General features: G+C 68.0%; 60 protein-coding genes (2 of these 60 only partly in view). 40 read left to right on the plus strand and 20 right to left on the minus strand.

What is annotated here, in order from left to right; genetic code table 11:
* Positions 1-347, plus strand: partial view of a hypothetical protein gene (locus tag ABL838_RS12945; protein WP_418125564.1) — the 3' portion only. Its footprint begins 325 nt before the window's first position; 347 of the gene's 672 nt are visible here — the last part of the coding sequence; its start codon lies beyond the left edge, outside the window; its stop codon occupies positions 345-347.
* A 36-nt stretch (positions 348-383) separates the two neighbouring features.
* Here ABL838_RS12945 and ABL838_RS12950 read toward each other — a convergent pair whose 3' ends face one another.
* Positions 384-1,157 (minus strand): PP2C family protein-serine/threonine phosphatase, encoded by a 774-nt coding sequence (locus ABL838_RS12950; protein ID WP_126018808.1) that lies wholly within the window; start codon positions 1,155-1,157, stop codon positions 384-386.
* A gap of 108 nt (positions 1,158-1,265) precedes the next feature.
* Here ABL838_RS12950 and ABL838_RS12955 point away from each other — a divergent pair, with 108 nt between their 5' ends.
* Together ABL838_RS12955 and ABL838_RS12960 are read left to right on the plus strand one after the other, a co-directional pair.
* Positions 1,266-1,469: a YdcH family protein gene (locus ABL838_RS12955; RefSeq protein WP_093201587.1), complete on the plus strand. Its 204-nt coding sequence runs from the start codon at positions 1,266-1,268 to the stop codon at positions 1,467-1,469.
* The gene (locus ABL838_RS12960; protein WP_418125565.1) at positions 1,466-3,562 is read left to right on the plus strand and encodes an ATP-dependent DNA helicase; all 2,097 of its coding nucleotides are present in this window, start codon (positions 1,466-1,468) and stop codon (positions 3,560-3,562) included. Before ABL838_RS12955 ends, ABL838_RS12960 begins: the two co-directional genes overlap by 4 nt.
* Positions 3,563-3,618: 56 nt before the next feature.
* Here the strand turns inward: ABL838_RS12960 and ABL838_RS12965 are convergent, their stop codons facing one another.
* Positions 3,619-4,428, minus strand: coding sequence for an outer membrane protein assembly factor BamD (locus tag ABL838_RS12965; RefSeq protein WP_126018814.1), 810 nt, complete (start codon positions 4,426-4,428; stop codon positions 3,619-3,621).
* A 23-nt stretch (positions 4,429-4,451) separates the two neighbouring features.
* Between ABL838_RS12965 and ABL838_RS12970 the strand changes: the two genes are divergently transcribed.
* The 20 genes from ABL838_RS12970 to ABL838_RS13065 all read left to right on the plus strand — a co-directional run bounded on the left by ABL838_RS12970 (position 4,452) and on the right by ABL838_RS13065 (position 25,257).
* Positions 4,452-5,477: an RluA family pseudouridine synthase gene (locus ABL838_RS12970; RefSeq protein ID WP_418120466.1), complete on the plus strand. Its 1,026-nt coding sequence runs from the start codon at positions 4,452-4,454 to the stop codon at positions 5,475-5,477.
* Between the two features lie 128 nt (positions 5,478-5,605).
* The gene (scpB, locus tag ABL838_RS12975) at positions 5,606-6,556 is read left to right on the plus strand and encodes an SMC-Scp complex subunit ScpB (protein WP_418125566.1); all 951 of its coding nucleotides are present in this window, start codon (positions 5,606-5,608) and stop codon (positions 6,554-6,556) included.
* On the plus strand, positions 6,553-8,340 hold the full coding sequence (locus ABL838_RS12980; RefSeq protein ID WP_418125567.1) for a pseudouridine synthase: 1,788 nt from the start codon (positions 6,553-6,555) through the stop codon (positions 8,338-8,340). The genes scpB and ABL838_RS12980 overlap by 4 nt, the downstream gene beginning before the upstream one ends.
* A 153-nt stretch (positions 8,341-8,493) precedes the next feature.
* Positions 8,494-8,919, plus strand: a complete 426-nt coding sequence (ndk, locus tag ABL838_RS12985; protein WP_019653122.1) for a nucleoside-diphosphate kinase — start codon at positions 8,494-8,496, stop codon at positions 8,917-8,919.
* A gap of 23 nt (positions 8,920-8,942) precedes the next feature.
* Positions 8,943-10,094: a 23S rRNA (adenine(2503)-C(2))-methyltransferase RlmN gene (gene rlmN / locus ABL838_RS12990; protein ID WP_126018820.1), complete on the plus strand. Its 1,152-nt coding sequence runs from the start codon at positions 8,943-8,945 to the stop codon at positions 10,092-10,094.
* A 4-nt stretch (positions 10,095-10,098) separates the two neighbouring features.
* Positions 10,099-10,956, plus strand: a complete 858-nt coding sequence (pilW, locus tag ABL838_RS12995; protein WP_126018822.1) for a type IV pilus biogenesis/stability protein PilW — start codon at positions 10,099-10,101, stop codon at positions 10,954-10,956.
* Positions 10,949-11,920: a helix-turn-helix domain-containing protein gene (locus tag ABL838_RS13000; RefSeq protein WP_126018824.1), complete on the plus strand. Its 972-nt coding sequence runs from the start codon at positions 10,949-10,951 to the stop codon at positions 11,918-11,920. Before pilW ends, ABL838_RS13000 begins: the two co-directional genes overlap by 8 nt.
* Positions 11,917-13,206, plus strand: a complete 1,290-nt coding sequence (gene ispG / locus ABL838_RS13005) for a flavodoxin-dependent (E)-4-hydroxy-3-methylbut-2-enyl-diphosphate synthase (protein WP_418125568.1) — start codon at positions 11,917-11,919, stop codon at positions 13,204-13,206. The genes ABL838_RS13000 and ispG overlap by 4 nt, the downstream gene beginning before the upstream one ends.
* A 12-nt stretch (positions 13,207-13,218) precedes the next feature.
* Positions 13,219-14,541 (plus strand): histidine--tRNA ligase, encoded by a 1,323-nt coding sequence (hisS, locus tag ABL838_RS13010; protein WP_184638578.1) that lies wholly within the window; start codon positions 13,219-13,221, stop codon positions 14,539-14,541.
* A gap of 5 nt (positions 14,542-14,546) precedes the next feature.
* The gene (locus tag ABL838_RS13015; protein WP_418125569.1) at positions 14,547-15,239 is read left to right on the plus strand and encodes a YfgM family protein; all 693 of its coding nucleotides are present in this window, start codon (positions 14,547-14,549) and stop codon (positions 15,237-15,239) included.
* A gap of 7 nt (positions 15,240-15,246) precedes the next feature.
* Positions 15,247-16,389 (plus strand): outer membrane protein assembly factor BamB, encoded by a 1,143-nt coding sequence (bamB, locus tag ABL838_RS13020; protein ID WP_418120155.1) that lies wholly within the window; start codon positions 15,247-15,249, stop codon positions 16,387-16,389.
* A gap of 69 nt (positions 16,390-16,458) precedes the next feature.
* Entirely contained in the window at positions 16,459-17,802 is a 1,344-nt protein-coding gene (gene der, locus ABL838_RS13025; RefSeq protein ID WP_184638572.1) for a ribosome biogenesis GTPase Der, read from the plus strand.
* Between the two features lie 165 nt (positions 17,803-17,967).
* Positions 17,968-18,213: an RNA chaperone Hfq gene (gene hfq, locus ABL838_RS13030; RefSeq protein ID WP_026346229.1), complete on the plus strand. Its 246-nt coding sequence runs from the start codon at positions 17,968-17,970 to the stop codon at positions 18,211-18,213.
* Positions 18,214-18,267: 54 nt separating this feature from the next.
* Entirely contained in the window at positions 18,268-19,479 is a 1,212-nt protein-coding gene (gene hflX / locus ABL838_RS13035; protein ID WP_184638570.1) for a GTPase HflX, read from the plus strand.
* Positions 19,480-19,511: 32 nt separating this feature from the next.
* Positions 19,512-20,867, plus strand: coding sequence for an FtsH protease activity modulator HflK (hflK, locus tag ABL838_RS13040; RefSeq protein WP_126018841.1), 1,356 nt, complete (start codon positions 19,512-19,514; stop codon positions 20,865-20,867).
* Between the two features lie 17 nt (positions 20,868-20,884).
* On the plus strand, positions 20,885-21,784 hold the full coding sequence (gene hflC / locus ABL838_RS13045) for a protease modulator HflC (RefSeq protein WP_184638568.1): 900 nt from the start codon (positions 20,885-20,887) through the stop codon (positions 21,782-21,784).
* Between the two features lie 31 nt (positions 21,785-21,815).
* Positions 21,816-22,004 (plus strand): DUF2065 domain-containing protein, encoded by a 189-nt coding sequence (locus ABL838_RS13050; protein ID WP_126018845.1) that lies wholly within the window; start codon positions 21,816-21,818, stop codon positions 22,002-22,004.
* A gap of 81 nt (positions 22,005-22,085) precedes the next feature.
* On the plus strand, positions 22,086-23,246 hold the full coding sequence (locus ABL838_RS13055) for an ATP phosphoribosyltransferase regulatory subunit (protein ID WP_184638566.1): 1,161 nt from the start codon (positions 22,086-22,088) through the stop codon (positions 23,244-23,246).
* Between the two features lie 23 nt (positions 23,247-23,269).
* On the plus strand, positions 23,270-24,601 hold the full coding sequence (locus tag ABL838_RS13060) for an adenylosuccinate synthase (RefSeq protein WP_093201541.1): 1,332 nt from the start codon (positions 23,270-23,272) through the stop codon (positions 24,599-24,601).
* A gap of 131 nt (positions 24,602-24,732) precedes the next feature.
* Positions 24,733-25,257, plus strand: coding sequence for a phosphoribosyltransferase (locus tag ABL838_RS13065; RefSeq protein WP_126018851.1), 525 nt, complete (start codon positions 24,733-24,735; stop codon positions 25,255-25,257).
* Between the two features lie 21 nt (positions 25,258-25,278).
* Here the strand turns inward: ABL838_RS13065 and ABL838_RS13070 are convergent, their stop codons facing one another.
* Positions 25,279-25,728 (minus strand): VOC family protein, encoded by a 450-nt coding sequence (locus ABL838_RS13070; RefSeq protein ID WP_184638564.1) that lies wholly within the window; start codon positions 25,726-25,728, stop codon positions 25,279-25,281.
* A 107-nt stretch (positions 25,729-25,835) separates the two neighbouring features.
* The gene (locus tag ABL838_RS13075; RefSeq protein ID WP_418125570.1) at positions 25,836-26,687 is read right to left on the minus strand and encodes a helix-turn-helix domain-containing protein; all 852 of its coding nucleotides are present in this window, start codon (positions 26,685-26,687) and stop codon (positions 25,836-25,838) included.
* Positions 26,688-26,796: 109 nt separating this feature from the next.
* On the opposite strand from ABL838_RS13075, the gene ABL838_RS13080 reads away from it, so the two are divergent.
* Together ABL838_RS13080 and ABL838_RS13085 are read left to right on the plus strand one after the other, a co-directional pair.
* Positions 26,797-27,990 (plus strand): PLP-dependent transferase, encoded by a 1,194-nt coding sequence (locus ABL838_RS13080; protein WP_184638560.1) that lies wholly within the window; start codon positions 26,797-26,799, stop codon positions 27,988-27,990.
* 127 nt (positions 27,991-28,117) lie between these two features.
* Positions 28,118-28,321 (plus strand): hypothetical protein, encoded by a 204-nt coding sequence (locus ABL838_RS13085; protein ID WP_126018857.1) that lies wholly within the window; start codon positions 28,118-28,120, stop codon positions 28,319-28,321.
* A gap of 66 nt (positions 28,322-28,387) precedes the next feature.
* On the opposite strand, the gene ABL838_RS13090 is transcribed toward ABL838_RS13085, so the two are convergent.
* Positions 28,388-29,038: an arylesterase gene (locus ABL838_RS13090; protein ID WP_221297486.1), complete on the minus strand. Its 651-nt coding sequence runs from the start codon at positions 29,036-29,038 to the stop codon at positions 28,388-28,390.
* 36 nt (positions 29,039-29,074) lie between these two features.
* Between ABL838_RS13090 and ABL838_RS13095 the strand changes: the two genes are divergently transcribed.
* The 4 genes from ABL838_RS13095 to rlmB are packed head-to-tail and all read left to right on the plus strand — an operon-like array spanning position 29,075 to position 32,133.
* Positions 29,075-29,785 carry an ABC transporter ATP-binding protein gene (locus ABL838_RS13095; RefSeq protein ID WP_026346226.1) on the plus strand — a complete coding sequence of 237 codons (711 nt, stop codon included), beginning with the start codon at positions 29,075-29,077 and terminating at the stop codon, positions 29,783-29,785.
* Between the two features lie 52 nt (positions 29,786-29,837).
* A complete protein-coding gene (locus ABL838_RS13100) occupies positions 29,838-30,338 on the plus strand; it encodes a ribosomal protein L7/L12 (protein WP_240650468.1) in 501 nt (166 codons plus the stop codon).
* 19 nt (positions 30,339-30,357) lie between these two features.
* The gene (locus ABL838_RS13105) at positions 30,358-31,341 is read left to right on the plus strand and encodes a hypothetical protein (protein ID WP_184638558.1); all 984 of its coding nucleotides are present in this window, start codon (positions 30,358-30,360) and stop codon (positions 31,339-31,341) included.
* Between the two features lie 45 nt (positions 31,342-31,386).
* Positions 31,387-32,133, plus strand: coding sequence for a 23S rRNA (guanosine(2251)-2'-O)-methyltransferase RlmB (rlmB, locus tag ABL838_RS13110; RefSeq protein WP_418125571.1), 747 nt, complete (start codon positions 31,387-31,389; stop codon positions 32,131-32,133).
* Here the strand turns inward: rlmB and ABL838_RS13115 are convergent.
* The 3 genes from ABL838_RS13115 to ABL838_RS13125 form a co-directional block, all read right to left on the minus strand.
* Positions 32,130-33,326, minus strand: coding sequence for an NAD(P)/FAD-dependent oxidoreductase (locus ABL838_RS13115; protein WP_418125572.1), 1,197 nt, complete (start codon positions 33,324-33,326; stop codon positions 32,130-32,132). The genes rlmB and ABL838_RS13115 overlap by 4 nt on opposite strands.
* Positions 33,327-33,428: 102 nt before the next feature.
* Complete coding sequence (locus ABL838_RS13120; protein ID WP_019653095.1) at positions 33,429-33,599, minus strand: hypothetical protein; 171 nt, start codon at positions 33,597-33,599, stop codon at positions 33,429-33,431.
* Positions 33,600-33,728: 129 nt separating this feature from the next.
* Positions 33,729-34,367, minus strand: a complete 639-nt coding sequence (locus ABL838_RS13125) for a helix-turn-helix domain-containing protein (RefSeq protein WP_418125573.1) — start codon at positions 34,365-34,367, stop codon at positions 33,729-33,731.
* Between the two features lie 52 nt (positions 34,368-34,419).
* On the opposite strand from ABL838_RS13125, the gene ABL838_RS13130 reads away from it, so the two are divergent.
* Positions 34,420-34,941: a GNAT family N-acetyltransferase gene (locus ABL838_RS13130; RefSeq protein WP_184638549.1), complete on the plus strand. Its 522-nt coding sequence runs from the start codon at positions 34,420-34,422 to the stop codon at positions 34,939-34,941.
* On the opposite strand, the gene ABL838_RS13135 is transcribed toward ABL838_RS13130, so the two are convergent.
* The 4 genes from ABL838_RS13135 to ABL838_RS13150 are packed head-to-tail and all read right to left on the minus strand — an operon-like array spanning position 34,938 to position 37,591.
* Positions 34,938-35,414 carry a DUF3237 domain-containing protein gene (locus ABL838_RS13135; RefSeq protein WP_418125574.1) on the minus strand — a complete coding sequence of 159 codons (477 nt, stop codon included), beginning with the start codon at positions 35,412-35,414 and terminating at the stop codon, positions 34,938-34,940. The genes ABL838_RS13130 and ABL838_RS13135 overlap by 4 nt on opposite strands.
* Positions 35,414-36,388 (minus strand): aldo/keto reductase, encoded by a 975-nt coding sequence (locus ABL838_RS13140; protein WP_418125575.1) that lies wholly within the window; start codon positions 36,386-36,388, stop codon positions 35,414-35,416. Before ABL838_RS13140 ends, ABL838_RS13135 begins: the two co-directional genes overlap by 1 nt.
* Positions 36,389-36,425: 37 nt before the next feature.
* A complete protein-coding gene (locus ABL838_RS13145) occupies positions 36,426-37,025 on the minus strand; it encodes a chromate transporter (RefSeq protein ID WP_184638543.1) in 600 nt (199 codons plus the stop codon).
* Entirely contained in the window at positions 37,022-37,591 is a 570-nt protein-coding gene (locus ABL838_RS13150; protein ID WP_418125577.1) for a chromate transporter, read from the minus strand. Before ABL838_RS13150 ends, ABL838_RS13145 begins: the two co-directional genes overlap by 4 nt.
* Positions 37,592-37,666: 75 nt before the next feature.
* Here ABL838_RS13150 and ABL838_RS13155 point away from each other — a divergent pair, with 75 nt between their 5' ends.
* Positions 37,667-38,590 carry a YihY/virulence factor BrkB family protein gene (locus ABL838_RS13155; protein ID WP_126020367.1) on the plus strand — a complete coding sequence of 308 codons (924 nt, stop codon included), beginning with the start codon at positions 37,667-37,669 and terminating at the stop codon, positions 38,588-38,590.
* Between the two features lie 22 nt (positions 38,591-38,612).
* Here the strand turns inward: ABL838_RS13155 and ABL838_RS13160 are convergent, their stop codons facing one another.
* The gene (locus ABL838_RS13160; protein WP_418125578.1) at positions 38,613-39,170 is read right to left on the minus strand and encodes a DUF924 family protein; all 558 of its coding nucleotides are present in this window, start codon (positions 39,168-39,170) and stop codon (positions 38,613-38,615) included.
* Between the two features lie 116 nt (positions 39,171-39,286).
* Here ABL838_RS13160 and ABL838_RS13165 point away from each other — a divergent pair, with 116 nt between their 5' ends.
* The 4 genes from ABL838_RS13165 to ABL838_RS13180 all read left to right on the plus strand — a co-directional run bounded on the left by ABL838_RS13165 (position 39,287) and on the right by ABL838_RS13180 (position 42,718).
* Positions 39,287-39,736 carry a CHRD domain-containing protein gene (locus ABL838_RS13165; RefSeq protein ID WP_126018886.1) on the plus strand — a complete coding sequence of 150 codons (450 nt, stop codon included), beginning with the start codon at positions 39,287-39,289 and terminating at the stop codon, positions 39,734-39,736.
* A 64-nt stretch (positions 39,737-39,800) separates the two neighbouring features.
* Positions 39,801-41,021 carry a patatin-like phospholipase family protein gene (locus ABL838_RS13170; protein ID WP_418125579.1) on the plus strand — a complete coding sequence of 407 codons (1,221 nt, stop codon included), beginning with the start codon at positions 39,801-39,803 and terminating at the stop codon, positions 41,019-41,021.
* A gap of 106 nt (positions 41,022-41,127) precedes the next feature.
* A complete protein-coding gene (locus ABL838_RS13175) occupies positions 41,128-41,877 on the plus strand; it encodes an acetoacetate decarboxylase (protein WP_126018890.1) in 750 nt (249 codons plus the stop codon).
* Between the two features lie 58 nt (positions 41,878-41,935).
* A complete protein-coding gene (locus tag ABL838_RS13180; protein WP_418125580.1) occupies positions 41,936-42,718 on the plus strand; it encodes a 3-hydroxybutyrate dehydrogenase in 783 nt (260 codons plus the stop codon).
* 105 nt (positions 42,719-42,823) lie between these two features.
* Here ABL838_RS13180 and ABL838_RS13185 read toward each other — a convergent pair whose 3' ends face one another.
* Positions 42,824-43,774 carry a bifunctional helix-turn-helix transcriptional regulator/GNAT family N-acetyltransferase gene (locus ABL838_RS13185; RefSeq protein ID WP_418125862.1) on the minus strand — a complete coding sequence of 317 codons (951 nt, stop codon included), beginning with the start codon at positions 43,772-43,774 and terminating at the stop codon, positions 42,824-42,826.
* 158 nt (positions 43,775-43,932) lie between these two features.
* Here ABL838_RS13185 and ABL838_RS13190 point away from each other — a divergent pair, with 158 nt between their 5' ends.
* Positions 43,933-46,332, plus strand: a complete 2,400-nt coding sequence (locus ABL838_RS13190; RefSeq protein ID WP_418125581.1) for a YgiQ family radical SAM protein — start codon at positions 43,933-43,935, stop codon at positions 46,330-46,332.
* A gap of 7 nt (positions 46,333-46,339) precedes the next feature.
* Here the strand turns inward: ABL838_RS13190 and ABL838_RS13195 are convergent, their stop codons facing one another.
* Positions 46,340-46,969, minus strand: a complete 630-nt coding sequence (locus tag ABL838_RS13195) for a DUF1294 domain-containing protein (RefSeq protein WP_418125582.1) — start codon at positions 46,967-46,969, stop codon at positions 46,340-46,342.
* 17 nt (positions 46,970-46,986) lie between these two features.
* Positions 46,987-47,367 (minus strand): tautomerase family protein, encoded by a 381-nt coding sequence (locus ABL838_RS13200; protein WP_126018897.1) that lies wholly within the window; start codon positions 47,365-47,367, stop codon positions 46,987-46,989.
* Positions 47,368-47,601: 234 nt separating this feature from the next.
* Between ABL838_RS13200 and ABL838_RS13205 the strand changes: the two genes are divergently transcribed.
* Positions 47,602-48,519 carry a DMT family transporter gene (locus tag ABL838_RS13205; protein ID WP_418125583.1) on the plus strand — a complete coding sequence of 306 codons (918 nt, stop codon included), beginning with the start codon at positions 47,602-47,604 and terminating at the stop codon, positions 48,517-48,519.
* 38 nt (positions 48,520-48,557) lie between these two features.
* Positions 48,558-49,493, plus strand: a complete 936-nt coding sequence (locus ABL838_RS13210) for a hypothetical protein (RefSeq protein WP_369658442.1) — start codon at positions 48,558-48,560, stop codon at positions 49,491-49,493.
* 15 nt (positions 49,494-49,508) lie between these two features.
* Here ABL838_RS13210 and ABL838_RS13215 read toward each other — a convergent pair whose 3' ends face one another.
* Positions 49,509-50,384, minus strand: coding sequence for a CoA transferase (locus tag ABL838_RS13215; RefSeq protein ID WP_418125584.1), 876 nt, complete (start codon positions 50,382-50,384; stop codon positions 49,509-49,511).
* 141 nt (positions 50,385-50,525) lie between these two features.
* On the opposite strand from ABL838_RS13215, the gene ABL838_RS13220 reads away from it, so the two are divergent.
* Positions 50,526-51,428: an SDR family oxidoreductase gene (locus ABL838_RS13220; RefSeq protein ID WP_176668895.1), complete on the plus strand. Its 903-nt coding sequence runs from the start codon at positions 50,526-50,528 to the stop codon at positions 51,426-51,428.
* Between the two features lie 17 nt (positions 51,429-51,445).
* Here ABL838_RS13220 and ABL838_RS13225 read toward each other — a convergent pair whose 3' ends face one another.
* Complete coding sequence (locus tag ABL838_RS13225; RefSeq protein WP_418125585.1) at positions 51,446-51,904, minus strand: Lrp/AsnC family transcriptional regulator; 459 nt, start codon at positions 51,902-51,904, stop codon at positions 51,446-51,448.
* Positions 51,905-52,032: 128 nt separating this feature from the next.
* Between ABL838_RS13225 and ABL838_RS13230 the strand changes: the two genes are divergently transcribed.
* A complete protein-coding gene (locus ABL838_RS13230; protein ID WP_418125586.1) occupies positions 52,033-52,641 on the plus strand; it encodes a glutathione S-transferase in 609 nt (202 codons plus the stop codon).
* Positions 52,642-52,647: 6 nt separating this feature from the next.
* Here ABL838_RS13230 and ABL838_RS13235 read toward each other — a convergent pair whose 3' ends face one another.
* Positions 52,648-53,046 (minus strand): DUF488 domain-containing protein, encoded by a 399-nt coding sequence (locus ABL838_RS13235; protein WP_418125587.1) that lies wholly within the window; start codon positions 53,044-53,046, stop codon positions 52,648-52,650.
* 33 nt (positions 53,047-53,079) lie between these two features.
* A protein-coding gene (locus ABL838_RS13240; protein WP_418125588.1) for a PhoX family protein crosses the window boundary here: on the minus strand, positions 53,080-54,062 show its 3' portion. Its footprint extends 892 nt past the window's final position; only the last 983 of its 1,875 coding nucleotides appear in the window; its start codon lies off the right edge, out of view; its stop codon occupies positions 53,080-53,082.

Consider the following 54,062-nt stretch of genomic DNA (forward strand, 5'->3'; position numbering starts at 1 on the left):
AGCGCTCGGTGGATACGCCCGAGAAGCAGCAGCAATCCATCCAGAACCAGAAGGACCGCGAGCAGCGCGCCGCCGATCACGCGGCCAGCCGTGCCTCCACGGCAGCCGAAGCTGCCGAGCGCGAGCGCCAGTTCCAGTCCAAGCAGCAGTCGCACGCCGACGAGCAGGCCAAGGCAGCCCAGCGTCGCGCGGAAGCGCCAGAGGCCGTTCGGCGCTTCGAGGAGAAGCAGCGCCGTGCAGCGGAACACAGGGCCGATCGCGAGCGGCGCAACGCCCAGCAGCGCGACAAGCCGCGCGGGGCGCCGTTGCCCCCGCCGCCTTCCGAGCCGGGACCGGCCAAGCCCTGACAGGCAAAGAGAGAGGGTGGCGCCCGCTGCCCGCGCTCAGGCGGCGGCAGCGGGGAGCGGATCGAGCTTCAGGACCGCGATCGAGATGTTGTCGCCCGTGCCCCGGGCCCGGCGGCGCGCTTCGCCCACCAGGATTTCCACCGCGTCGCGCGGCGGCTGCGCATAAAGCACGCTCGCCAGTTCCTCGGGGCTGAAGTAGTGCCAGAGCCCGTCGCTGCAGGCCATCAGCAGGTCGCCCGGCGCCATCTTCGGGATGTAGTAGGGGTCGATGGGCGGCGGCGTGGTCGTCATGCCCAGGCAGCCCAGCAGGATGTTGCCCTGCGGATGGATGTTGGCCTCGGCCTCGGTGATCTGGCCCCGGTCAATCAGCACCTGCACGTACGAGTGGTCGCGCGTGCGCTTGAGCAGCTCTCCGTCGTGGAAGTGGTAGATGCGCGAATCGCCGGCGTGGATCCAGGCGCAGTCGCCCTTCGGGTTCATGAGGAAGGCCGCGATCGTGCTGTGCGGTTCCTGCTCGGCGGAAACGGCGGTGAGCTTGATGACCGTGTGCGAGTCCTCGAGGATTTGCTTGAGCAAGGCTTCCGGGTCTTCCTTGCCGGGCTGGTAGCGCGTGAAGAGCTGGCGCGCCGTCATGAGCACCTGGTCGGAGGCCTTGCGCCCGCCGCTGCGCCCACCCATGCCATCGGCCACAACGCCCAGCACGCAGCCGGGCACGCGCGGGTGGCTCATCAGCAGGACCTGGTCCTGCTGGTACGGGCGGTCTCCCTTGTGGAGTCCGGTGGCCGCTGCGAGTCGAAAGCCTTGGGTCATGAAGCAATGGGCGCCTGAAGCGCGGGTTCCTGTCTTCTCGGAGATTCGTGTCAGGACGTATTATCGAATGAACATGCGGCGCGAAAACCAGGCGTGCGCTCCCCACCGTTGGACTCCAATCTTCACTCCCTTTCCCGCCAGCTGATCGAACTGCGCATCGAGCACGCAGACCTCGATGCCACCATCGACCGTCTGGCCGAAGGCTCGCCGCAGGACGAGCTGCTGCTTCGGCGCCTCAAGAAGCGCCGCCTCGCGCTGCGCGACCAGATCGCCCGCCTGGAAAACATCCTCGATCCGAAAGAGCCGGCGTGACGGGGTCGCTCGAAGACAAGGTGCGCGACGCCTTCGCGCAGGACGGTGGCCTTTCGCGCGCCGCGGAGCAGTTCCGCGAACGCTCGGGGCAGACCGAGATGGCGATGGCCGTGGCCCGCACCATCGACAAGGGCGGTGTGCTGGTGGTCGAGGCCGGCACCGGCGTCGGCAAGACCTTTTCCTACCTCGTGCCGGCGCTCCTGAGCGGCGAGCGCGTGCTGCTTTCCACCGCCACCAAGACCCTGCAGGACCAGCTCTTCGGCCGCGACCTGCCGCGTCTCGTCGAAGCCTTCGGCCTGCCGGTGCGTACGGCGCTGCTCAAGGGCCGCGCCAGCTATCTGTGCCTGCACCGGCTCGACATGGCGCGCCACGATGCTTCCCTGCCAGAGCGCGGCAGCCTGCGCACGCTCGCCAAGATCGAGCAATGGTCCAAGGCCACGCGCACCGGCGACCTGGCCGAGCTGCCGGGGCTCGACGAGCGCTCGCCGCTCATTCCGCTGATCACCTCCACCCGCGAGAACTGCCTGGGCGCCCAATGCCCGCAGTTCAAGCCCTGCCACGTCAACCTGGCGCGGCGCGAGGCGCTGGCGGCCGACATCGTCGTCATCAACCACCATCTCTTCTTCGCCGACCTCGCGGTGCGCGAGACCGGCATGGCGGAGCTGCTGCCGACGGTGAGCGTGGTGGTGTTCGACGAGGCGCATCAACTCAACGAGACCGGCGTGCAGTTCCTGGGCGCCCAGCTCGGAACCGGCCAGGCGCTCGACTTCGCGCACGACATGCTGGCCGCGGGCCTGCAGCATGCGCGCGGCCTGGTCGACTGGCAGCAGCTGGTGTCCACCACCGAGCGCGCCGCGCGCGATCTGCGGCTGGTTGTCGGCAAGCAATGGCCGGGCGCGAAGCTGCGCTGGCTGGGCCCGTCGCCCGAGGGCATCGACCCCGCGGCGTGGCAGGGGGCGCTCGACGACCTGCTGGATGCATTCCGGGCGGCAGCGCAAGGGCTGGACACCGTCAGCGAAATCTCGCCCGACTTCGTGCGGCTGCACGAGCGGGCTCGCCAGCTCGCGAAACGCACCGCGCGCTTCGCCTTGCCGTGCGAACTCGATTCCGTGCGCTGGGTGGATGTGGGCACGCAACTGCGGCTCATCGAATCGCCTCTGGACATCGCCGATGCGATGCGCAAGCGGGTGCTCAAGATCGCCGACGAGGCCGGCGAGGCCGATGAGGCCGGGATCGACGGTGACGAGCAGGAAGACGGCCTGGACGCCTACGGCGAGCAGCCGGCGCGTTCGGGCGCTGCACACGAAGAGGGCGGCCGCGCCTGGGTCTTCACGTCGGCCACGCTGGGCGACGAGCCCACGCTGCGCTGGTTCACCGAGCCCTGCGGCCTGCAGGACGCCGAAGTGCTGCGCGTGCAGAGCCCCTTCGACTACGCCTCCCAGGCCGCGATCTACGTGCCGCGCGCCTTTCCCAAGCCCAACGATCCGTCGCACAGCCAGCGCGTCGCGCAGCTCGCGGCGCGCGGGGCGGCGGAGCTGGGCGGCCGCACGCTGGTGCTGACGACCACGCTGCGCGCATTGCGCACCATCGGCGACGAGATGAGGCAGCAGTTCGAACTGCTCGACGCACAAGTTCGGCCCGAAGTGCTCGTGCAGGGCGAACTGCCCAAGCGCGTGCTGATGGACCGCTTCCGCGAAGGCTCGAGCGCCGGGCGCGCGGGCTGCGTGCTGGTGGCGTCGGCGTCGTTCTGGGAGGGGTTCGATGCACCGGGAGACGTGCTTCAGCTGGTGGTGATCGACAAGCTGCCGTTTCCGCCGCCCAACGATCCGCTGGTCGAGGCGCGCTCGCAGCGGCTGGAGGCGCAGGGGCGGAGTTCGTTCGCCGACTATTCGCTGCCCGAGGCGGCGGTGGCGCTCAAGCAGGGTGCGGGGCGCCTGATCAGGCGCGAGACCGACAGCGGCGTGCTGGCGATCTGCGATACGCGGCTGGTGGCGATGGGCTATGGCCGCCGTCTGCTGGCAGCCTTGCCTCCGATGCGGCGGCTCGAGAACGAAGCCGATTTCGATGCCGCGCTGGAGGCGCTCAGGAACTGAGCGGGAGGCTTCGGCAGGGCGCTTGCGGCCCTACCGGTTCAGGAAGGTCGTCTGGCTTACCAGACCTTCCACCACGGGTCGTCCTTGCCCTTGAAGCCGTTGGCGAGGAACGTGCTCTGCGGGTAGTTGGTGGTCAGCACGCGCTGGGCGTCGTCGCGCAGATCCTTCATGCCGAGTGCGTCGTACGACTTGACCATGATGTACAGGGCTTCTTCGAGCGCCGGCACTTCGCGGTAGTCGGCCAGCGCGACCTGGGCGCGGTTGATGGCCGCCAGGTAGGCGCCGCGCGTGTAGTAGTAGCGCGCCACGTGAACCTCGTACTGCGCGAGCGAGTTCACGATGTAGTTCATGCGCTGGCGTGCGTCGGGGGCATAGCGCGAGTCGGGGAAGCGCGTGGCCAGGTCCTTGAACGCCTCGAACGATTCCTTGGCGGCCTTCTGGTCGCGCTCCGACAGGTCCTGGCGCGTCAGGAATGCGAACATGCCGAGGTCGTCGTTGAAGTTGATCACGCCCTTGAGGTAGAGCGCGTAGTCCATGGCCGGGCTCGCCGGGTGCAGCTTCATGAAGCGGTCGACGGTGGCGATGGCGGCCGCCTTCTCTCCGGACTTGTACTGGGCGTAGGCCTTTTCCAGCTGTGCCTGCTGGGCCAGCGGGGTGCCGGCTGCGCGGCCTTCGAGCTTCTCGTAGAGCGGAATGGCCTTGTCGTAGGCGCCCGATCCGGCCTCGTCCTTGGCTTCCGAATAGATGCGGTTGGGGCTCCAGGTGGCGGTCTTGTCGGCGGTCGGGGTCGACGAGCAGCCAGCTGCCAGCAGAGCCGCCGCGCTGAGCGCGATCCAGGCGGGGACCGATAATTTGGCGCGAATCATCACATACGGCTTTCGTGAAACAGTTGCCCTCAATTATATCGACCGACCCTCTGGGCAATATCCCCGACAGCCCGGAGGTGGCCGAGCACGAAGAGGGCGCCGACCCGGCCGAGGCCAGCGAGCAGCGGCCCTTCGTCATCGACCCGGCCCAGCACGGCCAGCGGCTCGATCGGGCCCTGGCGGCGCTGGTGCCCGAGTTTTCCCGCAGCTATCTGCAGCAGCTGATCGAGGCAGGCGTCGTCGAGTTGCAGGGGCGCACCGTCACAAAGGCCTCGGCGCCGGTGAAGGCGGGGCAGTCCGGGCGCATCGAATTGCGCCCCACGCCCCAGAGCCAGGCCTTCCGGCCGGAGGCGATGGACATCGTCACCGTGTACGAGGACGAGCATCTGCGCATCGTCGACAAGCCCGCCGGCCTCGTGGTGCACCCGGCACCGGGGCACTGGAGCGGCACGCTGCTGAACGGCCTGCTGGCGCTCGACCCCAAGGCGGTGCTGCTGCCGCGTGCCGGCATAGTGCATCGGCTCGACCGCGATACCAGCGGCCTGATGGTGGTGGCGCGCACGCGCCCCGCCATGGATGCGATGGTGGCGCTGATCGCCGCGCGCGAGGTCAAGCGGCAGTACCTGGCCATCGGCCACAGGCAGTGGGAGGGCGCCCCTGCACGGCATGTCGACGCCCCCATCGGGCGCGATCCGCGCAACCGGCTGCGCATGGCGGTGGTCGATCTGGAGCGCCATGCGGGCAAGACCGCCCGCACGCTGATCGAGCGGCTCGACAGCAACGCCGAGGGTTGTGCCGTGCGCTGCACGCTCGAAACCGGGCGCACCCACCAGATCCGCGTGCATATGGCCTCCATCGGCCATCCGCTGGTGGGCGACGCGCTCTACGGCGGCGCGCCGGCCGCGGGGCTGTCGCGGCAGGCGCTGCATGCATTCAGGCTGGCCTTCGTGCATCCCGTCACGCAAGCGGCGCTGGAGTTCCGCTCGCCGTTGCCGGGGGACCTCGTCCAGGCTTTGCAGGCCTGGGGGCTGGATTACAATCGCGCCTGACGGCCCGAGGGCCGCGCCGGTCGCCCGAGACCGGCCTTGCGTTGCATTCGCCGCGTGCCTGCAGCGCCTACTCCTTCCATCCATCTGAACAAGCGCCCCCAGGCGCCTTTTCCCGGATAACGCGAACCATGAATACGGCGGATGCCAAGCGCATTCTCGAAACCGCCTTGATCTGTTCGAGCCAGCCGTTGCCGGTGCGCGATATGCGCGTGCTGTTCGACGACGAGCTGGGTGCGGACACCATCAAGGCGCTGCTGCTCGAACTGCAGGAAGACTGGGCGCAACGTGGCCTGGAGCTGGTGAGCGTCGGCAGCGGCTGGCGCTTCCAGAGCCGGCCGGAAATGCGCGACCACCTCGATCGCCTGCACCCCGAAAAGCCGCCGCGCTACACGCGCGCGGCGCTCGAGACGCTGGCCATCATCGCCTACCGACAGCCCGCCACGCGCGGCGACATGGAAGACATCCGCGGCGTGACGATCAACTCGCTGATCCTCAAGCAGCTGGAAGATCGCGGCTGGGTCGAGGTCATCGGCCACCGCGAAACGGTCGGCCGCCCGGCGCTCTACGCGACCACGCGCCAGTTCCTCGACGACCTGGGCCTGGCCTCGCTCGACCAGCTGCCGCTGATCGAGACGCCCGCGCAGCAGGCGGCGCTGGTCGACGCGCTCGAGCAGGCCTCGGGCGAGCAGCAGGGGCTGCCGATCGATGCGGCGCCGGAGGGCGATGCAGATGCGTCCGGATCGGCGGAGCTGGAACTCTCCTTGGCCGGCGTGCCGGCGGCGGACGCCGAGATTGCTGCTGCGCAACAAGGCGAAGAAGCCGTTGCCGAGACGGCTGAAGCGCTGGAGATGCCTGCCCGGGAGCCCGCGATCGTCGACACCGCGCCCGAAGTCGTGGAAGCAGTCAAGGCAGCCGAAGCTGCCGAAGCGATCGAGGCCGCCCAGGCACAGTTCGCCGAGAACGAAGCGGGAGCCGAATCTGCCCCCGCCGAGCCAGAACAAGAACCCGCGTCAGAGCCCGATGCCCCGTCCGAGGACGAGACCGACCCTGACGCTCCCTCCCCCGGAAAAACCTCATGAGCACAACCGACACCGAAGACGCAGCGATGCTGCCGGTCGAGCCCGAAGTCAAGAAGAAGAAAAGGGCGACCCCGGCCAGGAAGGCGGTCGATGCAGTCGAGGCGGTAGCGCCGGCCGAGGCAGAAGTCGAGGCACCGAAGAAGCCGCGTGCACCACGCAAGAAGAAGGTGGTCGAGCAGGTTGCGCCCGAAACTGAGGCCGAGGCCGTGGCCGCGCCCGTGGCGGAGGCGCCCCGGCAAGTGGGCGAGCCGGAAGTTGTCGCGGCCGTCGTCGAAGAGGCGCCTGTTGCAGTCGTCGCGGAGGTGGCGCGTGATCCGGAGCCTGTCGAGGCGCATCGGGCCGAGCGCCTCGATGACCGCGACGACCGCGACGATGACTCCCGTGACGAAGACGAGGAAGACGAAGAGCCGGACGAGGAAGAAGACGACCTCGACCGCGCCCGCCGCGCCGCCGAGCGCGAGCAGCGCAACGCGCCGCCGCCGGAGCCGATCCGCTTCGCGGACGTCATCTCCGGCCAGTTCGACGCCGACGAGGAAAGCCCCGAAGTCCCGCCGCTCAAGCGCGTGCTGCTCCCTGAGGCCGATTCGCCCAAATTGCACAAGGTGCTGGCGCAGGCCGGCCTGGGCTCGCGGCTCGAAATGGAGCAGCTCATCCTGCAGGGCCGCATTTCCGTCAACAACGAGCCGGCCCACATCGGCCAGCGCATCCAGTACGGCGACCAGGTCAAGATCAACGGCAAGCCGATCCGCTATCGCATCGCGCCACCGCCGCCGCGCGTGATCGCGTACCACAAGCCCGTGGGCGAGGTGGTCACGCACGACGATCCACAGAACCGCCCGACCGTGTTCCGCAAGCTGCCGCGCCTGCAGCAGGGCAAGTGGCAGTCGGTGGGCCGTCTCGACCTGAATACCGAGGGCCTGCTGCTATTCAGCAGCTCCGGCGACCTGGCCAACCAGCTCATGCACCCTCGCTTCGGCCTGGAGCGCGAGTACGCGGTGCGCGTGCTAGGTGCGCTCACCGCCGAAGAGAAGCAGAAGCTGCTGGACGGCGTGCGCCTCGACGATGGCATGGCGCAGTTCGGTGCCATCGAGGACGGTGGCGGCGAAGGCTCCAACTGCTGGTATCGCGTGACGATCTCCGAAGGCCGTAACCGCGAGGTGCGCCGGCTGTTCGAGTCGGTGGGCCACGCGGTCAGCCGGCTGATCCGCATCCGCTACGGCGCGATGGTGCTGCCGCGCGGCCTGAAGCGCGGCGCCTGGATGGAACTCGACGACCGCGACATCCGTGCGCTGTTCCAGGCCTCGGGTGGCGCGGTCGCCCGTCCGGGCCAGCAGCAGCGTGGCCCGGGGCAGGAGGGCGGTGGCGGCAACGGCCGCGGCGGCCGCAACAAGAAGCGCCGTGGCAATCGCAACGGCGGCGGCCAGCAGCAGCCGCGCGACATGCGCGAAGCGCGTGACGACGGCGGGCGCGAGGCGCCGATCCCGAATCCGCTTGGCGACGGCCGTCCGCCGCGCGGCGAGCGGGGAGGACGTTCCAACCGTGGCGGCGGGCAGCCCCAGGGGCAGGGACGCCGCGGCAACGGCAACCGCCAGAGCGGCGATCGCCAGCAGCAGGGTGGCGGTGGCAATCAGCCCGATCCGATGAAGACCTCGCTGGGCTACATCGGCGCCGACAGCTTCTCGCGCCAGCGCAAGGAGCAGCGCGGAGGAGGTCAGCGCCGCGGAGGCGGCGGGGGCGGGGGCGGCTTCGCAGGCCAGGGCGGCGGACGCCGCCGCGGGCGCTGAAAGTCTGCCGTCGCAGCGCGGCCTTTCGCGGGGTTTTCACCAATCCGCAAGGCTGCGCCGGTTAAAATCAGAGGCTTTGTCGACATGTGACGCAACAAACTCGTTGCAGTTGTGACAAAACACTTCAAAATCAAAGCTCCAGGAAGCATTTCAATGGCTATCGAACGTACCCTTTCCATCATCAAGCCCGACGCAGTTGCCAAGAACGTCATCGGCAAGATCGTTTCCCGCTTCGAGGCCGCCGGCCTGAAGATCGTCGCCGCCAAGCTGGTGCACCTGTCGCGCAACGAAGCCGAGCAGTTCTACGCCGTGCACAAGGAGCGTCCCTTCTTCAAGGACCTCGTCGAATTCATGATCTCGGGCCCCGTGTTCGTGCAAGTGCTCGAAGGCGAGAACGCCATCGCCAAGAACCGTGACCTGATGGGCGCCACGGACCCCAAGAAGGCAGCCGCCGGCACCATCCGCGCCGACTTCGCCGACAGCATCGACGCCAACGCCGTTCACGGTTCGGACGCTCCCGAAACCGCCGCGAACGAAGTGGCCTTCTTCTTCGCCGGCCTCAACGTCTACGCACGCTGAAACCCGGATCTCGCCCCGATTCCATGACCACGGCCAATCTGCTCGATTTCGATCTCGAGGGGTTGGCTGCGTTCTGCGAAAAACTCGGCGAGAAGAAATTCCGCGCCACGCAGCTGTTCCGCTGGATCCACCAGCGTGGCGCCAGCGACTTCACCCAGATGACAGATCTGGCGAAGTCGCTGCGCGAGAAGCTCGCGACCACCGCTCGCGTCGAGGCCCTGCCGGTCATCACGCAGCACGAATCCAGGGACGGCACGATCAAGTGGCTGTTCGACGTCGGTGACGGCAATGCCGTCGAAGCCGTATTCATTCCCGAGGACGACCGCGGCACTCTTTGCGTGTCGTCTCAAGCCGGCTGTGCGGTCGGTTGCCGCTTTTGCTCGACGGGGCATCAGGGCTTCAGCCGCAACCTCAGCACGGGCGAGATCGTCGCCCAGCTCTGGTTTGCCGAACACTTCCTTCGCAAGCACCTCAAGCGCGACGAGCGCGTCATTTCCAACGTGGTGATGATGGGCATGGGCGAGCCGCTGCAGAACTACTCGGCGCTCGTGCCAGCGCTGCGCACCATGCTCGACGACAACGCCTACGGGCTGTCGCGCCGCCGCGTGACGGTGTCGACCTCCGGCGTGGTGCCAATGATCGACCGCCTCGGCGCCGATTGCGCCGTGGCGCTCGCGGTTTCGCTGCACGCGCCCAACGATCCGCTGCGCGACGACCTCGTTCCGCTGAATCGCAAGTACCCGATCGACGAACTCATCGAGGCCTGCAAGCGCTACCTGGCCCATGCCCCGCGCGACTTCATCACCTTCGAGTACTGCATGCTCGACGGCGTGAACGACCAGCCAGAGCATGCACGCCAACTGGTCGAACTGGTGCGCAGGCACGGCATCTCGTGCAAGTTCAACCTGATCCCGTTCAACCCGTTTCCGGCCTCGGGCCTGCTGCGTTCGCCGCAGCCGCGCGTCCTGGCGTTCGCCAAGGCGCTGAGCGAGGCCGGTCTCGTGACCACCGTGCGCAAGACGCGCGGCGACGACATCGATGCCGCCTGCGGCCAACTCGCCGGCGACGTCAAGGACCGCACCCGCGCGGCCGAGCGCATGGCGCAGCGCCGTGCGGCCGAGCAGCGCCCCGTTGTTTTGCATCCGGTCCGCAAGACCGCCTCCCAGGAGCATTGAACCGATGAGCATGGCCATTTCGATGACGACCGCGAACGTGCAGCGGATGCTGACGGTGGGTTTCGCGGGCGTCGCCGTGTCGCTGCTGCTTGGGGGCTGCGTGAGCACGCGCACCACCACCACCAGCCTGGCCGACAGCAGCAACTCGTCCAAGGGCACCGAGATCGTCACCGAGTCCGACGAGTCCAGCCGCCAGCGCCGCGCGCGCCTGCGCATGGAACTGGCCGCCGGCTACTTCGAGCACGGCCAGACCACCGTCGCGCTCGACGAAATCAAGCAGGCGCTGGCCGCCGACCCGAACAACGCCGACGCCTACAACCTGCGCGGCCTGGTCTACATGCGGCTCGACGACGCCGCCCTGGCCGAAGACAGCTTCCGCCGTGCCATCGCGATCAATCCGCGCGACCCGAACACACGCCACAACTATGGCTGGCTGCTGTGCCAGCAGAACCGCTATGGCGACGCGGCCGCCCAGTTCGGCGAGGCCCTGGCCGTACCGACCTACACCGAGCGCGCCAAGACGCTCATGACACAGGGCGTGTGCGAGCTCAAGGCCGGCCAGCGCGACAAGGCCGAGCGCACCCTCATGCAGGCCTACGAGATCGACGCCAGCAACCCGGTGGTCGCCTTCAACCTGGCTTCCGTGCTGGCGCAGCGCGAGGAATGGTCGCGCGCGCAGTTCTACATCCGCCGCGTCAACAACAGCGCCGCGGCCAGCGCAGAGACGCTCTGGCTGGGCATCAAGATCGAACGTAAGCTGAACAACCGCGAGGCAGTCGCGCAGTTGGGAGGCCAACTGCAACGACGCTTCCCCCAGTCGCGGGAGGCAACAGCGTACGAGCGCGGGAATTTCAATGACTGATCGGGTTTCGGAGTTCGGCACTTCCGCAGCATTGCCACTGGAAGCTGGCGATATCGCGAACAAGACGGCCGGTGACCTGCTGCGCGAGGCGCGCGAGGCCCACGGCCTGCACATCGAGATGGTGGCCGCGGCCCTGAAGGTCCCGCCGCAGAAGCTCATGGCGCTCGAGGCGGACGACATCGCCTCGTTGCCCGACCCGGTCTTCGCCCGCGCACTGGCCAGCAGCGTCTGCCGCGCCCTGCGCATCGACCCGGCCCCCGTGCTCGCGAAGCTGCCCAGCACGCAGAAGGTGTCGCTCGCCGAAACCGACCGCACCCTCCGCTCGAACATCAATTCGGGCACGCCACGCTGGAACGGCAACGGCCGCTCCAGCGGGCTGCCTTCGCGGCCGCTGCTGATCGTCGTGCTGCTGCTGCTGATCGGCGCGGGTGCGCTGTTCTGGCTGCCGCAGTCGGTGTTCGATCAGCTCGGCGCTTCCGTGTCGCGCCTTGCGGCGCGCGGCGATTCCGGTGCGGAATCGCCGTCCGCCAACGGTCCGGCCTCGGCCGGCGGATCCGTGGCCGAAACCGTGCCCACACAGGCCGTGGCGCCCAGTGGTCCGGTGGCCAGCGAGGCTCCGGCCGCGGCGCCTGCTTCCGGTGCGCCCGCGGCTACCGCTGCCGCGCCGGCTGCCACGGCTGCTGCTGCACCTGCGGCCACGCCCGTGGCTGCAGCCTCGAGCAGCCAGCAGCTGGTCTTCGTGGCTCGCGAGGAATGCTGGATCACCGTGACCGAAGCCGGCGGCAAGCAGTTGCTGCGCCGCAGCCTGCAGGCAGGCGAAACGGTGGGGCTGTCGGGCACGCTGCCGCTGTCGGTCGTGGTCGGCCGCGCTTCGAGCGTCGACGTGCAGGTCCGTGGCCAGCCCTTTGACCTGAAGCCCTTCACCAAGGGTGGTGGCGTGGCGCGTTTCGAGGTGAAGTCGTGACCTCCACTGGCAATTGCCTTCCCGTTCCGATCGAGGCCGCGGCTCCCAAGGCCCGCCGCTCGCGCCAGGCCAGCGTGGTCTGGGGGCCGAGAGTGGTCACCGTGGGCGGCGACGCCCCGGTGCGCGTGCAGTCGATGACCAACACCGACACCGTCGATGCCATCGGTACGGCGATCCAGGTGAAGGAGCTGGCCCAGGCCGGCTCCGAGATGGTCCGCATCACGGTCAACACGCCCGAGGCCGCCGCGCAGGTCCCTTACATCCGCGAGCAGCTCGACCGCATGGGCATCGACGTGCCGCTGGTGGGAGATTTCCACTACAACGGCCACCGCCTGCTGACCGAATATCCGGCCTGCGCCGAGGCGCTGAGCAAGTACCGCATCAACCCCGGCAACGTGGGCAAGGGCGACAAGAAGGACAGGCAGTTCGGCCAGATGATCGACGCCGCCATGCGCTGGAACAAGCCCGTGCGCATCGGCGTCAACTGGGGCAGCCTCGACCAGGAACTGCTCGCCAGCCTGATGGACGCCAACAGCCGGCGCGCCGAGCCCTGGGACGCCAAGCAGGTGATGTACGAGGCGCTGATCACCTCTGCCATCGAGTCCGCCAGGCTGGCCGAGTCGATGGGCATGGCCGGCAACCAGATCATTCTTTCGTGCAAGGTGAGCGGCGTGCAGGACCTGATCTCGGTCTACCGCGAGCTGGCCCGCCGCTGCGACTATCCGCTGCACCTGGGCCTCACCGAGGCCGGCATGGGCACCAAGGGCACCGTGGCGTCGGCCGCGGCGCTGTCGATCCTGCTGCAGGAGGGCATCGGCGACACGATCCGCGTGTCGCTCACGCCGCAGCCGGGCGAGTCGCGCACGCAGGAGGTGGTGATCGCCTCCGAGATCCTGCAGGCGCTGGGCCTGCGCGTGTTCGTGCCGAGCGTCACCGCCTGCCCGGGCTGCGGCCGTACCACCAGCACCACCTTCCAGGAGCTTGCCAAGCAGATCGACGACTACCTGCGCATGCAGATGCCGGTCTGGCGCAAGAAATATCCGGGCGTGGAGACGCTGAAGGTGGCCGTCATGGGCTGCATCGTCAACGGCCCCGGCGAGAGCAAGCACGCCGACATCGGCATCAGCCTGCCCGGTACGGGCGAGGCGCCTGCGGCACCGGTCTTCATCGACGGCGAAAAGGCCCTCACGCTGCGCGGCGACAATATCGCCAACGAGTTCCATCAGCTCGTCGAAAACTACATTGAAAAGCGCTTCGGCCAGCCGCTGGCTGCCGACGTCGCCTGACCGCTTTCTCCTATGGCTGACAAGATCAATGCCGTCAAAGGCATGAACGACATATTGCCGGCGAGCGTGCCGCGCACCGACCGCCTGCCCGATTCGGCGCTGTGGTCGTGGTTCGAACAGAAGGTGCGGCAACTGCTGGCCCGCTACGGCTACCACTACATCGTGACGCCCGTGGTCGAACCTACCGCACTGTTCGTGCGCGGTCTCGGCGAGGTCACCGACATCGTCGAGAAGGAGATGTACTCCTTCACCGACTCGATGAACGGCGACAAGCTCACGCTGCGCCCGGAGGCCACGGCCGGCATCGTGCGAGCGATGGTCGAGCACAACGCGCTCTACAACGGCCCGCTGCGCCTGTGGACCATGGGGGCGATGTTCCGCCACGAGAGGCCGCAGAAGGGGCGCTACCGCCAGTTCCACCAGCTCGACGTCGAAGCGCTCGGCTTCCCGGGCCCCGACGTGGACGCCGAACTGATCCTCATGGTGCGCGCGCTCTGGCGCGAGCTCGGCCTGGTCGAGGGCGAGCATGTGCGCCTAGAGATCAACAGCCTCGGCCAGCCGGCGGAGCGCCAGGCGCACCGTGATGCGCTGATCCGCCATTTCGAGGCGCATGCGGACGTGCTCGACGCCGATGCGAAGCGGCGCCTGCACAGCAACCCGCTGCGCATCCTCGACACGAAGAACCCGGCGATGCAGGCCATCGTCGAGGCCGCGCCCCAGCTGATGGACTTCCTCGGCGAGGAATCGCGCGCGCACTTCGACGCCGTTCGGGCCGTGCTCGACGCCGCGGGCCTGGCCTATCGCGTGAATCCGCGCCTGGTGCGCGGCATGGACTACTACAACCTCACCGTCTTCGAGTGGGTCACCGAACAGCTCGGCTCGCAGGGCACCGTCTGCGGAGGCGGGCGCTACGACGGGCTCATCGGGCAGATGGGTGGCAAGCCGGCGCCGGCCGTGGGCTTCGGCCTCGGCATCGAGCGGCTGCTGCTGCTGATCCAGGAACTGGGCCTGCCGGTGCCGTCCGCGGCGCCCGCGGCCTATGCCGTCGTTCCCTCGGCCGCGGTGCTGCCGCAGGTCATGATGGTGCTCGAGCAACTGCGCGCCGCAGGCGTCAGCGTGCTGCAGCACGCGGGCGGCGGCAACATGAAGGCGCAGTTCAAGAAGGCCGACGCGAGCGGTGCGCGCTACGCACTGATCTTCGGCGAAGACGAACTGGCGCGCGGCGAGGTCACCGTCAAGTCGCTGCGCGACGCAGGCGGCGCCCAAGTCGCCCGGTCTCTTTCGGAAGTGGCCGCCTGGGCCGCCACCCTACAATCGCCGGCTCCCAATACCTGACACGCATGGCAACCCATCTCGACCTCGAAGAACAGGAACAGCTCGACCAGCTCAAGCATTTCTGGAATACCTACGGCACCCTGATCACCTCGGTCGTGCTGCTCGTTGCCGGCGCCTTCGTGGCCTGGAACGGCTGGCAATGGTATGGCCGCAACAAGGCGGCGCAGGCCTCGTCGCTCTACGACGAGATCGAGAAGACCGCGCAGGCGGGCGACCCGGCGCGCATCGCGCTCGTGCTCGACGACATGAAGAAGCGCTTCGCGGGCACCACCTACGCGCAGCAGGCCGGCCTGCTGGTCGCCAAGACGCTGTACGAGAAGGGCAATGCCGCGGGTTCGCGCGCCGAGCTCGAATGGGTGGCCCAGAACGCCATCGACCCCGGCTACAAGGCCGTTGCCCGGCTGCGGCTGGCGGCCGAGCTGCTCGACGGCAAGTCCTACGACGAGGCCCTGAAGCAGCTCGACAGCGGCGTGCCGAAGGAATTCGAACCCCTGGTGGCCGACCGCAAGGGCGACATCTACCTGGCCCAGGGCAAGCGCGCAGAGGCTCAGACCGAATACCGCAAGGCCTGGACTGGCCTCGGCGCCACTTCCGACTACCGCCGCCTGGTGGAGATCAAGCTCAACGCGGTCGGCGTCGACCCTAAGAGCCTGGCTCCTGTAGTCACCGTCACTCCCGCAGCTCCCAAGACTCCCTGACCGCATCATGAATTTCAAGCGCCTCATGCCTGAATCGTCCGCCCTGCGTGCGGGATCAGCTCTCGTTTTGGTAGCGCTCCTGGCTGCCTGCTCGGGTTCGTCCAAGCCGAAGCCGGACGAGCTTCCCGCCAACCCGGCCCTGATGGGCGTGCGCCAGGCGTGGACGGTGCGCATCCCCGAGGTGAAGTTCCCCCTGACCACCGACGTCAGCGGCGACACGGTCACCGTGGCCGGCAGCGACGGCACGGTGGTTGCCATCGACGCGCGCGCCGGCCGTGAAGTCTGGCGCGCCAGCGCTGGCGCTCCGCTGGCGGCCGGTGTGGGCAGCGACGGATCGGTGGCGGCAGTCGTCACCACCGGCAACGAGCTGGTCGCCATCGAGAACGGCAAGGTGCTCTGGAAGCAGAAGCTTTCGGCGCAGGCCTTCACCGCGCCCCTGGTGGCGGGCCGCCGCGTGTTCGTGCAGACCGCCGACCGCAGCATCAGCGCCTGGGACGGCCAGAGCGGCCGCCGCCTGTGGATCCAGCAGCGCGCGGGCGAGAACCTGGTGCTGCGCAAGTCGGGCGTGCTGCTCGCCGTGGGCGATACGCTGGTGGCCGGCATCGGCGGCCGGCTGGTGGGCATCAACCCCGCCAACGGCACTTCGCGCTGGGAATCGCCCATTGCGGCGCCGCGCGGCACCAACGATGTGGAGCGCCTGGTCGACCTGACCGGCAGCGTGAGCCGCTTCGGCGACACGATCTGCGCGCGTGCGTACTACGCGAGCGTCGGCTGCGTCGAAACGGTGCGCGGTTCGCTGGTCTGGAGCAAGCCTGCCTCGGGCGCAGACGGCGTCAGCGGCAACGAGAGCTTCGTCTACGGTACCGAGTCCGACGGCAGCGTCGTGGCCTGGCGCCGTGCCGACGGCGAGCGCGCCTGGCAGATGTCGCGCCTCAAGAACCGCGTGCTGACTTCGCCGCTGGCCGTGGGCCGCTCGTTGATCATCGGCGAGGACACCGGCACCCTGCATTTCGTCTCGCGTGAAGACGGCGCGTTGCTCAACCGCATCACGCCGGACGGCTCGGCCATCACCGTTGCGCCGGCACTGGCCGGCAACACGGTGGTCGTGGTGACCGCCAAGGGTGGCGTGTTTGGCTATCGCCCCGAGTAACCCTCTTTCTTCTTTCCTTCTCTCTTTCCAAGGCCCGACCATGAAAACCGCGCCCTCGAAAGGCCGGCCATGAAGCCGGTCGTGGCCCTGGTCGGGCGGCCGAACGTCGGCAAGTCGACCCTCTTCAACAGGCTCACGCAGACGCGCGACGCCATCGTCGCCGACTTCGCCGGCCTCACGCGCGACCGCCACTACGGCAACGGCCGCCTGGGCAAGCGCGAATTCATCGTCATCGATACCGGCGGTTTCGAGCCTGACGCCGGCAGCGGCATCTACAAGGAGATGGCCAAGCAGACGCGACAGGCCGTCGCCGAGGCCGACGTCGTGATCTTCGTGGTCGATGCACGAGAAGGACTCTCCGCGCAGGACCATGACATCGCCAACGAGCTGCGCCGTATCGGCAAGCCCTGCGTGCTGGTGGCCAACAAGGCCGAGGGCATGCACGACGGCACCAAGCTGGTGGACTTCTACGAGCTCGGGCTGGGCGAGGTGCACGGCGTGTCCGCGGCGCACGGGCAGGGCATGCGCGGCCTGGTCGAGCTGGCGCTGGCGCCGCTGAACCTTCCCGACCCCGATGACGAGGAGGAAGAGGACGACGTCAACAAGCCGATCAAGCTGGCTGTGGCAGGTCGTCCCAACGTGGGCAAGTCGACGCTGATCAACACCTGGCTGGGCGAAGAGCGCCTCGTGGCCTTCGACATGCCGGGCACTACGCGCGACGCAATATCCGTACCCTTCGAGCGCAACGGCCAGCGCTTCGAGCTGATCGATACGGCAGGCCTGCGCCGCAAGGGCAGGGTGTTCGAGGCGATCGAGAAGTTCTCGGTGGTCAAGACGCTGCAGGCCATCGAGTCGGCCAACGTCGTCCTGCTGCTGCTCGATGCCACGCAGGGCGTGACCGACCAGGACGCGCACATCGCAGGCTACATCCTCGAAAGCGGCCGCGCGGTGGTGATCGCCATCAACAAGTGGGACGCGGTCGACAGCTACCAGCGCGAGCAGATCCAGCGGCAGATCGAGACCCGCCTCGCGTTCCTGAAGTTCGCGGCGCTGCATTTCATCTCGGCCATCAAGCGCCAGGGCCTGGGCCCGGTTTGGCAGGCCATCGCGCAGGCTCACAAGTCGGCCACGCGCAAGATGTCGACGCCGGTGCTGACGAGGTTGTTGCTGGAGGCGGTGCAGTTCCAGGCGCCCAAGCGAAGCGGGATGTTCCGTCCCAAGCTGCGTTATGCGCACCAGGGGGGCATGAACCCGCCGGTGATCGTGATCCACGGGAATTCGCTCGAACATGTGACCGATGCTTACAAGCGCTTCCTCGAGGGACGCTTCCGCAAGGAGTTCGATCTCGTGGGTACCCCCTTGCGCATCGAGTTCAAGAGCTCCCACAATCCCTTCGTCGACAAGGACGACTGACTGAATTTGGCGGCCGATGGCCGCCGTTGAGTTCTGACCGGGGTCGAAGTTCCGGCTTTTGAGAGACGTTATTTTTCAAAGGCTTTTGGGTGCGATTGCTGCGGCGCGGAAACCCTGTGTTAAGGTCTTCTCCTCCAACAACTACTCTTGAACACGGAGAATATCGTGAGCAATAAAGGGCAACTTCTACAAGACCCGTTTCTGAACACCTTGCGTCGCGAGCATGTGCCGGTCTCCATTTACCTGGTGAACGGTATCAAGCTGCAGGGCCAGATCGAGTCTTTCGACCAGTACGTCGTGCTGCTTCGCAACACGGTGACGCAGATGGTCTACAAGCACGCCATTTCCACCATCGTGCCAGGTCGTGCCGTCAACTTCTCGGCTACCGAGAACGACGACAACGCCGCCTGATCGCGCGGAGCGCGGCGGCACCGCTGCCGCGCTTTTCCCTATTTCTGATCCCGCTTGTCTGAACTGACTTCCCGCCAGGAAGGCGCCGCCGTTCTCGTCGGCGTCGATTTCGGGCTGCCCCATTTCGACAGCGAACTCGAGGAACTCGGCCTGCTTGCGCAGACCGCGGGCCTCACGCCCGTCGCCCGCCTCGCGTGCAAGCGCAAGGCGCCCGACGCGGCATTGTTCGTTGGCAGCGGCAAGGCCGAAGAAATCAAGGAGCTGGCTGCCCTGCACAGGGCGAGCGAGGTCATCTTCGACCAGGCCCTGAGCCCTGCGCAGCAGCGCAACCTCGAGCGCCAGCTCGACGTCGCTGTCTACGACCGGACCTTCCTCATCCTCGAAATCTTCGCCCAGCGCGCGCGTTCGCACGAAGGCAAGCTGCAGGTCGAGCTCGCCCGCCTGCAGTACCTCAGCACGCGGCTGGTTCGTCGCTGGTCGCACCTCGAGCGCCAGACCGGCGGCGCGGGCGTGCGCGGAGGCCCGGGCGAGAAGCAGATCGAGCTCGACCGCCGGATGATCGGCGAGTCGATCAAGCGCACGCGCGAGCGCCTCTCCAAGGTGCAGAAGCAGCGCGGCACGCAGCGCCGCCAGCGCGAGCGCCGCGACGCCTTCAACATCTCGCTGGTGGGCTACACCAACGCGGGCAAGTCGTCGCTTTTCAATGCGATGGTCAAGGCGCGCGCCTATGCGGCCGACCAGCTGTTCGCAACGCTCGATACCACCACGCGCCATCTCTACCTGGGCGATGCGCGCAGGCAGGTGTCGATCTCCGATACGGTGGGCTTCATCCGCGACCTGCCGCACGGGCTGGTCGATGCCTTCAAGGCCACGCTGCAGGAGGCGGTCGATGCCGACCTGCTGCTGCACGTGGTCGATGCCTCCAACCCGCACTACCCCGAGCAGATGGCCGAGGTGCAGTCGGTGCTGCGCGAGATCGGCGCGGACGCCGTGCCGCAGCTTCTGGTCTTCAACAAGCTCGACGCCCTTGAAAGCACGCAGCATCCGCTGCATCTGCAGGACGAGATGGAAATCGACGGCGTGCAGGTCCCCCGCATCTTCCTCAGCGCCAGGACCGGCGAGGGCGTGCCGCTGCTCCGAGCCGAGCTTGCCCGGCAGTCAGGCTCCGCACCCGATACGATGACCCCTGCTGCGGACGCTGAATTGCACGATGCAACCGATGGATTGGGCACAATCCCGCCACTGACAAGAGAACGAAGCGAATGAATTCAAAGCCAGCGCGGAGAGGGTTTCTGGGCATGTTCAACCTGAACGACGGCCGATGGGGGCGCGGCGACGAGCCGTCCTCCTCCAACGGCGACCGACCGGCCGGCAACCGGCCCCCCGATGCCAATCCCCCCGGCGGCCCCACGCCCCCGCCCCAAGGCAACAACGGCAACGACAACCGTCCCCGCGGCCAGGGCCCCAACCAGGGCCCGCCCGACCTCGATGAACTCTGGCGCGACCTCAACCGCAAGCTCGGCGGCTTCTTCGGCGGCAAGGGCGGCGGCAACCGTCCCAATGGCGGCGGCGGCAACGGCTACAAGCCCGACATGAAGAACGCAGGCTTCGGCATCGGCCTCGTGGCGGCGGTGGCCGTGCTGATCTGGCTCGGCACCGGCTTCTTCATCGTGAACGAAGGCCAGCAGGCCGTCATCACCCAGTTCGGCAAGTACAAGAGCACCGTGGGCGCAGGCTTCAACTGGCGCCTGCCTTATCCCATCCAGCGCCACGAAGTCGTGGTGACCACGCAGATCCGTTCGGCCGACGTGGGCCGCGACGCCATCGTGCGTTCCACCGGCCTGCGCGAATCGGCCATGCTGACCGAAGACGAGAACATCGTCGAGATCAAGTTCGCCGTTCAGTACCGCCTGAGCGACCCGCGCGCCTGGCTGTACGAGAGCAAGTCGCCCGCCGACACCGTCGTGCAGGTGGCCGAGACTTCCGTGCGCGAGGTGGTGGGCAAGATGAAGATGGACGCCGCGCTCGCCGAGGAGCGCGACCAGATCGCGCCGCGCGTGCGCGCGCTGATGCAGACCATTCTCGACCGCTACAAGATCGGCGTCGAAGTCGTCGGCATCAACCTGCAACAAGGCGGTGTGCGCCCGCCCGAGCAGGTGCAGGCCGCGTTCGACGACGTGCTCAAGGCCGGCCAGGAGCGCGAGCGCACCAAGAACGATGCGCAGGCCTACGCCAACAACGTGGTGCCCCTGGCCACCGGTACGGCCTCGCGCCTGAAGGAAGAGTCCGAGGCCTACAAGGCGCGGATCGTGGCTCAGGCGCAGGGTGATGCGGGCCGCTTCAGCGCCGTGCTGTCGGAGTACCAGAAGGCCCCGCAGGTGACGCGCGACCGCATGTACACCGACGCCATGCAGCAGATCTACGCCAGTACCACCAAGGTTCTGGTCGACAGCAAGCAGGGCTCGAACCTGCTGTACCTCCCGCTCGACAAGCTCATGCAGATGAGCGGCGGCAACGCGGCAACGCCGGTCGATGCGGCCAGCCCCAGCGTCGCCGGCACGGCGCCGGCACAGTCCTCGGTCATCCCGGTGGCCCCTGCCACGAACGACGTGCGCGGCCGCGACGGCCGCTCGCGTGACCGCGACGTGCGTTGAGAAAGGCCCGCAAGAACATGAACAGAATCGGATTCATCGCAACCTCGATCCTCGTGCTGCTGGTACTGGCAAGCTCGACGCTCTTCGTGGTCGACCAGCGCCAGTTCGGCGTGGTCTATGCCCTCGGCCAGATCAAGCAGGTCATCACCGAGCCCGGCCTCAACTTCAAGCTGCCGCCGCCGTTCCAGAACGTGTCGTACATCGACAAGCGCCTGCTGACGCTCTCCAGCGTGGACACCGAGCCCATGCTCACCGCAGAGAAGCAGCGCGTGGTGATCGACTGGTACGTGCGCTGGCGCATCAGCGACCCGCAGGCCTACATCCGCAACGTCGGCCTCGACGAGAACGCCGGTGCCATGCAGCTCAACCGCGTGGTCCGCAACGCCTTCCAGGAAAACATCAACAAGCGCACGGTGCGCGACCTGATCTCGGTGCGCCGCGAGGCCCTGATGGCCGACGTGCAGCGCGAGGTGCTCTCGGTGGTGAAGGGCAGCAAGCCCTGGGGCGTGGACGTGGTGGATGTGCGCATCACGCGCGTCGACTACGTGGAAGCCATCACCGAGTCGGTCTACCGCCGCATGGAAGCCGAGCGCAAGCGCGTGGCCAACGAACTGCGTTCCACCGGCACGGCCGAGGGCGAGAAGATTCGCGCAGACGCCGACCGCCAGCGCGAAGTGATCGTGGCGAACGCCTACCGCGATGCCCAGAAGATCAAGGGCGAAGGGGATGCCCAGGCTGCCGCCACCTACAGCGAGGCCTTCGGCCGCGACCCGCAGTTCGCGCAGTTCTACCGCAGCCTCGAGGCCTACAAGCAGAGCTTCAACAAGAAGAGCGACGTGATGGTGCTCGACCCGTCGTCGGACTTCTTCCGCGCCATGCAGGGCTCGGGCTCGACCACCAACGCGCCTCGCCGTTGATCACTTCCGGCCGCAGCCGACTTCAGGAGCCGTGAGCGCCGACACTTTCTGGAGCGCGCTGGCGCTCGTCCTGGTGATCGAGGGCATCCTGCCTTTCGTGTCGCCGGGAGGGTGGCGGCGCGGCTTCGGGCAGCTCATGCAGCTGCGCGACGGCCAGCTGCGTTTCTTCGGGCTCTGCAGCATCGTTCTGGGCCTGGTCCTGCTCTGGATCCTGGGCTGATCCGGCCCGCCGATTGACGCCGGTGCCGGACCGGGTGCCCGGTGCCGGTAGAATCCCGTTTTAACCACGCCCCCGATCCCCATGTCCGCCTGGGTCCTTCCGGATCACATTGCCGATGTGCTGCCCTCCGAGGCGCGCCACATCGAAGAACTTCGACGCCAGCTGCTCGATACCGCCCGTGGCTATGGCTACGAGCTGGTGATGCCGCCGCTGCTCGAGCATCTCGAATCGCTGCTCTCCGGTACCGGCGAGGCGCTCGACCTCCAGACTTTCAAGCTCGTCGACCAGCTTTCCGGCCGCAGCATGGGCCTTCGCGCGGACACCACCCCCCAGGTGGCGCGCATCGATGCCCACCTGCTGAACCGCGACGGCGTGGCCCGCCTGTGCTACTGCGGCCCGGTGCTCCACACCCGGCCCGACCGCCCGCATGCCACCCGCGAGCCCTTGCAGTTCGGCGCCGAGATCTACGGCCACGCCGGCCTCGAGGCCGACACCGAAACCCTGCTGCTGGCGCTCGACTGCCTCGATGCCGCCGGCTTGCGCGAGGGCGTGATCGTCGACCTGGCCGATGCCCGCATCGTGCGTGCCCTGTTCGCCGGCGTGCCGGTCGACGGCGCCACCCTGGCGCAGGTGCATGCAGCACTGGCGGCCAAGGACGCGAGCGAGCTCGAGTCGCTCACCAGGAACTTCCCCGCCGCCTCGCGCGAGGGGCTGCGCGCGTTGATCCAGCTCTACGGCGACGAGGCCGTGCTCGACGAGGCCGCCAAGGCCCTGAAGGGCACACCCGCGGTAGGTGCGGCGCTGGCCGACCTGAAGCAGCTTGCCGCCGGCCTGCAGGGCGTGGCCGGCCGCCAGATCAGCTTCGACCTGGCCGACCTGCGCGGCTATGCGTACTACAGCGGCATGCGCTTCGGCATCTACGTGCCCGGCGCGGCCGATTCGCTGGTGCGCGGCGGCCGCTACGACGAGGTGGGGGCCGTGTTCGGCCGCAACCGCCCGGCCGTCGGCTTCAGCCTCGACGTACGCGAACTGGTCGGCGTGCTGCCGGCCCGCCCGCTGCGCGCCGCCATCCGCGCGCCCTGGAGCGACGCGGCCGGCCTGAGTCAGGCCATTGCCCAATTGCGCAAGGCCGGTGAAACGGTAGTCTGCGTGCTGCCGGGCCATGGCAGCGAAATCGATGAATTCCACTGCGACCGCGAGCTCGTCGAGCAGGCCGGCCAGTGGAGTGTCCGTGCGATCTGATTTTTTGAAGTAATGGAACGAGCATGAGCGTAACCACCGGAAGAAACGTGGTCGTCGTCGGCACCCAGTGGGGCGACGAGGGCAAGGGCAAGCTGGTCGACTGGCTGACGGAGAGCGCCCAGGGCGTGGTCCGCTTCCAGGGCGGCCACAACGCGGGCCACACGCTGGTCATTAACGGGGTGAAGACCGCGTTGCACCTGATCCCGAGCGGCATCATGCGGCCCGGCGTCAAGTGCTACATCGGCAACGGCGTGGTGCTTTCGGCCGCAAAGCTGTTCGAGGAAATCGAGGGGCTTGAAAAGGCTGGTGTCGAAGTGCGCTCGCGCCTGCGCATCAGCGAGGCCTGCCCGCTGATCCTGCCGTTCCACGCTGCGCTGGACATCGCGCGCGAGGCCTATCGCGAGAAGGGCGGCATCGAGAAGATCGGCACCACCGGCCGCGGCATCGGCCCGGCCTATGAAGACAAGATCGCCCGTCGCGCTCTGCGCGTGCAGGACCTGAAGCATCCCGAGCGTTTCGCCGCCAAGCTGCGCGTGCTGCTCGAGCTGCACAACCACGTGCTGACCCAGGTGCTGGGCGCCCCCGCCATCGACTTCGACGAAGTCTTCAACGAGGCGATGAAGCACGCCGAGCTGCTCAAGCCCATGATGGCCGACGTTTCGCGCGAGCTGAACGATGCCAACCGCGACGGCGCCAACCTGCTGTTCGAAGGTGCGCAGGGCACGCTGCTGGACGTGGACCACGGCACCTATCCATACGTCACCTCCAGCAACTGCGTGGCCGGCAACGCCGCCGCCGGTTCGGGCGTAGGCCCGGGCATGCTGCACTACATCCTGGGCATCACCAAGGCCTACTGCACCCGCGTGGGCGGCGGTCCGTTCCCCACCGAACTCGACTGGGCCACGCCCGGCACCCCCGGCTACCACATGAGCACCGTGGGCGCCGAGAAGGGCGTGACCACCGGCCGCAGCCGCCGCTGCGGCTGGTTCGACGCCGCGCTGCTCAAGCGCTCGGCACAGGTCAATGGCCTGTCGGGCCTGTGCATCACCAAGCTCGACGTGCTGGACGGCTTGGAGAAGCTGGAGCTGTGCACCGGCTACGAGCTCGACGGCGAAACCACCGACATCCTGCCCATGGGCGCGGACGAGATCGAGCGCTGCACGCCGATCTACGAAACGCTGGAAGGCTGGAGCGAAAGCACCGTGGGCGTCACGCAATACGACAAGCTGCCGATCAACGCGCGGCTGTACCTGCAGCGCATCGAGCAGGTCACCGGCGTGCCGATCCACATGGTGTCCACCAGCCCCGATCGCGACCACACGATCATGATGCGCCACCCCTACCTGGCCGACTGATCTGCCTAACCCCCAGGCTTGCCCACTTCGTGTGGCCGCCAACCCCCTTGCAGGGGGCAACACCAGCGGCCCGGCGAAGCCGGTTCCGCGGTGTTCCCCAGAAGAAGAGACATTGAAGGAAAAACCACGCTATGTTGACTGAAGACGGCAAGCATCTCTACGTCAGCTACGACGAGTACCACAACCTGATCGAGAAACTCGCGATCAAGGTGCACCAGTCGGGCTGGCAGTTCGACACCATCCTGTGCCTGGCGCGCGGCGGCATGCGCCCGGGCGACGTGCTCTCGCGCATCTTCGACAAGCCGCTGGCGATCATGTCGACCAGTTCGTACCGCGCCGATGCCGGCACGGTGCAGGGCCATCTCGACATCGCCCGCTACATCACCACGCCCAAGGGCGAGATCGCCGGCAAGGTGCTGCTGGTGGACGACCTGGCCGACTCGGGCCACACGCTGCACGCGGTGATGGACATGCTGCGCAACAACTACAAGCCCATCACCGAGCTGCGCAGCGCCGTGATCTGGACCAAGGCGCTGTCGACCTTCACGCCCGACTACTCGGTCGAGTACCTGGCCACCAACCCCTGGATCCACCAGCCCTTCGAGGGCTACGACTCGCTCGGCGCCGAGAAGCTGATCGAGAAGTGGTCGGTCTGATCCGGCAATGCCGGCGCCGGATCACCCGGCGTCGGTGAACATGGCGGTGTAGCGCCGCTGCATTTCCTCCGGCGTCAGCTTCTCGATGCTGTGCCCCACGTTCCAGCGATGGCCGAACGGGTCATGGAAGACGCCGGAGCGTTCCCCATAGAACTGGTCCTGTGGCGCCATGTCCAGCGTGGCGCCCGCGGCGACCGCGCGCGCCACCACCGCGTCGGCGTCGTCCACGTGCAGATGCAGCGAGACTGCGCTGCCGCCCAGCGTCTTCGCGCTGAGGATGTCGAACTCGGGGAATTCCTCCGAGATCATGAGGATCGCGCCGTTGTGGAAGTCCAGCTCGGCGTGGCCGATGCGGCCGCTGGGCTCGGTCAGGCGGAAGATCTCCTTCACCTCGAAGACCTTGCAGTAGAACTCGATGGCTGCGTTGGCGTCGTTGACGCAGAGGTACGGAAACAGTTCGTGGATGGCCATGGCGTCGTTGTCCCTTCGGGTTGTGATGGGCGCGATTCTGGTGCTCGCGCTCCGCGTCGTCTTGAACAAATTTGACCTGCTGCGCGCCGCCTGCTCCGGCGCTCGGCTCAGATGCGCACGTGCCGTGAAGAAACCGGTGCCGCCCGCCGGTAGGCCTGCGGCGACATGCCGGCAATGGCCAGGAAGTCGCGGTTGAAATGCGCCTGGTCGCTGTAGCCGGCCTCCAGCGCCAGCTCGACCCAGGGCCGGGCGGGCTGGATGGCGAATTGCCCGAGCACATGGTCGAAGCGCAGCATGCGCGCGTACTGCTTGGGCGCCAGCCCGGTCATGCCGCGAAAGAGAGCGATGAAGCGCCGGTGGCTGTAGCCGCTTTGCTTCACGAGCTGGCCGATGGCGCCGGCCTGTCCGTCGTCGTCGTTGGCGCTCGCGCCGGACATGCGCGCCAATGCCTGCGCCACAGCGGGGTGCAGGCCATGCATCGCGGACGACGAGGCAAGGCGTGCTTCGAGCAGCGCGACGACGATGGCAAGCTGCCGCGGCAGCGAGTCGGTGCCGTGCAGCTGTTCGAGCGCGAAGTTCGCGTCCGCGCCCCAGAGCGCTTCGAGCGGGGTATGCCGCTCGGCCAGAGCGTCTTCAGGCGCGCCGAGAAGGGCCCGGGCCGCCCCCGGCTGCAGCATGACGCCGACCGAGCGCGTCGTCACCGACACGTCGCGCACGAAGAAGGCCGAGCGGGTTCCGCCCACCATCGCGTAGCCCACTGTGAATCCCCGCACGTCGGCGCCGTCGTGGAAGAGGCGCAACGACGGCCCCGAAAGCCTGAAGACCAGATGCATGCCCCCGGTGGGCAGCACATGCTCGCGTGCGCCCGGCTGCTCGACGGGCGTGCCGTCGGGCGACGAGGCCCACATCAGCCGCACGAAGGGCCGCAGGTGGGGAGGGGCGAGGCGTGTCAGCTGCACTGTCTCGGGCTTCTTCCATGAAACGGGATGAAGGGGAGGACCGGTCCGCGCATTGTGCGACGGAAGCTCCGCGCAAGGCCCCGAATGCGGGTCGCGCTAGCATGCACCCATGAGCAAGCCTTCCACGAACCTGATCCACCACCCCTACGTTCCGCCCGCCACCTTCGCCGCGCCGCAGCCCGGCGTGTTCAAGGCATCGACCGTGTTCTTCGCCGACGTCGCCGCCATGCGCGCGCGAGACTGGCGCACCAAGGCCGGCTACACCTACGGCCTGCACGGCACGCCCACCACCTTCACACTGGAAGAGCGCCTGGCCACGCTCGAAGGCGGTACCGAGTGCCTGCTCGTGCCCAGCGGTCTGGCGGCCATCTCGCTGGTCTCGTTCGCCTTCCTGAAGACCGGCGACGAAGTGCTGATTCCCGACAACGCCTACGGTCCGAACAAGGCGCTGGCCACCGGCGAACTGGCGAACTTCGGCGTCACGCACCGCCTGTACGACGCGATGAACCCGGCCGACCTCGCGGCCAAGCTCTCGGAGCGCACGCGGCTGGTATGGCTGGAAGCGGCGGGCTCGGTGACCATGGAGTTCCCCGACCTGCCGGCGCTGGCCAGCATCTGCCGTGCGCGCGGCGTGATGACCGTGCTCGACAACACCTGGGGCGCAGGCCTGGCCTTCGCGCCCTTCGATTTCAACGGCAGCGGGCAGGGCGTCGACATTTCCGTGCACGCGCTCACCAAGTACCCCAGCGGCGGCGGCGACGTGCTCATGGGCAGCGTGACCACGCGCGACGAGCGCCTGCACCGCGCGCTCAAGCTCACGCACATGCGCATGGGCTTCGGCATCGGCGTGGGCGACGTCGAGACGCTGCTGCGCTCGCTGCCCAGCATCGCGCTGCGCTATGCCGCGCACGACCGCGCCGCGCGCGATCTGGCCGGCTGGCTCAACGGCTGCGAGGAGATCGCGCAGGTGCTGCACCCTGCACTCGAGGATTCCCCGGGCCATACCCACTGGCGCGCGCTGTGCGGCGAAACCAACCTGGCCGCCGGCCTGTTCTCGGTGGTGTTCGACGAGCGCTACAGCACCGAGCAGGTCGACCGCTTCTGCGACAGCCTGCAGTTGTTCCGCCTCGGCTATTCGTGGGGCGGACCGATCAGCCTCGTGGTGCCCTACGACATCGGCCTGATGCGCGATGCCAGCGTGGCGCGCTGGCCGTACAAGGGCACGCTCGTGCGTTTTTCCATCGGCCTCGAAGACGTGGAAGACCTGCGCGCCGATCTTCAGCAGGCGCTGGCTCGGATGTAAGAAATCGCATCCTGCCGTCGCTCCTGTCGCCTCGATCGCGTCATGGGGTACCTCCTCGAGACTGCAGCTTTATCGCTTACAGTAGGCCACGGCAGTCAACCCGACTGCCTCGCCTCAAGGAGATCCAGTGGCAACACCCAACTACGGCTACGAAAAGCGTCAGAAAGAGCTGGCCAAGAAGAAGAAGAAGGAAGACAAGCTCCGCGAAAAGGCGAACCGCAAGCTCAATCCCAGCAGCGACGGGCTGGCGCCCGGAGATCCCGAAACCGACGTTGCCTCACTCGAACGCGATCCGCCCACGGTGCCGGACCTGCCCACCAAGAACGGCTGATATCCCGTCCAGGCTTGCCGATCCATCAAGAAAAGCCGCCGCAGGCACTTGCCCGCGGCGGCTTTTTCATTGCTTGGGCAACAGCTTGCGCAGCTCGGCCCAGACGTTGTCCAGCAGTTGCGGCTGGGCGGCCGCCGTCGGGTGGATGCGGTCGGCCTGGAACAGCGAGAGCGCGTCGGGCGCATCCGCCACGCCCTTGAGCAGGAAGGGCACGAGCGCCGACTTGGTCGCGCTCGCCACCTTGGAGAACACCGCCTCGAAGCGCCGCGTGTAGTCGCCGCCATAGTTGGGCGGCACCTGGATGCCGACGATCAGCACCTTCGCGCCCGCGGCCTGCGCGGCCTTGGTGATCTGCATCAGGTTGCTTTCGGTGTCGGACAGCGGCAGGCCTCGCAGCGCGTCGTTGGCCCCGAGTTCGAGCACCACCAGGCTGGGCTTGTGCTGCGCGAGCAGCGGCGCGAAGCGGGCACGGCCGCCGGAGCTGGTGTCGCCGCTGATGCTGGCGTTGACCACCGTGGCGGAGATCTTCTGCTGCACAAGCCTTTTCTCGAGCAAGGGTACCCAGCCCTCGCCGCGCTTGAGGCCGTACTCTGCGCTCAGCGAATCGCCCAGCACCAGGATCACCGGCTTGCCTGAAGAAGCAGCCGTGGAAGACGATGCCTGGGCCTGCGCCGTCGTCGTCCATATCCCCGCGCTGCCGAGCGCGGTGGTGGTCAAGATAAAGTCACGTCGATTCAAAACCAGAGCCTTTCCATGTCCCAACCCCCGTCTGATGCCATTGTCGCCGTCGAGCATGTGTTCAAGTCCGTCACCGATTCGGCAGGCACGCTGGACATTCTGCAGGACATCGATTTCACCCTCGGCGCGCGGGAAACCGCCGCCATCGTCGGCGCCTCGGGCTCCGGCAAGAGCACGCTGCTGTCGATCATCGCCGGGCTGGACACGCCCACCCGCGGCACGGTGAAGCTCGCGGGGCAGGACATCTTCGCCATCGACGAGGACGAGCGCGCCGCCGTGCGCGCGCAGCGCGTGGGCTTCGTGTTCCAGAGTTTCCAGCTGCTGGGCAACCTGAGTGCTCTGGAAAACGTGATGCTCCCGCTGGAGCTGGCCAACCGCAAGGACGCCCGCAAGGCCGCCACCGAGATGCTCGGCCGCGTCGGCCTCGGCCAGCGCCTGGGCCACTACCCGAAGGTGCTCTCCGGCGGCGAGCAGCAGCGCGTGGCGCTGGCCCGTGCCTTCGTCGTGCAGCCCGCGCTGCTGCTGGCCGACGAACCGACGGGCAGCCTGGACTTCGCCACCGGCGAGCAGGTCATGCAGCTGATGTTCGACCTCAACCGCGAGCTGGGCACCACGCTCGTGCTCGTCACCCATGACCGTGGCATCGCCGCGCGTTGCGAACGACGTATCACCATCGAGGCCGGTCGCGTCGCGCTTAATGAAAAAGTGGCTCTGGCGCCTGCCTGACAAGAGCAATAAGCTATTAAATGAATAGCAAGCCACATTCAAGGAGATGTTCATGGAGGAACTTCCGCCCGACGCCGTCCTGGCGCTGCAGCGCGGCAGGATGATCGAGGCCATCAAGATCGTGCGCGCCCGCACGGGCATGGACCTCAAGTCGGCCAAGGAAGCCGTCGATCGTTTCGCCGATCGGCAGGAAGCGGGAGACGACGACAGCAGCGCCATGGGCGGGCGCTGCGTGCCCACGGCGGCCAGGCAGGACCGCGGCTTCGCATCGATGCCCTCCACCGCGCTCACGGCGCTTGCGCAGGGCAACAAGATCGAGGCCATACGCCTCACGCGCGAGGCCACCGGGCTGAGCTTGGCGGCGGCCAAGCGGCTGGTCGACAACCATGACGATCCCACACTGGGCGGCTTCGGCCCCCTGACCCAGCACATGCCCCGCCGTCCCATGGACGAGCCGGGCCGCGTGTACGGCGGCGGCTACAAATGGCTGCCGGTGCTCATCATCCTGCTGGCGGCGGTCATGGTCTGGCTGCTGTTCGGACAGAAGGCTTGAGCCAAGAAAAAACAAATCGATGATCGTTCCCGAGTACTGGGCCGAAGGCCGCATCCAGGAGCGCGTGGCCGGCAAGCAGATCACCGTGCGGCGCTACGGCTGGTCCGACGAGAGCCCCGTGGCGGCACAGGCGCACGCCGACCAGCGCACCCGCGACGCCTTCGACCGCATCGCCCACAAGGGCGAGAAGCTCGAGCGCCGCGAACGCAAGCTCGCCTACAACGGTGCCGAGGGCGTGCCGATCCGCGAGGAAATCGTCGAGCGGCACGGCGATACCGTCGTCACCCGCAACGGCTACGGCGCGCGCTGCCTCAACACGCCCGACGTGCTCTTCGTCGACATCGACTTCGAGGAGCCCCTGCGCGGCAGCGTGTTCGGCTTCGCGCTGGTGCCTGCACTGATCGCGGGCGTGGTCGGCGGCTGGGCCGCCAGGACCTGGCTGGGCGGGTTGATCGCGGGCATCGTGGTCTTCGCCGTGGCCTGGGTCATCGGCCAGCGCAAGAAGCGCGGCGAGCACAGCGGCAACCCGGCACCCGAGAAGCGGGCCGCCGAGCGCATCGCGCGCTTCATGCAGCAGCATCCCGACTGGAACCTGCGCATCTACCGCACGCCGGCGGGCTTCCGGCTGCTGGCGATGCACGACGTGTTCAACCCGTCCGACATGGCGGTGGCCGACTGCTTCCACGCCCTGGGCGTCGACAAGGTCTACGCGCGCATGTGCCGCAACCAGAACTGCTTTCGCGCCCGGGTGAGTGCCAAGCCCTGGCGCGTCGGCATCGGCGACCACATGCGGCCCCGTCCGGGCGTGTGGCCGGTGTCGCCCGACAAGCTGCCCGCGCGCGATGCCTGGATCGCGCGCTACGAGAAGGCCGCCGAGGGGCACGCCGCCTGCCAGTACCTGGAGAGCGTGGGCAACGCCGCGAAGGTGCATCCGAGGGCGCTGGCGGTGCAGGAACTGCACGACGAGCGCACCCGCGCGCTCAGCGGCCTGCCGCTGGCCTGAGCGGGCGGGTGGGGCCGGCCCCGAGGGGGCAGGGATAATCCACGGATGTCTTCCCCCAAAGTGATCTTCGGCTTCCATGCCGTGGGCGTGCGCCTCAAGACCGCGCCCAAGTCGGTGCTCGAAGTGCTGTTCGACGCCAGCCGGCGCGATGCGCGCATGAAACAGTTCCTGGCCCGCGCGCAGGAAACAGGCGTTCGGCTCATCGAGGCCGACGGCGCGCGGCTTTCCAAGCTCAGCGGCAGCCACGGCCACCAGGGCGTGGTGGCGCGGGTCGAGCCCGTGGCCCAGGTCCTCTCCCTCGACGAACTGCTCGAAGGCCTCGAAGAGGCCGGCACCGTGCCTCTGCTGCTGGTGCTCGACGGCGTGACCGATCCGCACAACCTCGGCGCCTGCCTGCGCGTGGCCGACGGTGCCGGCGCGCACGCGGTCATCGCGCCGAAGGACCACGCGGCCGGCATCAACGCCACCGTCGCCAAGGTGGCGAGCGGTGCGGCCGAGACGGTGCCGTACTTCATGGTCACCAACCTCGCGCGTACGCTGAACGAGCTCAAGGAGCGCAACATCTGGTGCGTGGGCACCAGCGACGACGCGCCGGGCACCATCTACCAGAGCGACTTCAAGCGCCCCCTGGCGCTGGTGCTGGGCGCCGAAGGCGAGGGCATGCGGCAGCTCACGCGCAAGACCTGCGACGAGCTCGTGAGCATTCCGATGGCGGGTGCGGTCGAGAGCCTCAACGTCTCGGTGGCCAGCGGCGTGTGCCTGTACGAGGCCCTGCGCCAGCGCAGCGCCTAGCTCCCCGGCGATCCACCCTTGCGGTGGAAATAGATCAGTTCCGCCACCCGCCGCATCTGCGGCGTGCCGAGCAGGTGGTTGAACATCCAGTCGTTCTGGAAGTGGTCGAAGGCCCAGCGCAGTGCGCGCTTGAGCCTGAAGCCCGGATACCCGCGCACGAACCACGTGGCCGGATCGCCCGCTTCCCTTCGGATGAAGCGCGCCACCGCCTCGCCTGCGCCCTGCCCGTGCAGCAGGGCGGTGTGGATGCCGCCTGCGGTCACCGGCGACACCATGCCCGCCGCATCGCCCACCAGCAGCGCACGTTCGCGCGCCACCACGGGCAGCACGCCGCCGCAGGGGATCATTCCCGCGCGCACCGCGACCGGCGGCGCATCGCCGGGCGTAACTGCCGGGGCGATCTTGCGAAGCAGCGGATCGAGCTTCAGCGCGCCCGGGTCTCCGTGCCCCACGCGGCGCGCCAGCCCGATCTGGCTCACGCCCACGCCTTCGAGCGCCCAGCCGATGTAGCCGGGCGCCAGCTTGCGGTCGATGAAGCAGTGCAGCAGGTCGGGCGCCATCCTCGCGCCCTGGTATTCGTGCTCCACGCCATAGAGAAAGCGCGTGTTGCGCGACAGGCCCAGTGCCTTCGCGACGCGCGAATGCGGGCCGTCGGCGCCGACAAGATATGTGGCCGTGATGCAGGGACCGCGCGTCAGCGGCACTTCCCAGCGGCCATTGAGCCACAGCGCCTGCTCGAACAGCGTGCCGAGTTGCACGTCGACGCCGCAGGCCCGGGCCGAGTCCACCATCCAGTCGAGCAGGGCGGGCGCATCGGTGGCCCAGAACCAGTAACCCGGCGCATGCAGGTCGACGTGGTGCATGTCGGGGGCATAGAGCCGCACGCCCTCGATGCGCCGCACCAACTCGGGCGGCACCTCGGACAGCCAGGGCACGCTGTCGACCGCGTCCTTGACGATGATGCCGGTGGTGTGAAGCTTGGTGCCCGCGGCGGTCTTCTTCTCCAGCACCACCACGCTCAGGCCTGCGAGTGCCGCGGCCCTGGCGCAGGCAAGGCCCGCGAAGCTCGCGCCGACGACGAGCAGGTCGACCTTGATGTGGCCCGTGCCGCTGCCGGCGGAAGAGGCCGGTGCGGGCGCCGTCGAAGCGGCGGAGGGAAGAAGCGGAGCGAAGAGGCTTGGTGATGTATGCATGGGGCCGCTGACTTGAAGCAATGCGCACCGCTTGCCGCGGCGCGCTGCGAAGTTAGCGGCCCTCTGTGCGGGCGGCGTGAAGCCCGCGTGAACTCAGGACGCTCAGGACGGGTCCTTGCCGCGCGTGCGGCCCACCGCGCTGAAGATGCCGATGCCCAGCAGGATCACCGCACCGATCCCGATGTAGAGCGTGGGCACGCCGGCCACGGAGGCGCCCCATGCGACGCCGGCCAGGAAGATCAGGAAACCGATCATGTAAAGCGCGAAAGACATCGTCGTTCCTCCGAAAGTCTGGATGCCTTGCAGTATTCAGGACGAGGCCGCCCGCAGCACCGGCGCGCGCCGGATGTGCATGTGGGAGCCTGCCTACCGCGTGGGTACGCCGATTCCGCGCGTCGTAGGCTATTCCGGGCTTGCCACCAGCAGATAGCGGCAGGCGCCGCGCCCCAGCGCCTTGAAGACCAGCGGCCGGTCCACGCCGAAGTCCAGGCAATCGCCCGGTGCGAGTTCGAAGCGCTCGTCGCCGTAGTCCACCCGCAGTTCGCCTTCGAGCATCCACAGGCATTGCCGGTATGGCTTGCCGCTCCAGCGTGGGTAGTCGACCTGCACCGAGCGCGGCAGCTCGATCTCGACCATCTCCACGCCGCTGCCCGCCTGGCGCTCGGCTACCTGCCGCCGCAGGTAGCCGGCCTGCGGGTCGCGCCACACCTCCTGCTCGGCGCGCGTGCGCAGCCGCTTCGGCTGCCCTTTCTCCTCGGTCAGCAACTGCGCCAATGGCACGCCGAGCCCGGCGGCCAGCTTGCCCAGCAGCACGGCCGTGGGGCTGCTCTGGGCGCGCTCCACCTTGGAAATCATGGCCTTGCTCACGCCCGAGCGTTCGGCCAGCTCCGCGAGGCTCAACCCCTGCGACTGGCGCAGCGCCAGCAGGCGGGTGGCGATGAGCAGGTCGATGTTCTGGCCGGAAACTTCGGCGGGGGATGGATCAGGAGATGGATCAGGAGATGGATCAGGAGATGGATCAGGAGATGGATCGTTTCTCATATGAGATTATTATTCTCCTATATTGAACGAAATTTCAACGAAGGCCAGCACCATGCGTCTCATCTCCTGCACCGAAGAAGCCCACGCCGCCGCCATCCTGGCCATCCTCAACGAGGCCATCGTCACCTCCACCGCGCTGTATGACTACAAGCCTCGCACGCCCGAGAACATGGTCACGTGGTTCGCCACCAAGCGCGCCAACGGCTTCCCGGTGATCGGGGCCGAGGACGAGAGCGGCAAGCTGCTGGGCTTTGCGAGCTACGGCAGCTTCCGCGCCTTTCCCGCCTACAAGTACACGGTGGAGCACTCGGTCTATGTCGACAGCGCGCATCGCGGCAAGGGACTGGGCCGCACGCTGATGGAGGCGGTCATCGCAGAGGCGGTGGCGCGCGACGTGCACGTGATGGTCGGCGCCATCGACGCGGCCAACGCGGGCAGCATCGCGCTGCACCAGAGCCTGGGCTTCGAACACTCGGGCACGGTGCGCCAGGCGGGCTTCAAGTTCGGGCGCTGGCTCGACGTGGCCTTCTATCAGCGCATCCTCTCGACGCCGCTGAACCCCGTCGACGGCTAGTTCAACGCGAAGAAGCGCATCACCACCTCGGCCGGATGGCGCACGCCGGCTCCGGTGAACATGCGCTCGTTGATCCATTTCAGCGAAGCCGAGGCAGTTTCGAAGCGCGGGCTGCAGCGGAAGTACACCTGCGACGGGTCGACCGGCTCGCCGCGCAGCAGCCTGCCCATCACCTCGGGCGGGGCGCTGCGCATTGCGCTGTTGTGCACGTAGACCAGGTCGCCCGCATCGGTCTCCAGACCGTAGCGCGCGTCGAGTTCCGAGAGCGTGTCGCTCACGATCAGCTGGAAGTCGCTGCCGCCCGGCAGCACGCGTGCCCGCCACCCGTGGCCCATGGCTTCGCCGCCGATGATCGGCACCACGCGGCGCAATCCGCGCGGGCTGTTGCCCAGCACCTGTGGCACGCCCACCTCGATGCGCAGGTCGGCGAAATGCTCCAGCGTGGGGGCGGCGATGGAATCGAACGCGCTCATCAGGCTGCGGGCTTCGCGGTCTCGGCGCTGGCGCGGTCGAGCATCTCGATGGTGCCTGCGTCCAGCTTCAGCTGCGTCGCGACCACGAGTTCCTCGAGCTGCGCGACGGAGGTCGCGCTGGCAATGGGCGCCGTCACGCCCGGGCGCGCGATCTGCCACGCGATGGCGACCTGGCCCGGCTTGGCGTTGTACTGCTGGGACACCTTGTCGAGCGCGTCGAGGATGCGCAGGCCGCGCTCGTTGAGGTACTTCTTCGTGGTGTTGGCACCGCGCGCGCTCTTGGCCGCATCGGCCTCGGTGCGGTACTTGCCGGTGAGGAAGCCGGCGGCCAGCGCGTAGAAGTTGATCACGCCCACTTCGCGCTTGATGCACAGCGGCTCCAGCGCGTCCTCGAACACGGCGCGGTCGTAGAGGTTGTACAGCGGCTGCAGGCTCTCGTAGCGGGCGATGCCCAGGCGCTCCGACACGTCGAGCGCCTCGGCCAGGCGCGGCGCCGTGTAGTTCGACGCGCCGATCGCGCGCACCTTGCCTTCCTTGATCAGCTTGTCGAAGGCGCCGAGCGTTTCTTCCAGCGGGGTGCTGGCGTCGTCGTCGTGCGACTGGTAGAGGTCGATGTAGTCCGTCTGCAGGCGCTTTAGCGAGGCCTCGACGGCTTCGCGGATGTATTTGGGCGCGAGGCCCACCTTGCCTTCGCCCATCGGCTTGCCGACCTTGGTGGCCAGCACCACGCGGTTGCGCTTGCCGCTTTGCCTGAGCCACTTGCCGATGATGGTCTCCGACTCGCCGCCGGTATGGCCCGGCACCCATGCCGAATACACGTCCGCGGTGTCGACGAAGTTGAAGCCGGCGTCCAGCCAGGCATCGAGCAGCTTGAACGAGGCCGCCTCGTCGACGGTCCAGCCGAACACGTTGCCGCCGAAGGCGAGCGGAGAAACCTGGAGGCCGGAGCGGCCGAGCGGGCGAAGTTGCGACATGTCGATGTGTTCCTGTTGAAAGGGGAAGGAAGAACGGTCAGACGAAGCCCACGGCGCCCAGCACAGCCCCGGCGCCGAGCAGCCAGAGCAGGTGGACGCGCGTGCGCCAGACGATAAGCGCGGCGGCGCCGGTCAGCAGCCACAGGTGCCACGCGGGCGCATCGCCGGCATGGTTTCCTGCCGCCAGCACCCAGCCGGTGGCGATCAGCAGCCCGACCACCACGGGCGCCATGCCCTGCTTGAAGGCGCGAACCTCGCGGCGCGTGCGATTGCGGTGGCCCCAGCGGGTGGCGAAGTAGGTGAGGGTGGTGCTCGGCAGCATGATGCCCAGCATCGTGACCAGCAGGCCGAAGAGGCCGAGCACCCAGGCGTGCGGCCCGGCGCCGATTCCGCCGCCCGCGTTGAGCCCCACGTTCCAGCCCATCAGCGCCACGAACAGCACGTTGGGCCCGGGAGCCGCCTGCGCGATGGCCACCGAGGAGCTGAACTGCGCATCGGTGAGCCAGCCGTGCTGCGTGACGAGGTAGCGGTGCATGTCGGGCACCGTGGTGATGGCGCCGCTGATCGACAGCAGCGACAGCAGCATGTACTGCCCGAAGAGGGCCAGCCAGTCGTGCCATTGCATGGCGATGGTCATGGGGCGATCCTCTTCCAGGTCCAGATGCAGGCCACGCCGCCGACCACCAGCAGCACCCAGCCCAGCGGAATCTTCAGCACCGCGATGGCCACGAACACCAGCGCCATGATGACCAGGCAGGTCGCGAAGCCCAGCGGGTGCTTGCGCAACTGGGGCACCAGCTTGACGCCCGTGGCGGCGATGAGCCCGCCCGACACCGCCCCCATGCCCCGCAGCGCGGCCGCCACCTGCGGGTTGCCGGCATAGTGCGCGTACAGCACGGCCAGCGCGAGGATCACCACCAGCGGAATGGTCAGCATGCCCGCCACCGCCGCCACCGCGCCGCGCAGGCCGAAGTAGCGGTCGCCGATCATCAGCGCGAGGTTGATCACGTTGGGCCCCGGCATCACCTGCGCCACGGCCCAGTCCTCGAGGAACTGCTCGGGCGTGAGCCATTTCTTCTTCTCGACCATCTCGCGCTGGACGATGGCGAGAACCCCGCCGAAGCCCTGCAGCGCGAGCCATGTGAACGAAACAAAAAGGTCGCGCGGCGACTGGGGATGGGCTGCGGGGGGAGACGGTTGCATGTCGAGCGATTATCGTAGGCGGGCATCCAGCTGCTTCAAGCGTTTCACGGAGGACATTCCAGCATGGTCACGCAAATGGTCACGCAATTGCGCGCGCTCTTCGATCTCTGCCGCCGGGCCTTCAATTCGTGGTCCAACGACTACGCTCCGAGCATGGGCGCGGCGCTGGCCTACTACACGGTGTTCTCGATCGCGCCGCTGCTCTTGATCGTGATCGCTGTGGCGGGCCTGGTCTTCGGGCAGGAGGCCGCGCGCGGCGAGATCTTCGCGCAGCTCTCGGGCCTGATGGGCGAGCAGGGCGCGGCCGCCGTGCAGGGCATGCTCAAGGCCGTGAACAAGCCGACCGAGGGCATCGTGGCCACGGTGGTCGGCATCGGGCTGCTGGTGGTCGGCGCCACCACGGTCTTCGGCGAACTGCAGGATGCGCTCGACCGCATCTGGCGCGCGCCGGCGCGCACCAACACCAAGGGGCTGTTCAACATGCTGCGCGTGCGGCTGCTGTCGTTCAGCATGATCATGGGCATCGGCTTCCTGCTCATGGTGTCGCTGGTGGCGAGCGCGGCGCTCGCGGCGCTGGGCAAGTGGTGGTCGCCGATGTTCGGCGCCTGGGAGACGACGGCGCAGGTCGTCAACTTCGTCTTCAGCTTCGCGATGGTGACGGTGATCTTCGCGATGATCTACAAGATCATGCCGCGCGTGAAGGTGCAGTGGCGCGACGTGTGGGTGGGCGCGGCGGTGACGGCGCTGCTGTTCACCGTGGGCAAGCACCTGATCGGCCTGTACATCGGCAAGAGCAGCGTGGCCTCTGGCTATGGCGCGGCGGGGTCGCTGGTGGTGGTGCTGGTGTGGGTGTACTACTCGGCGCAGATCTTCCTGCTGGGCGCGGAGTTCACCTGGGTCTATGCGCGCACCTATGGCTCGATGAAGGACATGAAGGACCTGCCCGAGCTGAACCCGTCCCCCACGCGCGAAGCGCCGCTGCCGCACAACGACGACTGACCGGCGCTGCCTTGCAGGCGGCTCAGCCTGCGAAGCCGCCTTCGTCCAGGAACTTCTGTTCTTCCGGGGTGCTGGCGCGCCCCAGCATCCTGTTGCGGTGCGGAAAGCGGCCGAAGCGCGCGACGATGTCGCGGTGCAGCACGGCGAAGCGCTGGGTGTTGTCGTCGAGCGCGGCGTTGAGCTCCACCGAGCGCTCCTGCTCGGCCAGCACTTCCGAGTGCATGAAGGGCAGGTAGAAGAAACGTTGCAGCACGGGCTCGCACTGGCGATCGAAGCCCGCCTCGATCGCGGCCTTGGCCACGGCCAGCGCCCGGCCATCGGTGGCCAGCATGTGCGGATTGCCGCGCCAGGCGTTGCGCGGGAACTGGTCGAGCAGCACCAGCAGGGCCAGCGCACCCTGGGCATCGGCCGCCCAGTGGTCGAGCTCGCCGCGGGCTGCGGCCTGGTGGGCTTCGGCGAAGCGGGAGATGAAGTCGGCGTCGAAGGCGTCGTTCTTGGCGAACCAGCGCTCGGGGCCGGCTTCGCTCCAGAAACCGACCACGTCGCGGGCTGAAGGGACTGCAGGGGCTGAAGAAGTCATCGACACATTCTCTTTCAGGTTGTGCACGCCGGGCCAAGTCGGGGCGATGGCCGACAGGAAAGGGTCCAGGGAGCTGCCTATGCTGTGGACGCTTTCACAACCAGGAGATCAAGCTCATGACCCAATATCGCTCTCTTTTGCGTGCGGCTCTCGTCGCCGGCGTTGCCAGCGCCGCGCTGGCCGGCTGCGGAATGATGTCGAAGTCGAACGTCGCGAGCTTCAGCGGTGCGATGAACGCGGCCAGCGAAGTCCCGCCGAACATGACGCGCGGCACCGGCATGGCCGAGGCCTGGCTCAACCGCGACACCAACGTGCTCAAGTACAAGATCACCTACTCCGGCCTGAGCGGCCCGGCCACCATGGCGCACTTCCACGGCCCGGCCGCGGCGGGCGCCAATGCCGGCGTGGTGCTGCCTTTCGCCAACCCGGCCAGCCCGATCGAGGGCCAGGCCACGCTCACGCCGGCACAGGCGGCCGACCTGTCGGCGGGCAAGTGGTACGCCAACATCCATACGGCCGCGAATCCGGGCGGCGAGATCCGCGGGCAGATGCTGCCGAAGATGTGAAATCGTTCCAGGGGCAACAACCCCTGGTCAGGTTTGTGTCTCGGGGGTGGTGTCAAATGAACGCATGACGACGACACCACCGAAGAAGAAAACCCGTGCCGCCTCCACCGCTTCCAGGAAGCCCCTCGACCCCTTCGCCTCGCGCCGCGAGGACATGCGCACCGCCCGCAAGGCGCTGGTGCTGCAGGGCGGGGGCGCGCTCGGCGCCTACCAGGCCGGCGTGTACGCGGCGCTCAGCGAGACCGAGCTGCAGCCGCACTGGATCGCGGGCGTCTCCATCGGCGCCATCAATGCAGCGCTGATCGCGGGCAACGCGCAGGAAAACAGGGTCGACCGGCTGCGCGAGTTCTGGCACCTCGTGTCTTCGGGGCCTTCGCAGCGACTGCCTTCGTGGCTGGGCGACCGGGCCACGCAGAACCAGTACAGCGCCACCATGGCCTCGCTGGTGGGCATTCCCGGCTTCTTCGAACCGCGCTATTCGCCAGCCTTCCTGATGGGCGGCGCCGCGCCGCTTCTGAGCTACTACGACACCTCGCCGCTGAAGTCCACGCTGGAGCGGCTCGTCGACTTCGACCGCATCAACGCCTGCGAGGCCCGCTTCAGCGTGGGCGCGGTGAACCTGCGCACCGGCAACTCGGTGTACTTCGACAACACGCGCCAGCGCATCGGGCCCGAGCACATCATGGCCAGCGGCGCGCTGCCGCCGGGCTTCGCGCCGGTGAGCATCGACGGCGACGACTACTGGGACGGCGGCATCGTCTCGAACACGCCGCTGCAGTACGTCCTCGACACGCACCCGCGCAACGAGCCGCTGGTGGTGCTGCAGGTCGACCTGTTCAACGCGCGCGGCGAAATGCCCCGCACCATGGCGGGCGTGCTGGAGCGGCAGAAGGACATCACCTACTCGAGCCGCACGCGCATGAACACCGACGCGCTGGCCGCCAACATGAACCTGCAGCAGGCGATTGCCGACCTGATCTCCAAGCTGCCCGCCAGCCTGCGCAACGACCCGAGCGTGCACGAGGTGCAGTCGCAGCTCACGCACGAGCCCATCGACATCTTCCACCTGATCTACCGCGACAAGCCCTACGAGCTGGAGTCGAAGGACTACGAGTTCTCGCGCGCCGCGGTGGAAGAGCACTGGGAGGCCGGCGCGCGCGACATGCGCGTGACGCTGGCGCACCCGGAGACGCTGCGCGCCGACGCCACGGTCAACGGCGTGACCACCTTCGACCTCGGCGAGCACGGCTCGGGGCGCGTCAAGCGGCCGGGGTTGTCGCGCTGACTTGTCGGGCCGAGTCGCGCGGCGATTCAGCCCCGGCTAAGAAACCAGCGCGAGACTGGGCCGTCATTTCACCGCTTCAGCTTCACCAGGAGGAAATGTTTGCATCATGAACATTGAAGACGTGCGACGAACGGCATTCGCGATGCCGCTGACCAGTCCGGCCTTTCCGCCAGGGCCTTACCGCTTCATCAGGCGCGAATTCCTGATCATCACGTACCGCACCGACATGGACGCCCTGCGCGCGGTGGTGCCCGAGCCGCTCGAAGTGGTCGAGCCGCTGGTCAAGTACGAATTCATCCGCATGCCCGATTCGACCGGCTTCGGCGACTACACCGAGTCGGGCCAGGTCATCCCGGTGCAACTGCGCACCGCCAAGGGCGTGGAGAAGGGGGCGTACGTGCACGCGATGTACCTGAACGACCATCCGCCCATTGCCGGCGGGCGCGAGCTCTGGGGCTTTCCGAAGAAGCTCGCCTCGCCGGTGCTCGACTACGAGACCGACGTGGTGGTCGGCACGCTCGACTACGGCAAGGTGCGCGTGGCCAAGGCCACGATGGGCTTCAAGCACCGCACGCTCGACCCCGCGCCCATCCTCGCGGGCATCGCGCAGCCGAACTTCCTGCTCAAGATCATTCCGCACGTCGACGGCACGGCCCGCATCTGCGAGCTGGTGCGCTATCACATGGTCGACGTGACGCTGCACGGCGCGTGGGGCGGGCCCGGCTCGCTCGAACTGCATCCGCATGCGCTCGCGCCGGTGGCCGACCTGCCTGTGCGCAAGGTGGAGTCGGCGGTGCACTACATCGCGGACATGACGCTCGCGCTCGGCACCGTCGAACACGATTACCTCGCCTGATTCCTGCTGGCAGCTTCAGGTCGCCGGCTTTCCAACCCCAACCCTCAAGGACATCACCATGCAACTCAAGGACAAGGTCGCCTACATCACCGGCTCGGCCAGCGGCATCGGCAAGGAAATCGCCATCCTGTTCGCGCAGGAAGGCGCCAAGATCATCATCGCCGACCTCAACAAGGAAGCGGCCGACGCCACGGCGGCCGAGCTCAAGGCCACTGGCGCGCAAGCCATCGGCGTAGGCGTGGACGTGACGAACGAAGACCAGGTCAACGCCTCGGTGGAAGAGGGCGCTGCGGCTTTCGGCGGCATCGACATCCTCATCAGCAACGCCGGCATCCAGATCGTGCATCCGGTGGAGGAGTTCAGCTTCGCCGACTGGAAGAAGATGCTGGCCATCCACCTCGACGGCGCCTTCCTCACCACCAAGGCCTGCCTGAAGCACATGTACGCACAGGGCCGCGGCGGCAGCGTGATCTACATGGGCTCGGTGCACTCCAAGGAGGCTTCGCTGCTGAAGGCGCCCTACGTGACGGCCAAGCACGGCCTCATCGGCCTGGCCAAGACGGTCGCGAAGGAAGGCGCCAAGCACGGCGTTCGCGCCAACGTGATCTGCCCTGGCTTCGTGCGCACGCCGCTCGTCGAGAAGCAGATTCCCGAACAGGCGAAGACGCTGGGCATCACCGAGCAGGAAGTCATCAGGAACGTGATGCTGAAGGAGACGGTCGACGGCGAGTTCACGACCACGGAAGACGTGGCGCGCGTGGCGCTGCTGTTCGCAGGGTTCCCGACGAATGCGCTGACCGGGCAGTCGCTGGTAGTGAGCCACGGCTGGTTCATGCAATAACTTTTGCTCGCCCCCAGGCTGCGCGCACTTCGTGTCGCTTCGCCAACCCCCTACCGGGGGCAACACCGGCGGCCCGGCAAAGCCGGTTCCGCGGTGTTCCTGGCACTACAGCTTCAGCTCCCAGGTCTCGCCCACCAGCGGCGTGCCGTATCCCTCATGCGGCTCGGAACCTGTGAGCTCGAAGCCGCGGCTGGCGTAGATGCCGCGTGCAGCGGTCAGGCAGCTGTTGGTCCACAGCACCATCTTGCGGTAGCCCTTCAGGCGCGCGAAGGCGATGCACTCGTCCACCAGCTTGCCGCCCAGCCCCAGCCCGCGCGCTGCGGGCGTGAGGATCAAGAGTCGTAGTTGCGCCACTGTGGCCGACTTGCGCACCACGAAGATCGAGCCGACCCGCTCGCCATTGAGCTCGGCGATCCAGCAGCGCTCCCATTCGGGCTGGAACTTGAGCAGGAACTCGCCTGCGATGTTCGCGACGAGCGCCTCGAAGGTGCTGTTCCAGCCGTATTCGCGCGCATAGATCTCGCCGTGCTGCTGCACGACCCAGCCGATGTCGCCGGGCGCCGGGTCGCGCAGGACGGCGGCCTGCGGCTTCGCGGGCGGCGCCTCGGGGTCGAGCAGCGATTGCACCGTGCCCATGGCGTGCACCAGCTGCTGGCGCTGCGCAGGTGCGAGCGTGGCGAGCAGGGCGGCAGCCTCCTCGCGTGATTTCTGCTGCAGCGGCGCGAACGCGGCATGGCCCGCGTCGGTCAGGCGCAGCACGCTCTGGCGCGCGTCGCGCGGATGCGGCTCGCGCACCAGCCAGCCCTCGTTCTCGAAGCGGCGCAGGATGCGGCTGAGGTAGCCGGCGTCGAGCCCGAGGTCTCGCCCGATCTCGCTCGCGACGGCCGTTTCGCGGTGCGCCAGCTCGTACAGCACGCGTACGTCGGTCAGCGACATGGCGCTGCCAAGGTAGGGGTCCAAGGCGCCGATGCGGCGGGTGTAGAAGCGGTTGAACTGCCGGACCGCCTTGACGGCAGTGGTATCGATGGGCGGCGAAGATGCGGACATAGTTGCCATTGTCATTCAGTTATTTGACTTTGGCAATCAAATTGCCGGGGCATGAGTCCTTCGGGAAAATCCGGTCACAGGTCACACGGGGCGACAGGCATGGTGGAAAACCCTAAAATCGAGGGTTGCCCACAACGGCGCTCCTGCGGCGCTGTCAACTCCCACCGATGAACGCTCCCGTCGACGTCTCCTTCTTCGCGCGTGCCGCCAAGCCGCTGACCAGCTACCGCAAGTACTGGGCGGCGCGTTTCGGCACGGCGAAATTCCTGCCGACCTCGCGCAAGGAGATGGAAGCGCTCGGCTGGGACAGCTGCGACATCATCGTCGTCACGGGCGACGCCTACGTCGACCACCCCAGCTTCGGCATGTCGGTCATCGGCCGCATGCTGGAGGCGCAGGGCTTCCGCGTGGGCATCATCGCGCAGCCCGACTGGCAGAGCGCCGAGCCTTTCAAGGCGCTGGGCAAGCCGAACCTGTTCTTCGGCGTCACCGCCGGCAACATGGATTCGATGATCAACCGCTACACGGCCGACCGGAAGATCCGCAGCGACGATGCCTACACGCCCGGCGACGTCGGCGGCGCTCGCCCCGACCGTGCGGCCATCGTGTATTCGCAGCGCTGCAAGGAAGCCTGGAACGACGTGCCGATCATCCTCGGCGGCATCGAAGGCTCGCTGCGCCGCATCGCCCACTACGACTACTGGTCGGACAAGGTGCGCCGCTCCATCGTGGTCGACGCCAAGTGCGACCTGCTGCTGTACGGCAACGCCGAGCGCGCCATCGTCGAGATCGCGCACCGCCTGGCGGCCAAGGAGCTGGTGCAGCAGATCACCGACGTGCGCGGCACCGCCTTCGTGCGCCGCGAAACGCCTGAGGGCTGGTTCGAGATCGACTCCACCAGCGTCGACGAGCCCGGCCGCGTCGAGGCGCATGTCAATCCGTACCTGATGGTGTCCGACCAGGCCAAGGCCAACGGCGCTACCTGTGTGAAGGAAGACGAGGCCGAGGCAGTCGCGAAGGCAGCCGAGGCTGCGGGCTCTCCGGCCGTCAACCCCGCCATCAAGCCGCTGAACTTCGTGCCGAACCCCGCGCTGCAGGGCAAGGGCAAGACCAAGGTGCCGCCGCGCGAGCGCTCGGTGATCCGCCTGCCTTCGTACGAGCAGGTGCGCAGCGACCCGGTGCTCTATGCGCACGCCAACCGCGTGCTGCACCTGGAGACCAACCCCGGCAACGCCCGCGCGCTGGTGCAGGCGCACGGCGAAGGCACCACGGCGCGCGACGTGTGGATCAACCCGCCGCCCATTCCGCTGACCACGGCCGAGATGGACCACGTGTTCGACCTGCCGTACGCGCGCAGCCCGCATCCGCGCTACGCCGACGAGAACGGCAGCCACGACGGCGCGACCAAGATCCCCGCGTGGGAAATGATCCGCTTCAGCGTGAACATCATGCGCGGCTGCTTCGGCGGCTGCACCTTCTGCTCGATCACCGAGCACGAGGGCCGCATCATCCAGAGCCGCTCGGAAGACTCGATCATCAAGGAGGTCGAGGCCATCCGCGACTCGGTGAAGGGCTTCACCGGCACCATCTCCGACCTCGGCGGCCCCACGGCCAACATGTACCGCATCGGCTGCAAGTCGCCCGAGATCGAGGCCGCCTGCCGCAAGCCGAGCTGCGTGTACCCGGGCATCTGCCAGAACCTCAACACCAACCACGACCCGCTCATCAAGATCTACCGCCGGGCGCGCGCGCTCAGGGGCATCAAGAAGATCCTGATCGGCTCCGGCCTGCGCTACGACCTGGCCGTGCAGTCGCCCGAGTACGTGAAGGAGCTGGTGCAGCACCACGTCGGCGGCTATCTCAAGATCGCGCCCGAGCACACCGAGCAGGGCCCGCTCACGAAGATGATGAAGCCCGGCATCGGCAGCTACGACAAGTTCAAGCAGATGTTCGAGAAGTACTCGGCCGAGGCGGGCAAGAAGCAGTACCTCATCCCGTACTTCATCGCCGCGCATCCGGGCACCAGCGACGAGGACATGATGAACCTCGCGATCTGGCTCAAGAAGAACGGCTTCCGCGCCGACCAGGTGCAGACCTTCTACCCGAGCCCGATGGCCACGGCCACCGCGATGTACCACTCCAACCGCAACCCGCTGCGCAAGATCACGCGCGAGAGCGAGACGGTGGACATCGTGCGCGGCGACAAGCGCCGCCGCCTGCACAAGGCCTTCCTGCGGTACCACGACGCCAACAACTGGCCGCTGCTGCGCGAGGCCCTCAAGAGCATGGGCCGCGCCGACCTGATCGGCAACGGCAAGCACCACCTCATCCCGACCTGGCAGCCGCTGACCGATGGCGGCTACACCAGCGCGCGGCGCAAGAACTCGACGGCGGCTCCGGCAACCGCCAAGGCCGCACCGGTCAAGCTGGCACCGGTGAAGCCCTCCAAGGGCCGCATCCTCACGCAGCACACCGGCCTGCCGCCGCGCGACAACGGTTCGGGTTCGGGGCCAGCCACGCGCAAATCGGCCGGCCCGGTGCGCGGCAACATCCGCAAGCCGCGCTGAGCGGCGCCTACAGCGCCGGCACGAGCTTGCCGACCCAGGCTCCGACGGCCGCCAAGTGCGCCAGCACGGTGGCCCAGTAGACGGCCATGAAGTTTGTCTTGCTCACCTTGTGGCGGAACAGCCGCTGCGCGATCCACGCGCCTGGCCAGCCGCCGGCCAGCGATAGCAGGTGCAAGGTGTTCTCCTCAGTACGCCAGCGGCCCGCCTGAGCCGCGTTCTTGTCGAAGCCGTAGACGAAGAAGGTCAGCAGGCTGAGCAGCAGCAACACGCCGAGCGCGATCGGCGGGATTCGCCCGGTCCACACGCCGTAGCCGAGCAGCGCGGCGTACCCGACGAGCAGCAGCGCCATCGGCAGCGAGGACGAGGCTGAACGGGGAGAGCGACGTTGCGGTTGCTGCTGCTGGCGTCGTTGCGGGCGCTGCTGCTGTGCTCCGGCTGCTCGGACCACCACCGCGCGCGGCCCCTTGCCGCCCACATGGATCTCCTCGAAATCCAGCCGCATGCCGACCTGCGGCGCAGTGCCACGTTCCGAGAAGTCGCGCAGGTGCACGAACACGTCGGCGGAGATTTCGGGACAGCGGATGAAGCCGAAGCCCCGGTCCTTCTCCCATCGAACGAGCGTGCCCTGGCGTTTCATCGCCGGGATTCTCGCCGCTATGCGTACTGCATCTCCCCATTGCCGAAGGACCAGTTCTCCTTCGCCACCTCGACAAGGTTGATGAACACGTCCTCGCGCCGGATGCCCAGCTGGCCGTGCAGGTCGTCGGCCACGCGCCTGTAGAAGGCCTTCTTCATCTCGGTGGTGCGCCCCTGGTTCAGCGTGATCTGGATCAGCACGAAGCCCGGCGAATACGTCACGCCGAGGTAGCTCGCCGGATGCACCAGTTCGTGCGGGGCATGCCGCGTGATGACCTGGAACTTGTCGTGCTCCGGCACGTTGATGGTGTCCCGCATGGCCTGGTAGACGAGGTCCCCGATGGCCGGGCCCAGGGTTTCGGGGCTGTCGCTGGAAAGCTCGATCCGCACGAGTGGCATGTGCTGTTCCTTGAAAAAGTCTTGGACGCATAAGATACGCGACATGGTCCGCCATCTTTCTCCCCCGTCCGTCGTCCGCTGCTGAAGCGCGCCTCGCGCTCAGACCCAAGCGGTTGCCGCCAGCCCCGTGCCTCCTCGGCCGGCCGGCGGCTCGGATGGTCACGCCCGCTGCCTGAACCCCGGTCCTGAAGCGACCGGCCATGGCGGGGCGTCATGGAGAAAGAACTTTCATCAATGAACGCAAGAACGTCTGCCGCCCTGGCCTGGGGCGGCGTGCTGCTGGCTGGCGCCCTCTGGGGCGGTGGTGCGCTGGTGGCGCAATTCCTGATCGATGGCGGCATCGCGCCGCAGAGCCTGTCGCTGGCGCGCTTCGCCCTCGGGCTGCCGTTGCTGTGGTGGCTACATTGGCGGGCGCCGGCGATGCCCGGTGCCGGCTGGGCCGATCTGAGCAGCCGGGAGCGGTCGCAGATGCTCGCCACGGGCGCCGCAATGGCGCTCAACGTGAGCTGCTGGTTCGCCGGCATCGTGCACCTGGGGGCGGCGCTGCCAACCGTCATCTCGATCTGCTGCGCGCCGGTGATCGTCACGCTGGTGTCGGTGATGCGGGGCTATGAGCGCCTCGGCCGCAGGCTGATCGCCGGCCTGCTGCTCGCGCTGGCCGGCGTGCTGCTGCTGGTGATGCTCGCCGGAGGATGGGGCCCGCTGGCCCCGGGGCATGCGGCCGGCGTCGCCTGGTCGCTGGGCTCTGCTTTCTGCTACGCGATGGTGGTGCTGGGCAACGCGCGCATGCCGGCGCGGGTGCCGGCCGTCACGGCCTCGGCCTGGGGGATGACGGCCGCGGCGTTCTGCATGCTGGCCGTGGCGCTGCCTTCGGGCATCACCTGGCCGTCCGGCGGCGCTCAATGGCTGGGCGTGGGCTACACGGGCGTGGTGACGACCTCGGTGGCCTACCTGGCCTTCGCCTGGGGCGCGCGGCGCCTGTCGCCGACGGCGGCGGTGGTCGGCACGCTGATCGAGCCGCTGGTGGCAGCCTTGCTGGCGGCGGCACTGTTCTCGCAGGCGATGACGCCGCGCCAGTGGGCCGGGGCCTTGCTGCTGGCCGGCGCGATGCTGCTGCTGGTGCGGCGCAGCAAGCCGGCGCAGTCCGACTGAAGGCGAGGGCGGGGCGGTCCGTTGTATGGTGTGGCCCCATGAGCAGCACCATGAGCACCGTGAGCAGTTCGCCCCACCCGCCGGCTCCATGGACACGCATCCTGGCTGCTGCGGCGCTGCTGCTTTTCGCGGCCTGCCCGATGCAGTCTTCGTTCGCGGCCCCGGCGGAGAACTCTTCCGCCCAGGCGCTGCGCGCCACCTACCAGCGCCTGAGCGACAAGCTGAACCGCAGCAGCTTCGGCCGGCCCGTGCAGCTCGATTCCATGGAGACGGCGGACGGCCTCCAGGGCGACGTCTACGCCGTGGTCGAGCATCCGCTCGCCGAGATCAGCACCGCACTCAAAGGCTCCGCGCATTGGTGCGAGGTGCTGACCCTGCACGTCAACAACCGGCGCTGCAGCGTCGCCAGCGGCCCTCAGGGAAGCGAGATGCTCACGCTCTATGTGGTGCGGCGCTACGACAAGCCTGTCGACCAGGCCTTCGAGCTGCCCTTCGTCTACCGGGTCAGCGGCAATTCGCCCGATCACCTGCTGGTGGAGCTTTCCGCCGAAAGCGGCCCGCTAGGCACCAGCAACTACCGAGTGACGCTCGAGGCGGTAGCGCTCGACGAGCGCAAGAGCTTCCTGCACTTCAGCTACAGCTACGACCACAACACGATGGTGCGGCTGGGCACCATGGCCTACCTGGCGACCTTCGGCAGCGACAAGGTGGGCTTCACCGTGGTCGGCAAGACGCCCGAGGGCCAGCCCGACTACATCCGCGGCCTGCGCGGGCTGGTGGAGCGCAATGCGATGCGCTACTTCCTGACGCTCGACGCCTACCTCTCGGCGCCGGGGCCGGACCAGGCCGAGCGCCGCCAGCGCCGATGGTTCGCGGGTGCCGAGCAGTACCCGCGCCAGCTGCACGAGATCGATCTGGACACGTATCTCGCGCTCAAGCGCGAAGACCGGCAGCGCGACGGCGCCGCCCGCTGAGCCCGATCTGCCGGATCAGTCAGCCAGCGTGAGCAGCGGCACGTCGCGCTCGCGGCTCATGGCTTCGAGTTCGGCACGTGTGCGCGTCAGCAGCCAGGCCGCCAGCGCCTCGCGCGTGGCCGGCGCCAGCATGTCGCGCGAGGCGATCTGCGCGGCCTCGCAGAGCCGCTTCGCGAAATGCGGCTCCAGCGCCGCCATCGCCACGCGGCCGTCGGCGCAGGGATAGACGCGGTAGCCCGCATGCGCGCCGCCGACCGTGCCCGAAGGCTGCGTCAGGCCCCAGGTGCGCGGCAGGGCGAGCCAGTCGGCCGAGGCGTTCAGTGCAACCTCCAGGTACACGCCGCCCGCCTTTCGCGAGCGCAGCAGCATGGCCTTGAGCACCGCCTCGCTGGCGAGCAGGGCGCCGCCCATGTCGGCGTAGAGCGTGGGCGGCAGTTCGGTGCCGGTGACGAGGCCGCTTTCGGCGAGGTAGGTCAGGTCGTGGCCCGGCTCCTCGGCGCGCTCGCCCGGCGCGCCGACGATGGCCACCTGCGACAGCGAGGGATGGCGCGCCTGCAGCGTGGCCCAGTCGAGCTTGAGCTTGGCGAGCGCCGAGGGGCGGAACGAGGTGAGCAGCACGTCGGTGGAGGCAAGCTCGGCGTGCAGCTGCTGCTGGCCGGCCTCGGTCTTCAGGTCGAGGGCGCGGATCTCGATGCCCTCGTGCAGCGCGGCGTAGGCCGGGCGGTTGTAGAGCCCCATCGGATCGCCGCCCGGCGGCTCCAGCTTCAGGCAGGTGGCGCCCATTCGGCGGCAGCGCAGCAGCGCGGCGGGCCCGGGCAGGTTCAGCGCGAGGCTGAGGACGCGAACGCCCTCCAGCGGTGCGAAGGCTTGATCGTCGGCGGGGCTCGGCATCGGTCGTCGTCTCCGGAAGAATCGTTTCGCGCATTCTCGCCCGAGGGGCGGAGCCACCTCACGCAAGCCGCGAAAGCACGGCACGCGTAGCATGTGCCGGTGGCGGCGCGTGCCGCCTCTCATCGACGAAGGAGACGATTGATGTTCGAGACTTCCCTCATGAGCGGCCAGCGCATCCTGGTGACCGGCGGCGGCACCGGCCTCGGCCGGGCGATGGCCGAGCGCTTCCTGAGCCTCGGCGCCGACGTGGCCATCTGCGGCCGTCGCCAGTCGGTCTGCGAGGAGACGGCGGCCGAGTGGCGCAAGCAGTTTCCGCAGCGGCGCATCGACACCTTCGGCGTGGACATCCGCATCGCCCAGCAGGTCGACGAGATGGTCGAGAGCCTGTTCCAGAGCGGCGGCCTCACGGGGCTGGTGAACAACGCCGCGGGCAACTTCGTCTCGCCCACCGAGGCCCTCTCGCCGCGCGCCTTCGACGCCATCGCCAACATCGTGTTCCACGGCAGCTTCTACGTGACGCAGGCGGTGGGCAAGCGCTGGGTGGCGCAGGCGAAGTCGGGCGAGTGGAAGCAGGGCGACGCCTTCCGCAGCGTGATGAGCATCATCGTCACCTGGGTCGACAACGGCAGCCCCTATGTGGTGCCCTCGGCCATGAGCAAGGCCGGCATCGAGGTCATGACCAAGTCGCTCGCGGTCGAATGGGCGCGCCACGGCATTCGCCTGAATGCGGTCGGCCCCGGCGAGATTCCGACCGAAGGCATGAGCAAGCGCCTGAACCCCGGCGAGGAGCCCGGCGCGCGCAGCAAGCAGAACAACCCGATGGCGCGCACCGGCCGCATGAGCGAGCTGCAGAACCTCGCTTCCTTCCTGATGGCGCCGGGCCAGTGCGACTGGCTCACCGGCCAGAGCATCATGATGGACGGCGGCAACGCGCTGGCCACCGGTGGCAACTTCTACGAGCTGCGCCAGTGGAGCGACGCCGACTGGCTGGCCGCGCGCGAACGCATCGAGGCGCAGAACCAGAAGGACAAGGCGCAGCGCTGAAGGCTGCCGTCTATCGCCTATTTCTTCGGCGGCCTGGCCGCGTGCACGGTGACCCGCTTGTTCACCGGGCTCGACAGCACCAGCGAAGTCGTCACCGATCCATCGACCGCCAGCGCGTCCACCACGCGCTCCAGGTCGGCCGGCTCGGCGATCGCGCAGCGCACGAAGAAGCAGTCTTCGCCGGTCACGCGGTCGGCGCTCAGCACCTCGGGCATGGCCTCGAACAGCTTCAGGTACCTGGCGATGCCCGCATGCGTGGTGTCGATGCGGATGATGGCCTGCAGCCCCACGCCCAGCGCGCGCAGGTTGACGCGCGCGCCGTAGCCCTCGATCACGCCGGCCTCTTCCAGCTTGCGCACACGCTCGCTCATCGCCGGCTGCGACAGGCCGATGCGCTTGCCGATGGCGGCCAGGCTCTGGCGCGCGTCGGTCTGCAGCGCTTCGAGGATCAGGCGGTCTTTCTTGTCGATGTTCATGGAAGAGGTCGGTGGGGAGGGGCGCGGCCGATGTTTGATCGGTCCGCGAGCGCGATTTTCGATGGATTGCCATTCAACGATCGTGGCGGCGCCGCTATCGTGAGGCCCGTCTTTCAGGAGAACACCCAATGCAACTCGTCGGCATGCTCGACTCGCCCTACGTGCGGCGCACCGCCATCTCGCTGCGCCTGCTCGGCATTCCCTTCGAACACCGCTCGATCTCCGTCTTCAGCACCTTCGAGCAGTTCAGCGCCATCAACCCGGTGGTCAAGGCGCCCACGCTGGTCTGCGACGACGGCTCGGTGCTGATGGATTCGACGCTCATCATCGACTACGCCCAGGCTCTCAGCGGGCGCAGCCTGCTGCCGGCGGATCTGCCACAGCGGCTGCGCGAACTGCGCCTCACCGGGCTCGCGCTCGCGGCGTGCGAGAAGACGGTGCAGATCGTCTACGAGCGCAAACTGCGTCCGGCCGAGAAGCTGCACCAGCCGTGGATGGACCGTGTGCAGGGCCAGCTCGCCGCAGCGTATTCGGCGCTCGAAGGGGAGCTCGCTGCCGAGCCCCTGTCGGCCAGCGAAGAGACGATGACGCAGGCGGGCATTTCGACGGCCGTGGCCTGGGCGTTCACGCAGTTGATGACGCCCGATGCGATTTCGCCGAACGACTTCCCGATGCTTGCCGCGTACTCCGCGCAGGCAGAGCGGCTGCCGGTTTTCGTCGGCGCGCCGATGGTCTGAGCGGAATCAGTCGGCGATCTTCGCGCCGCGCTCCGCGAGCAGGCTGCGCAGCACCGAGCGGTGGCAGCGCGATTCCTCCTCGCAGTAGCAGCCCACCGAGAGTGATGCGCCGTGCGACAGCGCGGCCAGCAGGTCGAGGCTGCGGCTCGCATCGGGCTCGGCCATCTCGGACTTGAACTTGCGCACGAAGGCGTTCCACTGCGCGGGCGATTCCTCTTTCTGGGCTTCCTGTGCCTGCTTCATCGCCTCGACGGAGGGCGCGAGGTTGGGATACCACACGTCGTACCAGTCCTGCGAAGCGAACTCGGTCTTCGGAACGCCGCGCGGCGGACGGCGCACGGTGCCGACGCGCAAGCCTTCGCCGGGAGCGCGGGGAGTGCCGAGGCGGACGATGCGGATGCTCATGGTGGGTTTCCCTTTTCTCTGCTGGTGCTTGTCTCAGGTGCCGACGATACCGCCGTCGCGCCGCCGTATCGCCAGCGTCGCCGAGCGCGGCCGGGCGCTGCCCGGCGTGGTGCCGTCGGGCCAGGCGCTGTTGGGTTTTGTGTCGCCGTCGTCGCGTGCCTCGCCCGGGTGCTGGATGTTGACGAACAGCGTGCGGCGGTCGGGCGTGACCACGCAGCCTGTGATCTCGCAGCCGTTGGGTCCGGTCAGGAAGCGCTTGATGCGGCCCGAGGCCGGGTCGGCGCACAGCATCTGGTTGTTGCCCAGCGCGGTGTAGGGCGGCTTGCCGATCACCTGGCCGCTCATGTCGGTCTGGATCCAGAGCAGGCCGCCGCGGTCGAAGTGCAGGCCATCGGGGGCGCCGAAGGCGTCGGCGCTGGCCGAGGGGTAGCGCGCGCCGCTGCCGGGTTGCGCGGGGTCGCCCGCCAGCGCGAAGTGGTCCCAGGCGAAGCCCGTGGCGGCGGCATCGCCCGCGTCCTCGCGCCAGCGCAGGATGCCGCCGAAGAGGTTGTTGGCACGCGGGTTGGCCGCATCGGGAGCGGGCTTGCCGGCGTCGCCGCGCTGGCTGTTGTTGGTGAGCGTGACGTAGACCTCGCCGCTTTGCGGATGGATGGCGATCCATTCGGGGCGGTCCATCTTCGTGGCGCCGACCTGGTCGCCCGCCAGCCGCGCGTGGATCAGCACCTCCGCCTGGTCGGCGAAGCCGTTGGCCGCGTCCAGGCCGTTGCGTCCGTGCGTGAGCTCGAGCCACTGGCCGCGGCCGCCGGCGTCGTAGCGCGCGGCATAGAGCGTGCCTTCGTCGAGCAGGTGGCGGTTGGCCGCTCGCGCGGCAGCGTCGGTGCCGGGGCGCACCTTGTCGCGGCTGACGAACTTGTAGATGTATTCGAAGCGCGAGTCGTCGCCCATGTAGACCACCAGGCGGCCGTCCTTCGCGACGGTGCAGGTGGCGCTTTCCTGGCGCTTGCGGCCCAGCGCGG

Origin of the sequence: Variovorax sp. 160MFSha2.1, from assembly GCF_048305075.1 — a bacterium.
Classification (GTDB): Bacteria; Pseudomonadota; Gammaproteobacteria; order Burkholderiales; family Burkholderiaceae_C; genus Variovorax; species Variovorax guangxiensis.

Coding starts and splice junctions, on each gene's coding strand:
- ABL838_RS13225 (WP_418125585.1), bottom strand. CDS start 51,904: ATGAACATCGACAAGAAAGACCGCCTGATCCTCGAAGCGCTGCAGACC.
- ABL838_RS13080 (WP_184638560.1), top strand. CDS start 26,797: ATGAGCAAGCCTTCCACGAACCTGATCCACCACCCCTACGTTCCGCCC.
- ABL838_RS13220 (WP_176668895.1), top strand. CDS start 50,526: ATGTTCGAGACTTCCCTCATGAGCGGCCAGCGCATCCTGGTGACCGGC.
- ABL838_RS12965 (WP_126018814.1), bottom strand. CDS start 4,428: ATGATTCGCGCCAAATTATCGGTCCCCGCCTGGATCGCGCTCAGCGCG.
- ABL838_RS13230 (WP_418125586.1), top strand. CDS start 52,033: ATGCAACTCGTCGGCATGCTCGACTCGCCCTACGTGCGGCGCACCGCC.
- rlmB (WP_418125571.1), top strand. CDS start 31,387: ATGTCTTCCCCCAAAGTGATCTTCGGCTTCCATGCCGTGGGCGTGCGC.
- pilW (WP_126018822.1), top strand. CDS start 10,099: ATGAGCATGGCCATTTCGATGACGACCGCGAACGTGCAGCGGATGCTG.
- ABL838_RS13120 (WP_019653095.1), bottom strand. CDS start 33,599: ATGTCTTTCGCGCTTTACATGATCGGTTTCCTGATCTTCCTGGCCGGC.
- ABL838_RS13070 (WP_184638564.1), bottom strand. CDS start 25,728: ATGGCCATCCACGAACTGTTTCCGTACCTCTGCGTCAACGACGCCAAC.
- ABL838_RS13125 (WP_418125573.1), bottom strand. CDS start 34,367: ATGAGAAACGATCCATCTCCTGATCCATCTCCTGATCCATCTCCTGAT.
- ABL838_RS13180 (WP_418125580.1), top strand. CDS start 41,936: ATGCAACTCAAGGACAAGGTCGCCTACATCACCGGCTCGGCCAGCGGC.
- ABL838_RS13000 (WP_126018824.1), top strand. CDS start 10,949: ATGACTGATCGGGTTTCGGAGTTCGGCACTTCCGCAGCATTGCCACTG.
- der (WP_184638572.1), top strand. CDS start 16,459: ATGAAGCCGGTCGTGGCCCTGGTCGGGCGGCCGAACGTCGGCAAGTCG.
- ABL838_RS13190 (WP_418125581.1), top strand. CDS start 43,933: ATGAACGCTCCCGTCGACGTCTCCTTCTTCGCGCGTGCCGCCAAGCCG.
- ABL838_RS13210 (WP_369658442.1), top strand. CDS start 48,558: ATGAGCAGCACCATGAGCACCGTGAGCAGTTCGCCCCACCCGCCGGCT.
- ABL838_RS13195 (WP_418125582.1), bottom strand. CDS start 46,969: ATGAAACGCCAGGGCACGCTCGTTCGATGGGAGAAGGACCGGGGCTTC.
- ABL838_RS13200 (WP_126018897.1), bottom strand. CDS start 47,367: ATGCCACTCGTGCGGATCGAGCTTTCCAGCGACAGCCCCGAAACCCTG.
- ABL838_RS13140 (WP_418125575.1), bottom strand. CDS start 36,388: ATGTCGCAACTTCGCCCGCTCGGCCGCTCCGGCCTCCAGGTTTCTCCG.
- ABL838_RS13185 (WP_418125862.1), bottom strand. CDS start 43,774: ATGGCAACTATGTCCGCATCTTCGCCGCCCATCGATACCACTGCCGTC.
- ABL838_RS12980 (WP_418125567.1), top strand. CDS start 6,553: ATGAGCACAACCGACACCGAAGACGCAGCGATGCTGCCGGTCGAGCCC.
- ABL838_RS13175 (WP_126018890.1), top strand. CDS start 41,128: ATGAACATTGAAGACGTGCGACGAACGGCATTCGCGATGCCGCTGACC.
- ABL838_RS13135 (WP_418125574.1), bottom strand. CDS start 35,414: ATGAGCGCGTTCGATTCCATCGCCGCCCCCACGCTGGAGCATTTCGCC.
- ABL838_RS13060 (WP_093201541.1), top strand. CDS start 23,270: ATGAGCGTAACCACCGGAAGAAACGTGGTCGTCGTCGGCACCCAGTGG.
- hflC (WP_184638568.1), top strand. CDS start 20,885: ATGAACAGAATCGGATTCATCGCAACCTCGATCCTCGTGCTGCTGGTA.
- hisS (WP_184638578.1), top strand. CDS start 13,219: ATGGCTGACAAGATCAATGCCGTCAAAGGCATGAACGACATATTGCCG.
- ABL838_RS13115 (WP_418125572.1), bottom strand. CDS start 33,326: ATGCATACATCACCAAGCCTCTTCGCTCCGCTTCTTCCCTCCGCCGCT.
- ABL838_RS13065 (WP_126018851.1), top strand. CDS start 24,733: ATGTTGACTGAAGACGGCAAGCATCTCTACGTCAGCTACGACGAGTAC.
- ABL838_RS13095 (WP_026346226.1), top strand. CDS start 29,075: ATGTCCCAACCCCCGTCTGATGCCATTGTCGCCGTCGAGCATGTGTTC.
- ABL838_RS13130 (WP_184638549.1), top strand. CDS start 34,420: ATGCGTCTCATCTCCTGCACCGAAGAAGCCCACGCCGCCGCCATCCTG.
- ABL838_RS13105 (WP_184638558.1), top strand. CDS start 30,358: ATGATCGTTCCCGAGTACTGGGCCGAAGGCCGCATCCAGGAGCGCGTG.
- ABL838_RS13205 (WP_418125583.1), top strand. CDS start 47,602: ATGAACGCAAGAACGTCTGCCGCCCTGGCCTGGGGCGGCGTGCTGCTG.
- ABL838_RS13145 (WP_184638543.1), bottom strand. CDS start 37,025: ATGACCATCGCCATGCAATGGCACGACTGGCTGGCCCTCTTCGGGCAG.
- ndk (WP_019653122.1), top strand. CDS start 8,494: ATGGCTATCGAACGTACCCTTTCCATCATCAAGCCCGACGCAGTTGCC.
- ABL838_RS12950 (WP_126018808.1), bottom strand. CDS start 1,157: ATGACCCAAGGCTTTCGACTCGCAGCGGCCACCGGACTCCACAAGGGA.
- ABL838_RS13160 (WP_418125578.1), bottom strand. CDS start 39,170: ATGACTTCTTCAGCCCCTGCAGTCCCTTCAGCCCGCGACGTGGTCGGT.
- ABL838_RS13235 (WP_418125587.1), bottom strand. CDS start 53,046: ATGAGCATCCGCATCGTCCGCCTCGGCACTCCCCGCGCTCCCGGCGAA.
- bamB (WP_418120155.1), top strand. CDS start 15,247: ATGAATTTCAAGCGCCTCATGCCTGAATCGTCCGCCCTGCGTGCGGGA.
- ABL838_RS13155 (WP_126020367.1), top strand. CDS start 37,667: ATGGTCACGCAATTGCGCGCGCTCTTCGATCTCTGCCGCCGGGCCTTC.
- ABL838_RS13100 (WP_240650468.1), top strand. CDS start 29,838: ATGGAGGAACTTCCGCCCGACGCCGTCCTGGCGCTGCAGCGCGGCAGG.
- ABL838_RS13015 (WP_418125569.1), top strand. CDS start 14,547: ATGGCAACCCATCTCGACCTCGAAGAACAGGAACAGCTCGACCAGCTC.
- rlmN (WP_126018820.1), top strand. CDS start 8,943: ATGACCACGGCCAATCTGCTCGATTTCGATCTCGAGGGGTTGGCTGCG.
- ABL838_RS13150 (WP_418125577.1), bottom strand. CDS start 37,591: ATGCAACCGTCTCCCCCCGCAGCCCATCCCCAGTCGCCGCGCGACCTT.
- ABL838_RS13055 (WP_184638566.1), top strand. CDS start 22,086: ATGTCCGCCTGGGTCCTTCCGGATCACATTGCCGATGTGCTGCCCTCC.
- ABL838_RS13170 (WP_418125579.1), top strand. CDS start 39,801: ATGACGACGACACCACCGAAGAAGAAAACCCGTGCCGCCTCCACCGCT.
- ABL838_RS13215 (WP_418125584.1), bottom strand. CDS start 50,384: ATGCCGAGCCCCGCCGACGATCAAGCCTTCGCACCGCTGGAGGGCGTT.
- hflK (WP_126018841.1), top strand. CDS start 19,512: ATGTTCAACCTGAACGACGGCCGATGGGGGCGCGGCGACGAGCCGTCC.
- ABL838_RS13165 (WP_126018886.1), top strand. CDS start 39,287: ATGACCCAATATCGCTCTCTTTTGCGTGCGGCTCTCGTCGCCGGCGTT.
- scpB (WP_418125566.1), top strand. CDS start 5,606: ATGAATACGGCGGATGCCAAGCGCATTCTCGAAACCGCCTTGATCTGT.